This window comes from Streptococcus sp. 210928-DFI.4.42, from assembly GCF_020554365.1.
Taxonomy (GTDB): Bacteria; Bacillota; Bacilli; order Lactobacillales; family Streptococcaceae; genus Streptococcus; species Streptococcus parasanguinis_S.
Genome location: NZ_JAJCHF010000012.1, coordinates 1 through 57,671, shown reverse-complemented (window position 1 = coordinate 57,671; position 57,671 = coordinate 1). Strand labels below are relative to the sequence as shown.

At 42.1% G+C, this 57,671-nt stretch carries 56 protein-coding genes and 3 tRNA genes (1 of these 59 running past the window's edge); 3 read left to right on the top strand and 56 right to left on the bottom strand.

Translation table 11 applies throughout. From position 1 onward, the window contains the following. The 10 genes from LIZ08_RS06105 to LIZ08_RS06060 all read right to left on the bottom strand — a co-directional run. Nucleotides 1–1,235, bottom strand: partial view of a V-type ATP synthase subunit I gene (locus tag LIZ08_RS06105; RefSeq protein ID WP_227038481.1) — the 5' portion only. 727 nt of this gene lie to the left of the window's left edge; only the first 1,235 of its 1,962 coding nucleotides appear in the window; its start codon is at nucleotides 1,233–1,235; its stop codon lies off the left edge, out of view. Continuing rightward, a complete protein-coding gene (locus LIZ08_RS06100; protein WP_024055125.1) occupies nucleotides 1,225–1,548 on the bottom strand; it encodes a hypothetical protein in 324 nt (107 codons plus the stop codon). The genes LIZ08_RS06105 and LIZ08_RS06100 overlap by 11 nt, the downstream gene beginning before the upstream one ends. Before the next feature lie 123 nt (nucleotides 1,549–1,671). After that, nucleotides 1,672–2,568 (bottom strand): ROK family protein, encoded by an 897-nt coding sequence (locus LIZ08_RS06095; RefSeq protein WP_061591040.1) that lies wholly within the window; start codon nucleotides 2,566–2,568, stop codon nucleotides 1,672–1,674. After that, complete coding sequence (locus LIZ08_RS06090) at nucleotides 2,565–3,401, bottom strand: MurR/RpiR family transcriptional regulator (protein WP_070845581.1); 837 nt, start codon at nucleotides 3,399–3,401, stop codon at nucleotides 2,565–2,567. Before LIZ08_RS06090 ends, LIZ08_RS06095 begins: the two co-directional genes overlap by 4 nt. 210 nt (nucleotides 3,402–3,611) lie before the next feature. Next, nucleotides 3,612–4,061 carry a YhcH/YjgK/YiaL family protein gene (locus LIZ08_RS06085; RefSeq protein ID WP_227038480.1) on the bottom strand — a complete coding sequence of 150 codons (450 nt, stop codon included), beginning with the start codon at nucleotides 4,059–4,061 and terminating at the stop codon, nucleotides 3,612–3,614. Between the two features lie 150 nt (nucleotides 4,062–4,211). Continuing rightward, nucleotides 4,212–5,321, bottom strand: coding sequence for a Gfo/Idh/MocA family protein (locus LIZ08_RS06080; RefSeq protein WP_000248712.1), 1,110 nt, complete (start codon nucleotides 5,319–5,321; stop codon nucleotides 4,212–4,214). A 188-nt stretch (nucleotides 5,322–5,509) separates the two neighbouring features. After that, nucleotides 5,510–5,968 (bottom strand): YhcH/YjgK/YiaL family protein, encoded by a 459-nt coding sequence (locus tag LIZ08_RS06075; protein ID WP_061591043.1) that lies wholly within the window; start codon nucleotides 5,966–5,968, stop codon nucleotides 5,510–5,512. 25 nt (nucleotides 5,969–5,993) lie between these two features. Beyond that, entirely contained in the window at nucleotides 5,994–7,535 is a 1,542-nt protein-coding gene (locus LIZ08_RS06070) for a sodium:solute symporter (RefSeq protein WP_061591044.1), read from the bottom strand. 27 nt (nucleotides 7,536–7,562) lie between these two features. Further along, nucleotides 7,563–8,486 carry a dihydrodipicolinate synthase family protein gene (locus LIZ08_RS06065; protein ID WP_061591045.1) on the bottom strand — a complete coding sequence of 308 codons (924 nt, stop codon included), beginning with the start codon at nucleotides 8,484–8,486 and terminating at the stop codon, nucleotides 7,563–7,565. A gap of 16 nt (nucleotides 8,487–8,502) precedes the next feature. Next, on the bottom strand, nucleotides 8,503–9,177 hold the full coding sequence (locus tag LIZ08_RS06060; RefSeq protein ID WP_049485589.1) for an N-acetylmannosamine-6-phosphate 2-epimerase: 675 nt from the start codon (nucleotides 9,175–9,177) through the stop codon (nucleotides 8,503–8,505). A gap of 477 nt (nucleotides 9,178–9,654) precedes the next feature. On the opposite strand from LIZ08_RS06060, the gene LIZ08_RS06055 reads away from it, so the two are divergent. Further along, nucleotides 9,655–10,494, top strand: a complete 840-nt coding sequence (locus tag LIZ08_RS06055; RefSeq protein ID WP_061591046.1) for a MurR/RpiR family transcriptional regulator — start codon at nucleotides 9,655–9,657, stop codon at nucleotides 10,492–10,494. Between the two features lie 116 nt (nucleotides 10,495–10,610). On the opposite strand, the gene LIZ08_RS06050 is transcribed toward LIZ08_RS06055, so the two are convergent. The 18 genes from LIZ08_RS06050 to LIZ08_RS05965 all read right to left on the bottom strand — a co-directional run bounded on the left by LIZ08_RS06050 (nucleotide 10,611) and on the right by LIZ08_RS05965 (nucleotide 28,607). Beyond that, nucleotides 10,611–10,997 (bottom strand): ABC transporter permease, encoded by a 387-nt coding sequence (locus LIZ08_RS06050; protein ID WP_227038479.1) that lies wholly within the window; start codon nucleotides 10,995–10,997, stop codon nucleotides 10,611–10,613. 159 nt (nucleotides 10,998–11,156) lie between these two features. Next, complete coding sequence (locus LIZ08_RS06045) at nucleotides 11,157–12,209, bottom strand: zinc-dependent alcohol dehydrogenase family protein (RefSeq protein WP_227038478.1); 1,053 nt, start codon at nucleotides 12,207–12,209, stop codon at nucleotides 11,157–11,159. A 163-nt stretch (nucleotides 12,210–12,372) separates the two neighbouring features. Beyond that, on the bottom strand, nucleotides 12,373–12,696 hold the full coding sequence (locus tag LIZ08_RS06040; protein WP_049475236.1) for a hypothetical protein: 324 nt from the start codon (nucleotides 12,694–12,696) through the stop codon (nucleotides 12,373–12,375). Further along, nucleotides 12,696–13,001, bottom strand: a complete 306-nt coding sequence (locus tag LIZ08_RS06035) for a hypothetical protein (RefSeq protein WP_023920072.1) — start codon at nucleotides 12,999–13,001, stop codon at nucleotides 12,696–12,698. Before LIZ08_RS06035 ends, LIZ08_RS06040 begins: the two co-directional genes overlap by 1 nt. A 9-nt stretch (nucleotides 13,002–13,010) precedes the next feature. Continuing rightward, entirely contained in the window at nucleotides 13,011–13,562 is a 552-nt protein-coding gene (locus LIZ08_RS06030) for a hypothetical protein (RefSeq protein WP_049475235.1), read from the bottom strand. Between the two features lie 310 nt (nucleotides 13,563–13,872). After that, nucleotides 13,873–16,524, bottom strand: coding sequence for a bifunctional acetaldehyde-CoA/alcohol dehydrogenase (gene adhE / locus LIZ08_RS06025; RefSeq protein ID WP_227038477.1), 2,652 nt, complete (start codon nucleotides 16,522–16,524; stop codon nucleotides 13,873–13,875). A 397-nt stretch (nucleotides 16,525–16,921) separates the two neighbouring features. Further along, nucleotides 16,922–18,724: an acyltransferase family protein gene (locus tag LIZ08_RS06020; protein WP_227038476.1), complete on the bottom strand. Its 1,803-nt coding sequence runs from the start codon at nucleotides 18,722–18,724 to the stop codon at nucleotides 16,922–16,924. Further along, complete coding sequence (locus LIZ08_RS06015) at nucleotides 18,714–19,118, bottom strand: hypothetical protein (RefSeq protein ID WP_227038475.1); 405 nt, start codon at nucleotides 19,116–19,118, stop codon at nucleotides 18,714–18,716. Before LIZ08_RS06015 ends, LIZ08_RS06020 begins: the two co-directional genes overlap by 11 nt. Nucleotides 19,119–19,146: 28 nt before the next feature. Next, nucleotides 19,147–19,572, bottom strand: a complete 426-nt coding sequence (locus tag LIZ08_RS06010; protein ID WP_003015407.1) for a low molecular weight protein-tyrosine-phosphatase — start codon at nucleotides 19,570–19,572, stop codon at nucleotides 19,147–19,149. Between the two features lie 173 nt (nucleotides 19,573–19,745). Further along, nucleotides 19,746–20,312, bottom strand: coding sequence for a nucleotidyltransferase family protein (locus LIZ08_RS06005; RefSeq protein WP_227038474.1), 567 nt, complete (start codon nucleotides 20,310–20,312; stop codon nucleotides 19,746–19,748). 6 nt (nucleotides 20,313–20,318) lie between these two features. After that, on the bottom strand, nucleotides 20,319–21,317 hold the full coding sequence (gene ruvB / locus LIZ08_RS06000) for a Holliday junction branch migration DNA helicase RuvB (protein WP_227038473.1): 999 nt from the start codon (nucleotides 21,315–21,317) through the stop codon (nucleotides 20,319–20,321). Between the two features lie 492 nt (nucleotides 21,318–21,809). After that, nucleotides 21,810–22,850 (bottom strand): aldose epimerase family protein, encoded by a 1,041-nt coding sequence (locus tag LIZ08_RS05995; RefSeq protein ID WP_227038472.1) that lies wholly within the window; start codon nucleotides 22,848–22,850, stop codon nucleotides 21,810–21,812. Nucleotides 22,851–22,931: 81 nt separating this feature from the next. Then, entirely contained in the window at nucleotides 22,932–24,101 is a 1,170-nt protein-coding gene (locus LIZ08_RS05990) for an SIS domain-containing protein (RefSeq protein WP_049483970.1), read from the bottom strand. Between the two features lie 83 nt (nucleotides 24,102–24,184). After that, on the bottom strand, nucleotides 24,185–24,589 hold the full coding sequence (locus LIZ08_RS05985) for a PTS sugar transporter subunit IIA (RefSeq protein ID WP_003002366.1): 405 nt from the start codon (nucleotides 24,587–24,589) through the stop codon (nucleotides 24,185–24,187). Between the two features lie 11 nt (nucleotides 24,590–24,600). Next, nucleotides 24,601–25,419: a PTS system mannose/fructose/sorbose family transporter subunit IID gene (locus LIZ08_RS05980; RefSeq protein ID WP_154854663.1), complete on the bottom strand. Its 819-nt coding sequence runs from the start codon at nucleotides 25,417–25,419 to the stop codon at nucleotides 24,601–24,603. Continuing rightward, nucleotides 25,406–26,320, bottom strand: coding sequence for a PTS mannose/fructose/sorbose/N-acetylgalactosamine transporter subunit IIC (locus tag LIZ08_RS05975; protein ID WP_154854661.1), 915 nt, complete (start codon nucleotides 26,318–26,320; stop codon nucleotides 25,406–25,408). Before LIZ08_RS05975 ends, LIZ08_RS05980 begins: the two co-directional genes overlap by 14 nt. A 26-nt stretch (nucleotides 26,321–26,346) precedes the next feature. Further along, nucleotides 26,347–26,823: a PTS system mannose/fructose/N-acetylgalactosamine-transporter subunit IIB gene (locus LIZ08_RS05970; RefSeq protein WP_227038471.1), complete on the bottom strand. Its 477-nt coding sequence runs from the start codon at nucleotides 26,821–26,823 to the stop codon at nucleotides 26,347–26,349. Continuing rightward, a complete protein-coding gene (locus LIZ08_RS05965) occupies nucleotides 26,820–28,607 on the bottom strand; it encodes a glycoside hydrolase family 35 protein (RefSeq protein ID WP_227038470.1) in 1,788 nt (595 codons plus the stop codon). Before LIZ08_RS05965 ends, LIZ08_RS05970 begins: the two co-directional genes overlap by 4 nt. Before the next feature lie 131 nt (nucleotides 28,608–28,738). Between LIZ08_RS05965 and LIZ08_RS05960 the strand changes: the two genes are divergently transcribed. After that, nucleotides 28,739–29,455 carry a GntR family transcriptional regulator gene (locus LIZ08_RS05960; protein ID WP_042760251.1) on the top strand — a complete coding sequence of 239 codons (717 nt, stop codon included), beginning with the start codon at nucleotides 28,739–28,741 and terminating at the stop codon, nucleotides 29,453–29,455. A 334-nt stretch (nucleotides 29,456–29,789) separates the two neighbouring features. On the opposite strand, the gene purB is transcribed toward LIZ08_RS05960, so the two are convergent. The 8 genes from purB to purD form a co-directional block, all read right to left on the bottom strand. Continuing rightward, nucleotides 29,790–31,088 carry an adenylosuccinate lyase gene (gene purB, locus LIZ08_RS05955; protein WP_003013885.1) on the bottom strand — a complete coding sequence of 433 codons (1,299 nt, stop codon included), beginning with the start codon at nucleotides 31,086–31,088 and terminating at the stop codon, nucleotides 29,790–29,792. A gap of 164 nt (nucleotides 31,089–31,252) precedes the next feature. After that, nucleotides 31,253–32,509 (bottom strand): DUF4041 domain-containing protein, encoded by a 1,257-nt coding sequence (locus tag LIZ08_RS05950; RefSeq protein ID WP_031572840.1) that lies wholly within the window; start codon nucleotides 32,507–32,509, stop codon nucleotides 31,253–31,255. Between the two features lie 13 nt (nucleotides 32,510–32,522). Continuing rightward, complete coding sequence (locus tag LIZ08_RS05945) at nucleotides 32,523–32,750, bottom strand: hypothetical protein (protein ID WP_024054861.1); 228 nt, start codon at nucleotides 32,748–32,750, stop codon at nucleotides 32,523–32,525. Between the two features lie 15 nt (nucleotides 32,751–32,765). Beyond that, nucleotides 32,766–33,428, bottom strand: coding sequence for a hypothetical protein (locus LIZ08_RS05940; protein ID WP_024054860.1), 663 nt, complete (start codon nucleotides 33,426–33,428; stop codon nucleotides 32,766–32,768). A gap of 93 nt (nucleotides 33,429–33,521) precedes the next feature. Then, on the bottom strand, nucleotides 33,522–33,785 hold the full coding sequence (locus LIZ08_RS05935) for a hypothetical protein (RefSeq protein ID WP_031572847.1): 264 nt from the start codon (nucleotides 33,783–33,785) through the stop codon (nucleotides 33,522–33,524). A 1-nt stretch (nucleotide 33,786) separates the two neighbouring features. Further along, the gene (purK, locus tag LIZ08_RS05930) at nucleotides 33,787–34,878 is read right to left on the bottom strand and encodes a 5-(carboxyamino)imidazole ribonucleotide synthase (protein ID WP_024054858.1); all 1,092 of its coding nucleotides are present in this window, start codon (nucleotides 34,876–34,878) and stop codon (nucleotides 33,787–33,789) included. After that, nucleotides 34,865–35,353 carry a 5-(carboxyamino)imidazole ribonucleotide mutase gene (purE, locus tag LIZ08_RS05925; RefSeq protein WP_031572850.1) on the bottom strand — a complete coding sequence of 163 codons (489 nt, stop codon included), beginning with the start codon at nucleotides 35,351–35,353 and terminating at the stop codon, nucleotides 34,865–34,867. The genes purK and purE overlap by 14 nt, the downstream gene beginning before the upstream one ends. Nucleotides 35,354–35,644: 291 nt before the next feature. Further along, complete coding sequence (purD, locus tag LIZ08_RS05920; RefSeq protein WP_227038469.1) at nucleotides 35,645–36,907, bottom strand: phosphoribosylamine--glycine ligase; 1,263 nt, start codon at nucleotides 36,905–36,907, stop codon at nucleotides 35,645–35,647. Between the two features lie 182 nt (nucleotides 36,908–37,089). Between purD and LIZ08_RS05915 the strand changes: the two genes are divergently transcribed. Next, nucleotides 37,090–38,109, top strand: coding sequence for a GBS Bsp-like repeat-containing protein (locus LIZ08_RS05915; RefSeq protein ID WP_227038468.1), 1,020 nt, complete (start codon nucleotides 37,090–37,092; stop codon nucleotides 38,107–38,109). Between the two features lie 273 nt (nucleotides 38,110–38,382). On the opposite strand, the gene purH is transcribed toward LIZ08_RS05915, so the two are convergent. From purH to LIZ08_RS05815, 20 genes are all read right to left on the bottom strand, one after another. Further along, nucleotides 38,383–39,930, bottom strand: a complete 1,548-nt coding sequence (gene purH, locus LIZ08_RS05910) for a bifunctional phosphoribosylaminoimidazolecarboxamide formyltransferase/IMP cyclohydrolase (protein WP_155169916.1) — start codon at nucleotides 39,928–39,930, stop codon at nucleotides 38,383–38,385. Between the two features lie 76 nt (nucleotides 39,931–40,006). After that, entirely contained in the window at nucleotides 40,007–40,555 is a 549-nt protein-coding gene (purN, locus tag LIZ08_RS05905; protein WP_155169918.1) for a phosphoribosylglycinamide formyltransferase, read from the bottom strand. Between the two features lie 184 nt (nucleotides 40,556–40,739). Beyond that, complete coding sequence (purM, locus tag LIZ08_RS05900; RefSeq protein WP_023920029.1) at nucleotides 40,740–41,762, bottom strand: phosphoribosylformylglycinamidine cyclo-ligase; 1,023 nt, start codon at nucleotides 41,760–41,762, stop codon at nucleotides 40,740–40,742. A 30-nt stretch (nucleotides 41,763–41,792) separates the two neighbouring features. Beyond that, on the bottom strand, nucleotides 41,793–43,232 hold the full coding sequence (purF, locus tag LIZ08_RS05895) for an amidophosphoribosyltransferase (RefSeq protein WP_003009289.1): 1,440 nt from the start codon (nucleotides 43,230–43,232) through the stop codon (nucleotides 41,793–41,795). Nucleotides 43,233–43,244: 12 nt separating this feature from the next. After that, nucleotides 43,245–46,970 (bottom strand): phosphoribosylformylglycinamidine synthase, encoded by a 3,726-nt coding sequence (locus LIZ08_RS05890; protein WP_227038467.1) that lies wholly within the window; start codon nucleotides 46,968–46,970, stop codon nucleotides 43,245–43,247. A 211-nt stretch (nucleotides 46,971–47,181) separates the two neighbouring features. Beyond that, nucleotides 47,182–47,889, bottom strand: a complete 708-nt coding sequence (gene purC, locus LIZ08_RS05885; protein WP_049475212.1) for a phosphoribosylaminoimidazolesuccinocarboxamide synthase — start codon at nucleotides 47,887–47,889, stop codon at nucleotides 47,182–47,184. A 150-nt stretch (nucleotides 47,890–48,039) separates the two neighbouring features. Next, a complete protein-coding gene (locus LIZ08_RS05880) occupies nucleotides 48,040–48,288 on the bottom strand; it encodes an acyl carrier protein (protein ID WP_024054589.1) in 249 nt (82 codons plus the stop codon). Between the two features lie 3 nt (nucleotides 48,289–48,291). Next, nucleotides 48,292–49,287: a phosphate acyltransferase PlsX gene (gene plsX / locus LIZ08_RS05875; RefSeq protein WP_049473290.1), complete on the bottom strand. Its 996-nt coding sequence runs from the start codon at nucleotides 49,285–49,287 to the stop codon at nucleotides 48,292–48,294. Next, on the bottom strand, nucleotides 49,284–50,063 hold the full coding sequence (gene recO / locus LIZ08_RS05870) for a DNA repair protein RecO (RefSeq protein WP_227038466.1): 780 nt from the start codon (nucleotides 50,061–50,063) through the stop codon (nucleotides 49,284–49,286). Before recO ends, plsX begins: the two co-directional genes overlap by 4 nt. Further along, a complete protein-coding gene (locus LIZ08_RS05865) occupies nucleotides 50,047–51,228 on the bottom strand; it encodes a pyridoxal phosphate-dependent aminotransferase (RefSeq protein ID WP_227038465.1) in 1,182 nt (393 codons plus the stop codon). Before LIZ08_RS05865 ends, recO begins: the two co-directional genes overlap by 17 nt. Nucleotides 51,229–51,382: 154 nt before the next feature. After that, complete coding sequence (gene srtB, locus LIZ08_RS05860) at nucleotides 51,383–52,234, bottom strand: class B sortase, LPKTxAVK-specific (protein WP_070590596.1); 852 nt, start codon at nucleotides 52,232–52,234, stop codon at nucleotides 51,383–51,385. 89 nt (nucleotides 52,235–52,323) lie between these two features. After that, nucleotides 52,324–52,986 carry an LPKTxAVK-anchored surface protein gene (locus tag LIZ08_RS05855; RefSeq protein ID WP_227038464.1) on the bottom strand — a complete coding sequence of 221 codons (663 nt, stop codon included), beginning with the start codon at nucleotides 52,984–52,986 and terminating at the stop codon, nucleotides 52,324–52,326. 279 nt (nucleotides 52,987–53,265) lie between these two features. Continuing rightward, on the bottom strand, nucleotides 53,266–53,406 hold the full coding sequence (locus LIZ08_RS05850) for a hypothetical protein (protein ID WP_176745968.1): 141 nt from the start codon (nucleotides 53,404–53,406) through the stop codon (nucleotides 53,266–53,268). Between the two features lie 48 nt (nucleotides 53,407–53,454). Then, the gene (locus tag LIZ08_RS05845) at nucleotides 53,455–54,429 is read right to left on the bottom strand and encodes a ribose-phosphate diphosphokinase (RefSeq protein WP_227038463.1); all 975 of its coding nucleotides are present in this window, start codon (nucleotides 54,427–54,429) and stop codon (nucleotides 53,455–53,457) included. 180 nt (nucleotides 54,430–54,609) lie between these two features. Continuing rightward, the gene (gene pcsB / locus LIZ08_RS05840) at nucleotides 54,610–55,851 is read right to left on the bottom strand and encodes a peptidoglycan hydrolase PcsB (protein ID WP_227038462.1); all 1,242 of its coding nucleotides are present in this window, start codon (nucleotides 55,849–55,851) and stop codon (nucleotides 54,610–54,612) included. Nucleotides 55,852–55,944: 93 nt separating this feature from the next. After that, nucleotides 55,945–56,445 (bottom strand): rod shape-determining protein MreD, encoded by a 501-nt coding sequence (gene mreD / locus LIZ08_RS05835; RefSeq protein WP_227038461.1) that lies wholly within the window; start codon nucleotides 56,443–56,445, stop codon nucleotides 55,945–55,947. Nucleotide 56,446: 1 nt separating this feature from the next. Further along, the gene (gene mreC, locus LIZ08_RS05830) at nucleotides 56,447–57,265 is read right to left on the bottom strand and encodes a rod shape-determining protein MreC (RefSeq protein WP_227038460.1); all 819 of its coding nucleotides are present in this window, start codon (nucleotides 57,263–57,265) and stop codon (nucleotides 56,447–56,449) included. Between the two features lie 62 nt (nucleotides 57,266–57,327). Next, nucleotides 57,328–57,415 (bottom strand) — tRNA-Ser (locus tag LIZ08_RS05825). 4 nt (nucleotides 57,416–57,419) lie between these two features. Next, nucleotides 57,420–57,493 (bottom strand) — tRNA-Ile (locus LIZ08_RS05820). Between the two features lie 37 nt (nucleotides 57,494–57,530). Next, nucleotides 57,531–57,601: transfer RNA gene (locus LIZ08_RS05815), tRNA-Gly, on the bottom strand. Between the last annotated feature and the right edge of the window lie 70 nt (nucleotides 57,602–57,671).

Here is a 57,671-nt window from a genome sequence, read left to right as displayed (position 1 = left end):
TTGGCTGTACCAGGCTTGAGCTTGAAGGCTTTAAGGGCAAAGCCTGTCGCCAAGGTTAGCAACAGTCCATAACCGATATCTGCGACCATCATGCCAAAGAAAACAAAGTAGAAGAGAGAAACGATCGGTGTTGGATCTTTCTCGTAATACTTAGGCAGGGCGTACATCTCTGTGACTAATTCAAAGGGCTCTACCAAGGCATTATTTCGCAACTGGATCGGAACGTCATCCCAATCTTTTTCCGTCACATCGCGTGTCTCTAGTAAGACCCGAGAACCAAAACCTTCTTGCAAGAAGTCTCGTAATGAGGCCACTTGGGAGGTTTCAATCCAACCCTCTAGGGCTACCAAGCTTTGCGTACTAGCAAGAAGCGACTTAGCTTCCTCACGAGCTCCCAAACTCAGCAAGTAATCCATCTGGTACTTGAGCTGGTCCAGCTCCTTCTGGGAGTTTTGTAACTCGGCTAGGGTTGCTGCAACTACAGCTTCTTGCTCTTTGATTTCCCCTTCTAGGCGATCCAAGTAGACGGCTGGGACCTGCTCTTCTTCATAGTCCAATTCTTTGAACCCATGGTCTTCTAGAAGCTCCTGAACAGCTACACGATCTCCCGAACGATACAAGATGACATAGCCGTGTTCAGTCTCAGACGTAAAGACTTCTTCTAACTCCAGCTCTGGATGAGCTTTTAAGGAAGAACGAACAGCGTCTGTATCGCTATTTGGGATGGTCCCAATCAAGCCATGCACATAGTGAAAATTAGCGAGAGCAGCTGGCGTCACCTCTAACGGTCGCCATTTTTCTAAGCGCTCTATCTCTCCCTTTGCATCCGCAATCTTCTGACGAGCCTTGTCTAACACGCGCAATTGGCGTTTCAACTTGGTCAATAGAAGATCCTCGTCTCGAATCATCCCGTGGGCCTGCAAGTCATCAAAAGACAAGCTTAAGGGTTCTTCCTTTAGAGCTTGCAGGGCCTTCTTCTCAGGCATGTAGGGCTCCAGAGTCTGAATCATTTTTTCAACTTGTTCTTGACGTTTTTGCAACTCTACCAAGGCTTGACGATTGTCCTCTGTCAAGGGTTGAGACAAGGTATTTGCCTCAAAGGCAGCCTGCCATTCTTCATGCTCACTGAGGTCATAAATCTGGATTTTTGCCTCAGACTGTAGCGCTAGTAGGAGACTATCCAAGTCATCTTTGGGTAAGATGAGGGACAGTTTTTGCATCTGACTAACGGCCATAGCTTGCTACCACCTTTTCTACAATGGCTTCAACTAGCCCAGCTCGTTTATCGGTCATCGCCTCTTGTACCCTGGCATCATTGCGCGCAACCGTTTCTTCCAGATCTTTCGTTAAACGGACGAGTCTTTCCTGGGCGTTTTTTTCTGCCTCTGTGACCAATTGCTTGGTTTCCTCATCGTAATGCTGTGCCACTGTTGCAAGGCGATCGCGCGAATCCGTTCGGATTTGTTCAACTTGAGCTTCATAGCCTACGATCACGCCCTGAGCAGCTTGCTCGATCTCTTGCATCATCTCGAGTGTTGCATTCGACATCGTCACACCTCCTTATTCAACTATTGTTCTTCCAACAACAGTACAATTATCTTAAATTATACCATATTTTACATAGTTTTGTTCGGGGATTTAGGGATCGATCACTCCTAAAACGACCGTTTTTTAAGACAAGTTCTTCCCCTGATCCATTAAAAATTTGGCTACTGCTCCCAATCTTCCCGCTTCATTTCCTAATGTAGCCGTTACAATTTCTCTTGGTAAAAATCGTTGATCCTGAATAGCATGTTGCAATACATTTTTCAATAGTGGCAACAAAACATCAGATCGCGCAAAAATGCCACCTCCTAAAATTATCTTTTCTGGATTTAAGACATAAGAAATGGTTACTAACCCTTGCGCTAGATGATTAACATATGTTTTCAAGACCTTCAAAGCAACTGGTTCACTCTTATCCACCGCCTCAAAAAAAGTTTTACCGGTTTGATGGTGTAAGCCAGATGCTTCCTCATACATCTGAACGAGTGCTGACGCAGACGCTAAGGATTGCCAATCTGTATTCCCAATCGGTAAATATCCGATTTCACCTGCTGTAAAATTATGCCCGGATAAGATTTGTTCATTGGTGAAAATACCACCACCAATACCGGTACCAACCGTAATCATAACAGTAGAATGGCTATTTCTGGCTGCACCTTTCCATATTTCTCCTAACAAGGCACAATTGACATCATTTTCTACTGTAACGGGGATGGAAAATCGTTTCTGAATCTCGCTGGAAAAATCAGTCCCACTGTAAGAAGGAATGGTGTAACCTGCATATACGATTTTCCCTAATTGGCTGTCGACAACACCTGCTGTCGAAATAGCAACTCCATCTAAATCAATAATAGATTGATAGCCAGCAATGAGGTCACAAATTTGATCCAGTATACCATTTGTTTGGTTCTCATGGCATATATTGGTTCTCTGTTCTGAAAAATGTCCCAAAGCATTGCCATCTTCATTATATACATCCGACTTAATAGATGTACCTCCAATGTCGATCCCTAAAATATTCATTGTTCATCCTCCGTTTTATGTAAATTGAGGGCCGAAAGTGTATCAGTGAATATATGATTCCTTCTCTCTCTATCCAAGTCAACATAATAGGCATAAAAAATATCGACTACAACTAAGACTGGGAATTGTGGTGATATGAGCGTACCTTGGGGCAAACTTTCCTTTACTGCCACAGACACCAGTTCATCACACCGCCCTTTTAAAAACGCACTTATTTTCGATGTTATTAGAACAGTCCTAGAACCTTTTTGCTTTGCTTGATACACAGCATCTAGAATTTCTTTTGTCTCACCGGATAACGAAATTCCAATAACCAGACACTCATCATCCAGCATGACCTCATTGACTCGTATCATGTGGTCATCGGTAATAGCCTTACAAATCATTCCCAGCCTCATAAAGCGAAATTCCATCTCACGCGCTACAAGACCTGAACTTCCAATTCCGTATATATAGACCCGCTTAGCCTTGTCTAACATCCGACTAACACGTAATAACTGTTCTTCATCAATCAAAGAAAAAGTCTTATTTAACAACTCTCCATAATCAGATAAGACACTTTTTGTAATATGTCGACTAACATTTTGAATGTCCTGATTTGACTCCTCAAACTCATAAACAAATTGACGATATCCTGTGAACCCACACTTCTTAGCAAATCTTGTCAAAGAAGAGAGGGAAACATACAATCGTTTAGCCACTGATTTTGCAGATAAATCATCTTGCATGACATGATCAGATAAAAAATAGTCAGCTATTTTCTTTTCTAAATCTGTTAAGCTTTCATAGACTGACTCAATAACAGGTTGTATACTTTTTTCTAATGTAACCATTTCTCCTCCACTCTGACAACATCTTCTAAAAACGGGGAAAGAGGCTGGGAATAGTCTCCAACCTCTATTAACAATTCCTGAGAACATCCATCATCTTATAGGACCTTTCGACCCACTCAATGAGAGAAATCAGTGACTAGATAACAAGATCCTTCTCTCAAAAATTGTTCTATTTCTCCCGCTCGGAATGAAAAGAATGAATAATACACGCTATAACCGCACTTTAAAAACGACCTTGCGAATACCTTGAGCCTGATCCACTTTCAAACCTGTCTTATGCGCATCATTTGGATCTAATAATAAAATAGCACCAGGTGTGAAATGAATATCAAACATCGAATGGCCAGACATTTGTTGCCAATCCTCTTCTTTCACATAATCTTCCAAGTTCATATTGGATAGAAAATTATATGAGATTCGTTCTTTTCCTTCGAATAGAACATGAACGTCATAGTAGTCTCGGTGACTTTCCCATACACGATGTTCTTCATCCGTTGTTTCCATTTCAATCACATTGTAAAAGAAATCATCAGAGACTGAATGTGTCCCCTTTTCATCTTGACTGACATCATGTGTTTTTAAATAATCTACAACTTTCTTGAGTGCAGGGTGTTGAATGTCCCGTGCAATCACTGCATCTTTATATTGTACTAATTCCATACTGGAACTCCTTTCGAATTCAACCTGGGCTTCTTAAAAATAGCAAGCAACATCTTCTGATTGCTCTTATTCATTGAAATAGGGCCTTATTTTCTTATCGTATCAATAGCCTATAAAATGACAAGAATTTACTATTCTGTTTTACAATAGTTAAGCATTTGTGATTTCTGAAAGACTTACTTTTCGATCTTCTTTAACTGATAAAGTACATGCATCAGCGGTAGCGATTGATTCTAAAGCAGCTACACCATTGAGAAGTTTTTCATATTCTTCTGTAATTTCTCCACCTTTAATGATGTCATGTAGATATTCCATTTCTTTATCAATACATGTTTGTAACCATAATGGGCAACGTACTCCTGGTTTACCGTACGCAATTGCTCCATCCATACCACGACCGGTATAGATAGCTGTACGGTCATCATCTTCCTCTTGAGTTTCATGTACTAAGAAGTGTGATTCTCCTTCACCTTTAACACGAAGAGTACCTCCAGTATTGAACAAGTCAAGTTTGATAGCTCCTTCAGTTCCTTGAATCAAGACGTAGTGTTCACCCCAACGGAAAGCATTACCATATTCCAAAACAGCATAACGATCATCAGAGTATTCTAGGTTTACAATGAGCATATCATCTTCATCACCAAAGTTTTCACCTTTATGATATACATTGCCTCCTACCATTGTCGCTTTTTCAGGAAGCCCTCCCATGATGAACTGAATGCAATCTAATTCATGAATATGGTGGTACAAATGTCCTCCAGATTGAGAACGAAGTTTCTTCCATGATACAGTTGGTTGTTGTTCTTCCCAACCTGTACGAGCGGCATGGCAATAAAGAACTTTACCGATTTTACCTTGAGTAATCAATTCTTTAGCATGGTGTACACCATTAAAGAAGTTCATGATGTGACCAGCCATAAAGATAACATTATTTTCTTTACATGCGTCAACCATGGCTTTACAATCTTCATAAGACAATGCAATTGGCTTTTCACAAAATACGTGTTTGCCATGTTGAGCAGCTTTCACAACAGGTTCACGGTGAAGGTAGCTAGGTGAAGCTACGATCACACAATCAATATCTTCACGTGCTACAAGTTCATCTAAACTTGCACAAACATCTGATCCCAATTCTTGAGCAACTTCTTCTCCATGATTTGGGTCAAATACCGCAACCACTTTTGCATCTTCAATTTTGTTCATTGAGCGAGCCAAATCAGCTCCAAAATATCCAGCTCCAACAATACCGTAATTTACCATAATTTTTATCCTCTATCTATATATTTTTAAATTTCAGCTTTAATTCTTTTTCAAATCTTCAATCTTAAATGTTATATATGGTACAACATTTTTCATATGAAGTTCATTACGATACCATGAATCAAATTTTTCAAACATCAATCCAATACAGTACCTAAGGTTACATATTGTTTAATATTTTTTTCATTTTATTTTTCCTCGTTTAAAACTTTGATAACAAGTTTTTTAACAGTTTCATCATTGCAATGAATCTTTGGTTGGTGAAGATCTTCTTCAAAAGTCACCAACATATTCCCTGGAAGCAATTCAACAATTTGATAGTCTTTACTATCGTAAAAAGCAATATCCTTCTCTTCGCTAAAAGGTACACGTGACTGAGCACGAACTGGGGAAGTTACTGCCATTTTTTCTGTATTTTCAACAACAATATGAATATCTAAATATTTCTTATGATTTTCAAAAATATCTCCTGGAACTCCATCAGCTAGATAAGTCATACAATTTGCAAAAACATTTTCCCCGTCAATATCAATTTTTCCATCAACTAAATCTGTCAAATTTGTATTTTCTAAAAAATCACAGACTTTTGAAAAATGTTTATTGACAGAAGCATATCGTCTAAAATCAGATTGTTCAGAAATAATCATATTATTTTCTCTTTTCTATTAGTGACTAGTGACGAACTTCCCAACTTGAATCCGCTTTAATTTCTGAAATATCATAAATCGTTGTATATTTAGGTGCAGATACTTTATTTTCAGTAAGAACAGATACAATATAACCTGAAACTACTGATACAGAAATTGAAATCAATGAATATGCCCAGTAGCTAACAGCTGTTGGAGGAAGGAAGTATTTAATAAATACCATAACGATGGTTGATACAATCAGCGCTGCATAAGCACCTTGTTTATTTGCTTTTTTAGAAACAAAACCAAGAATGAATACACCACCAAGTAGACCAAGTACAAGTCCCATGAAACTATTGAACCATTCGTATGCAGATTTAATATCTGAATGAGCCATGATAACGGAAACAACAATTGAGAATAAACCTACTGCTAGAGATACGAATTGTGCAATTTTCGTACGACGATCGTCTGACATATTTTTAGAAATGACATCTTGAATATCCAATGTCCATGAAGTTGCAACAGAGTTCAAACCTGTTGAAATAGTTGATTGAGCTGCTGCATAAATCGCTGCCAAGATCAAACCTGTGACACCTACTGGTAACTGGTATGCAATAAAGTACATAAAGATTTGGTCTTGAGGGATATTGCTAGCTGCACTACCTGCATTTTGTACTTGATAGAATACGTACAAGCCTGTACCGATCAAGTAAAAGACTGTTGCAGTTGCAAGTGACAAGACACCATTTGTGAACAACATTTTATTAAGTTTCTTAATATTTTGTGTTGTAGTAAAACGTTGAACCAAATCTTGAGATGAAGCATAGGAAGACAAGATTGTAAAGCCTGAACCCATCACAATTAAGAAGATGGAGTTTGAAAGCAAGTTAGGATCGAAAAGTTTTTCATTTGCAGCAAGGAATTTCCCGTTTGCTAATGTTTCTGCTACTGCACCAAAGCCACCTTTAATATTAGCCATCAGTACAAATAAAGCTACAACGACACCACTAATCAGAACCACACCTTGAATAAAGTCTGTCCATAATACGGATTTTAGACCACCAGTATAAGAATAAACAATTGCAATTGCACCCATCAAAATGATCAAAATATTGATGTCAATTCCTGTCAATACTGATAAACCAGCTGATGGGAGGTACATAATGATAGACATACGTCCCAATTGATAAATAATAAACAAGAGTGCTGAAATAATACGAAGTGCTTTAGAATTAAAACGTTTATCCAAGTAATCATATGCCGTATCGATGTCTATCCGTGCAAAGATAGGTAAGATAAAACGAATTGTCAGTGGAATAGCTACAACCATCCCTAATTGAGCAAACCATAAAATCCAGCTACCTGCATAAGAGTTACCAGCGAGTCCCAAGAAGGAAATCGGACTGAGCATTGTGGCAAAAATGGATACCGAAGTAACATACCAAGGAACCGAACCATCTCCTTTAAAGAACTCTTTTCCTTTCATCTCTTTTTTAGAGAAATAGATACCTGCAACCAATACCACAAGTAAATAAACAATCAAGATAATTAAGTCAATTATTGTAAATCCTGTTGTGCCCATAACATATCTCCATATTGATTTTATTTATTATAAAAATTCTTTTCGTGCTTGTTGAATAAGTTCTGCTGCTTCTTTTGCAATTGTAAGATCTTCTTCATGCAATGGTTCGAGTGGGGCTCTTACAGAACCAAGATCTAATTTTTCATTTAGACGGAGAATTTCTTTGATCACTGCATAAAGATTTGCTCGACCACTGACCATTTTATAAATGACATCATTGATCGCATATTGCAATTCTTTAGCTGTTTCAAAATCGGATTCTTTGATTAATTCATTCAATTTCAAGAACAAATCAGGCATCACCCCGTAAGTACCACCAATTCCAGCTTTTGCACCAATAACGCGGCCACTAATGAACTGTTCATCTGGTCCATTAAAGACAATGTGGTCATCTCCTCCATCAGCTACAAACATTTGAATATCTTGTGTTGGCATGGATGAATTTTTAACCCCAATCACCCGTGGGTTCTTGCGCATTTCAGCATAAAGGTCACGCGTGAGGGTAGTACCAGATAGTTGTGGAATGTTATAAATGATAAAATCTGTATTTGGTGCAGCTTTACTCATGTCATTCCAATACCGAGCAATGGAATAAGCAGGAAGGCGGAAATAAATAGGTGGGATAGCTGCAATAGCATCTACTCCAAGACTTTCAGCATGCTTTGCAAGTTCAACGCTATCTTTGGTATTGTTACATGCGACGTGGGCAATAACGGTTAGTTTTCCTTTAGCGACCGCCATTACATTCTCTAAAATCAGCTTACGATCTTCAACACTAAGATAAATACATTCTCCAGAAGATCCGTTGACATAAACCCCTTGTACTCCTTTATCAATATGGTATTGAGTCAAAGCACGTACTCTTTCTGGGCTCACTTCACCATTTTCATCATAGCACGCATAAAACGCTGGAATAACACCTTCATATTTCTTCAAATTTGTATTTGTCATTTGGAAACCTCTTTCTTTATTTTGTTGCTTCTACAAATTTTTTTGTAATTAATTGTGGACGTGTAATAGCTGAACCTACGACAACACTATAGGCACCTAACTCCAATACCCTATGGACTTTATCAGGGGTATCGATGTTCCCTTCTGCAATTAATGGATGAGATAGTTTACTAAGGGCTTTGCGAATAATTTCAAAGTCATTTGATTCGATTTTATCGCCTTTACTTTGCTTGGTATACCCTACCAACGTTGTTCCAATATAATCAAAACCTATTTGATCAGCCGTCAGCATTTCATCAATAGTAGAACAATCTGCCATCCACAATTGATCCGGATATTTTTTCTTTACTTTTTGGAAAAAATCTTCTAAGCTTTCGCCATTTGGTCGTGTAGAAGTTGTGGCATCTATCGCAATAATATCCGGACGAACCGTCATGAGTTCATCTACCTCTTTCATAGTTGCCGTGATATAAACATCTGCACCTTCGTAATCTCGTTTGATGATCCCAATGATCGGTAAATTCACCGCTTTTCGAATCGCTGCAATATCAACAACAGAATTGGCGCGAATTCCAGATGCTCCGCCCTCCTCGGCAGCCACTGCCATACGAGCCATAATAAAATCACTATGCAATGGTTCGTCTGGTAGAGCTTGACACGAAACAATCAGCTTATGCCGTAACTCTTCCATGATTTAATCACCTGCTTCTTTTTTAGTTTGTAAGCTCTTACACCATTAATCATAATACTTTAAAAATGTATTTTCAATACTTTTACTATAATTAGAAAGTACTTTCTAAAAAATCCTAGCAATTCCTATATTTTTATTGTATATCTATTTTATTTATTATACAAATACTTTATGTTATTTATAAAGGTTCTTTCTTATCAAGCCATAAGAAAGAGTTCTTCCAAAGTGTTACCTTACTTCCATATTTATTTCTTATAGCTACAATTTTATGATTTCTATTTCTAGTCTTCTATTCCTGAAAGTAAATTTAATCTTTTGAGCACTTTTAAAATTATTATTTCACCATTTAAATACTGATACTAGTTTCAATGTTTTTTTACTTGCTTTTACTTGAATAAAAGGGTGTCTCCATGTTATAATGTGTAATATATTATAGGAGAATCCTGTTATTTGATCCTGTGAGAAAGGAGGATTGCTGTGAAACAAGATCAAGATTTACGCACCATTATCGCCAACCATGAAGCTGAGTTAACAGATATGGAACGAGACATTGCCCAATATTTTTTATCATCCGAAGCACGACAGCACTCCCTGTCCTCTTCTCGTGTAACTGAGTTACTCCATGTCTCAAAGGCTGCCTTAACGCGTTTCTCTCAAAAATGTGGTTTCACCGGCTATCGAGAGTTTGTCTATCACTTTAACGAAGAAACAAAAAATCAAAAACAGGTACAAGAACATGACGAACTCACTCTCAGCGTCTTGCAACGCTACCACCATATCGGTAACGTCACTGAAAATTTCGTCAAAGATCCCCAATTAGAGCATGTAGCAGATTTAATTGATCAAGTAGATCGGATCTATTACTTCGGGATTGGAAGTTCCAGCTTGGTGGCTCGGGAGATGAAATTGCGCCTTATGCGACTTGGTGTGGCAGGGGAAGTCGTGACTAATCAAGACGGATTTAATCAGACCACCAGCATTCTAGATTCCTCCTGCTTAGTCATTGGATTTTCTTTATCAGGCAAGACGAGCGCTATTACAGATAGTTTGTTGAAAGCCAAGAAAAACGGCGCAAAAACAGTCCTTATAACTGGCAATCCTGCTGGTGTCCACCAAGATTTCACTGAAGTGGTGCCCGCTGCACCTCTTCCAAGCAATACCTATATCGATCGCATCTCGGCGGTTCTCCCCTTACTAATTGTGGTCGACCTCATCTATGCCCATTTTCTTAATATCAACCGAGAACAAAAAGAAATCGTCTTTAATAGCTACTGGGAACACAAAAAACTCTCTAGTCAACGTTCTCGAAAATCTTAATATGGTCTCCCTATTTAAAAAACCAAGAAGGATGAGATAAAACTCATCCTTCTTGGTTTTTTTGATTGTTCTAAAGAAGTATTTATACTCTATAATATTGAAACCATCTCATCTACCTAAGCCATCTTTTGAGTCGCTTTTTCCTTTACGACGAATACAAAGCCAATAGAGCCGACGACGGCTCCAAGCAAGATCCAATAGACCATATCCGATGAAGTAATTGGGCCTGCCAAGAGACCTGCTAATAAAAAGAGATCGATATACAGTCTAGTATCGCGATAGAAGTTCCAATTGAAATGGTAGCTACCTTCTGGGTACTGCCGTGTCGATACAGACGGTTGAAAGACCTGCAGAAGAATCAGAATCCCAACAAAAGCAAGATAAGCTAGGCTAACTACCGAAAGCGGAGCCTGCATCGTCATAGCCACAGCTACTATAAGCAAGACCAAGATCCAGAAATGGAAGTCCATCCAGAATTCACGATGATAACAAAACCGTTTCATAAGATTACACCTTTCTCTTAATGTATTCGTTTTCTACACTTATATTATAAGACAAGGAATTTTTTTTTGCAAGGAATTATCGGCTATTTGGGACTGAAAATAGGACCAGAATATCTCTGGCCCTTCTAAAAAAACTATGAACAAATATTAGTTCCCACTTCATTCACTGATATCATTTTCGATAATGACCTTGAGTGCATGGTTTTCACCCGCGTGTTTAAAGACATCATAGGCTTTTTCAACTTCTGAGAGTTTGAAGTGGTGGGTGATAAGCTTGGTTGCATCGATCTTGCCTGATTTCAAGACATTGAGCAACATTTCAGTGGTATTAGCATTGACAAGACCGGTGTTGAGGGTAATGTTCTTGATCCACAATTCGTCCAAATTGAAGCTAACCGGTTTTCCGTGAACACCGACATTGGCAATATGACCACCGACAGAGATGATGTTTTGGCAGACATCAAAGGTAGCAGGATAACCCACACATTCCATTGAAATATCGACCCCACGACCATCCGTCACTTCATTGATAAAGGCCTTGATTTCCGCAATATCGCTGGAGCAGATGGTGTGAGTTGCCCCAAATTTCTTGGCAGCTGCGAGGCGCGATTCGGACAAGTCCACCATGATAATGGTAGCTGGTGAGAAGAATTGAACGGTCAAAAGAGCCGCAAGGCCAATCGGACCAGCTCCAACGATACAGACATTGTCCCCTGGTTTCACATGAGATGGAAGCACCCCAATTTCATAAGACGTTGGGAGAATGTCTGAGAGCATGACCAAGGCTTCGTCGTCCACAGTCTCAGGCGCATGATAAAGACTACCATCAGCATGTGGAATGTGGACATACTCTGCTTGGGTTCCGTTGATCAAGTGACCCAAAATCCAACCACCATCTTCACAGTGAGAAGGCAAACTACGTTTACAGTAGTAGCAGGTATTACAAGCTGTGACACAAGAGATGATAACCTTGTCGCCCACCTTGAAGTTATTCACTGCATCGCCGACTTCTTCGACGATCCCGATTCCTTCGTGGCCTAAAATTGTGCCTTCCTTACAAGCTGGCACATCTCCTCCTAGGATGTGAAGGTCTGTCCCACAGATGGTTGTCTTCAAGACACGCACAATGGCATCCGTTGGATTTTTGATCATTGGTTTTGGTTGATCCAGCAGTTGCAGATTGCCTGCAGATACATAAGTTGCAGCTTTCATAAGCGACTCCTTTTCTTTGTTGGTTTGATAAAACCATTTTATTTTCGTTTCTTTGTGAATATTATAACATACTAAGCAAACGCTTACAATATTTTATGAGCACATTTTTAAAAGTTTTTTGAGCAAACAAAAACATTCCTCTTATCTCTACCAGAGGAATGTTTCAATCACCTTGTTCTAATTGTTGGCGCCGCTTATAGTACTCTTGCTGCTCGCGCTCACGCTCTTCTTCTAAACGCTCTTCATAGCGCTTGAGTTCTGCCTCAAACTCTTCTTGCAAGGCAAATAAACGCTCCAAACCACTTTGAGCCTCCGCACTTGGGGCTTGAAAATGCAGGGCACTCAGCCAGTCTACTAAATTTTCTGTATGTTGGCGGACATCCATACGCATATCCGCATAATCCCACTCCAACTCGCTAAGTTTCTGGTTGAAGCGGTAATGTCGATCTTCTAGTTGTTCTAATTCACTATTTCCTGAATGGTACATCACATACCTCCTTTAATCGGACTCAATAAAATCGGCTTTTTCACTGATTTCAGTGCTGCTTCTGCCGCGTCCGCTGCTCCTCCTGTAAATCCATCTTTCAAATCATTAACTAGAGTTGTTGTGGCAAAAGAGCGCATTTTTTCGGATTGACCGCTCAAAGTCACCTGCAAACTCATCCCTTCCAACATCATCAAGGCTTTTTGCGTTGCAATCAAACTCCGAATTGCAATCCGCTCTTGCTCCTTTTTAATCTCTCGATGGAGCTCCTCAATGCGTTCTCTATCCTCTCCCAGGATCTCTAACATCTTTTTCTCCTACTTATGAAAATCAAAGGCCACTGCTTGTCCCTTGTCCAAGTCCACCAATTGGGCTGATGCAGCCTCCAGTTGCCCTGCCAAATCTGACAGACGTGTCGAGTAGGCCTTTGCTTGAGCCAGGTTTTCCGCCTCGACCGCTTGGTCCCAGCAAGTATCCATGGAGAACTCTCCTAATAGTTGCTCCACTTCTGCATCTGTTAAAAACTGAGCCATGCTGTGGGCCATTTGTGACACCTCCGCAACCTTATGGGAAACCGTCTCCTTGGCCACTTCTAGCTGATCTTTGAGCTCGGCCTCAAAAACCGTCGCTTGCGCTGAAGCATTTTGTGCTACTGCCAGTACCAATTCCTCTCGTAATTGAATGGTCTGGGTACCAGATGCCCCTGCCAATTGCTGATGGAGGCTCGGAATACTTGGCCTTTCCTGTCCATACATGGAGACCACCGAGGCAGATGATGGCTGATTTTCTGAAGCGGACGTTGCCCGATCTCGTTGGGGCATTTCAATAATTTTCTGCGCCTGATCTTGCACTTCACCTTCTAACTCCATTTGAGATGGCCTCCTTTCTTGGATTTGTTTTTTCGTTTCCTATAACTGAAAAAGGATCATAACCCTTCAGCTACAGGCAGATTCACACACTATAGGGTAACATAAATTAGCCCGGAATGCTATAAAAATAACACAATTTCTGAAAAAAAGTCTAATTTTTATGAAAAAATGGTTCGGAGGTCTGAAAAGCAAAAAAAGACAGGCAATTCCTCAGCTCCCTTTTTTCGATTGAAACCTGAAAAGGCCATCAAAAATCCCCCGCTCTTTTGAGCGAGGGATAGCTGATAAACATCAGTTCTTCCTTGGCGTCTTATTTACGACGTCCTGGGCGTTCCTTGTAACCATAGTAAGCATCTTCGATGATTTCTTGCATATGGTCTACCATTGGAAGACGTGGGTTAGCTGGTGAACATTGATCTTCGTAAGCAAGGAAGGCCAATTCACGAGAATGTTTCTTCCATTCTTTTTCATCGATGCCTTGTGCTTTGAAGTTCATTTCGATACCACAGCGTTCACCAAGTTCGTACACAGCTTTTGCGTAAGCTTCAACGGCTTCTTCTGGTGTAGAGCATGGAAGTCCTAGCATACGAGCGATATCTTGGTATTTTTCATCCGCACGGTAGTAGTTGTACTTAGGCCATGTAGCTGTCTTAGCCGGACGTGTACCGTTGTAACGGATAACGTATGGAAGCAAGATCGCATTGGTCCGTCCGTGGATGGTGTGGAATTGCGCACCAATCTTGTGGGCCATTGAGTGAGAAATACCGAGGAAGGCATTGGCGAAGGCCATACCTGCGATAGTTGACGCATTGTGCATCTTTTCGCGTGAATGGAAGTCCGCGTTCTTCACTGAGCTTTCCAAGTTTTCAAAGACAAGTTTAATAGCTTGAAGGGCAAGACCATCTGTGAAGTCGCTAGCCATTTGTGATACGTAAGCTTCTGTCGCGTGCGTCAAGACGTCCATACCAGTGTCCGCTGCAACAGATCCTGGAACAGTCAATACCAAGGCAGGGTCTACGATGGCAACGGTTGGAGTCAATGAGTAGTCTGCGATTGGGTATTTACGGTTGTTTGCTTTATCAGAGATAACGGCAAATGGAGTTACTTCAGATCCTGTACCAGATGTTGTTGGGATGGCGATGAATTTGGTCTTCTTACCAAGCAATGGGAACTTGAAGGCACGTTTACGGATATCCATGAATTTTTGAACTAAGTCACGGAAGTCCACTTCTGGTTGTTCGTAGAAGAGCCACATAACTTTGGCCGCATCCATTGGTGATCCACCACCAAGAGCAATGATCGTATCTGGTTTGAAGGCACGCATGATCTCTGTACCACGTTCAACAGTTGTGATATCTGGATCTGGTTCTACGTCTGCAAAGATTTGGTAAACCACCTTGTTGCGACGAAGGTCAAGCTGTTCGATGATGCGATCAAGGAAACCAAGCTCTACCATAGCGTGGTCTGTAACGATCATGACACGTTCAACGTCACGACATTTTTGTAGGTATTCAATTGAATCACGTTCAAAGTATGTTTTTGAAGGTAGTTTCATCCATTGCATGTTATTTCTCCGGCGTCCGACTTTTTTGATATTCAAGAGGTTGATGGCACTAACGTTGTCCCCAACAGAGTTGCGTCCGTAAGAACCACATCCAAGTGTCAATGATGGCAAGAAGGCATTGTAAACATCCCCGATACCACCGAAAGTCGAAGGAGAGTTGCAGATGACACGAATGGCTTTAACTGCTTTACCAAATTCTTTGGTCAATTCTTCATCTGCTGTATGGATGGCTGCTGAGTGACCAAGACCGTTGAATTCAACCATTTGGCGTGCTTTGTTAATTCCGTCTTCACGGCTTTCAGATTTCAAGACAGCGATGACTGGTGACAATTTTTCACGAGTCAACGGCTCTTTTTCACCAACTTCTTTACATTCTGCAGCAAGGATATTGGTTCCTTCTGGGACTGAGAAGCCAGCTTGTTCAGCGATCCATGCTGCTGGTTTCCCAACGATGTCCGCATTCAATTTCGCACCCGCACAGTTTTTGCTGTTAGCTTTTACGCCGAAGCAGAACTCTTCAAGAAGGGCTTTTTCTTTTTTGTTAACAAAGTAAGTGTGGTAAGATTTGAATTCTTCAACAAACTCATCGTAGATTTCTTTATCGATGATGACCGCTTGTTCAGACGCACAGACCATTCCGTTGTCAAATGATTTTGACATGACGATATCGTGTGCAGCTTGGCGGATGTTAGCTGATTTTTCAACATAAGCAGGAACGTTACCTGCACCTACCCCAAGAGCTGGCTTCCCACATGAGTATGCCGCTTTCACCATGGCATTCCCACCGGTCGCAAGGATCGTAGCAACTCCCTCGTGGTTCATCAGGGCACTGGTTGCTTCCATAGATGGTTGCGTGATCCATTGCACACAGTTTTCAGGAGCTCCTGCTTTAATCGCTGCATCGCGGACGATTTGTGCCGCATGAGCTGATGATTCTTGAGCGGATGGGTGGAAGGCAAAGACGATAGGGTTCCGTGTCTTCAAGGAGATCAATGCTTTAAAGATGGCTGTTGAAGTTGGGTTTGTTGTAGGAGTGATCCCGCAAACGACTCCGACTGGCTCAGCAATAAGGGTCAAACCAGTGACATCATCTTCTTGAATGACACCAACTGTCTTGGTGTGACGCATGTTGTTTACAACGTGCTCACAAGCGAACAAGTTCTTAGTCGCCTTGTCTTCAAAGACTCCACGACCAGTTTCTTCATATGCATGAAGAGCAAGCTCACCGTGTGCGTCAAGAGCAGCTACAGATGCTTTTGCAACGATGTAGTCTACTTGTTCCTGATCCAATTTGCGCATTTCTTCAAGCGCCACCAGCGCTTTTTGCACCAACTCGTCTACGTGTTTTTCAGCAGCGAGTTTCTTTTCTTCAGGTGAGAGAGTTTTTTTATCAGCCATTTGATGCTTTCCTCCAATGTTTGAAACCCTTATCCTTTTCCGGAACTTTTTCTTGTTTTCAGAAATTTTCAAGAATAGTGTAAGAAATTTCGATTTGTTAATTATTTCACAATATAATTGTACTCTATTTTGAGTTTTTTGTAAACACTTCCAAGCAACTTTCACAAAGATTTTTTTGAAGTTTGTGAAAGTTTTATCAATTCAATTGCTGCAAAAACAATTCTTTAGCAAAATTGTGAAAAAATAATTTTAAAAATTTTTTCTTCACAAAGTGATGTTTTCAATCGATTTTTGTAAGCGTTTTCTTAATCTTACTAAAAAAAGCAGCTTTTTACAAGTAAAAAGTTGCTTTTTGTTTTGTTAGGATTTGTTTTGTTTCAGTTTCAGAGATGCTTTTTTACTTCTTGACTGGACCTTTTTCAGCCTTGTCAAGAGCTTCTTTGACGGTTTGGGCATAGAGTTCCCCACCATTGGTCTCCATATTGAAGTGAACAGAGTCTGTTCCCACCCAAATATTTGGATTTTCCACGGCTACTTGATACCAGTCCGCAATGGTGATGAAATCGTATTTCTTGGCTAGTTCCAACTCATAAAGACGCGTTTGAACCGATTCACTGGACGGATCGTTGGCATAGCGCCCATCATATGGTGTCACAAGGATCAAGCGACGGCCTTTTGGAAGTTTCTCAACATACTGATCCAGCAATTCTTTGTAGTTGCTTACAGTATTGGTTCCTAGGGCAATGACCACATTTTTTAGGAGAACTTTATTGGAGATATCGGTCTCAAAGACCTTCATTCCATTTTCCAACTGACGGCTCACCACTGCATCGATCTGGATGCCAGGGATGGCTTTAGTCAGGTAGTCCTGCGCTCGCAAGTTAACCGAATCCCCGATCATGGTCACACCATTTGAAACGTTATAGTCTGTTGCCGTCGCATTGTCCACCTGCGTCCGTGTGACCTGCATTTTGCTGTCTGCTTGATTGAGCCCACTCACTACCAAACTCTCATCAAAAGCTCCAACGGTAGGTGCAAAGGCGGAGATTCCAACCATCAAGAGAGCTAATGGAATCATGAGGTAAAAGATCGGTTTGGTCAAAAAGCTGAGATCCATCTTCATACCAAAGACCCGAGGTTCCTTACCTGCAATGGTTGGCTCCAAAATATAGAAGGACAGAGCCGTTAGAATCAAGGAAACGATCGTCGTCACAAGGGCTGCCATCATATTTCCCAAATGTTGAGAGAAGATGATAAAGAAAGGCCAGTGGAAAAGGTAAACGCCATAACTGGTATCTGCCAAGAAATTGAGGATGGCTGGTTCTTTTTTATCTGGCGTCTTTTCATGGAGAATGCGGGCCGACAGAATCATGGCACAAGCTGCGATTGTCGCTACTAAAAAGCCAAATAGATAGGTCCACAAGCTATCAAATGGTAAGAAAAGACTGAGCACAAACAAGAAGGCAAAGCTTCCACCCAAGACCGATAAGGTCTTTTTCATGCTCCAAGACTGCACCAGCTTTGTAAAGTTCGGGCTGACATTGGCAATCCCTGTCACCGTTGCTAGACACGATCCCGCAAAGAAGGGGAAGATGTGAGTGAAGCTAGAAAAATAGATGGTGGAGAAATTAGCTGTCAGAAAGGCGCGGATGAACATGGACAAGAAGGTGAAGAGAAAGAGCCCGCTGGATGCTAGGAAGAGCATGCCTCGGTATTTTCCAACCGTCTTAGCCCGCTTAGCCAAGAACCATGCCAAAAGTGCCCAGAGCACATAGTAATGCACTTCTAGGGCCAGACTCCAGGTATGAAGGAAGAGATGTGGAATGAAGTTACTTTCGTAACTACCACCCGTTGCCATCTCAAAGAAATTGGTCACAAAACCAAAGACCGCCGCAATCTGAGTCCCAATACCAGCCACGTAGTCCCGTTGGACCATAAAGGTAAAGGGCATCACGACCAAGACCATAAAGACAAGGGGTGGTACGATCCGGTAAAAGCGCCGTTTCAAGAATGCCAGGTAGTCGATTCCTTGCTTGCGCGCAAATTCATCGATCAAGAGCGCTGTAATCAAAAATCCTGAGAAGGTGAAGAAAATATCTACCCCAATGAAGCCTCCAGGAAAGGCTTTTTGGAAGAAATGGTAAAGCAATACCAATAAGAGTCCTGTAACACGGACTAGTGAAAACCATTTAATGCGCATTTTGATAAATCCCCTGCTTGAATGTTCCTTTGTATACGACGTTGGCTTCTGTGGTTAAGGTGCCTTTGCCCTCCGGCTGGCCGTTAATAAACTGCCCTTCATAGGTCCAACCATCCTTGGACTTAAACTTACCATAGCCGCTAAAAGAGCCGTTGACGAGGTTACCTGTATAGGTATCCCCATTTTTAAAGGTGACGGTTCCCTTGCCATTCATCTTGCCACGGACCAAACTTCCGTCGTAACGGATCGCCCCCTTATCCAAGGTCAAGACGCCCTGACCTGGAATGGCTGAAAGGAAAACCAGCAAAGCAGATAGAACAATCACGACTAATGCTGCTATTTCCAAATTTTTTCGTGTCAGATAGACCTTGTAGGTCTCATAAAATTCTTTCATATCCCGTATTCTCTCACATATCAAACTCTTAGGAAGTTGCCAGCTGATCCAACCAGACTTCACAGCCAGCCAGAACCCTGCGATAGGTCTCCTCAAAATCACCAGTATACCATGGATCTGGCACACTTTCAGCAGCAAAAAGATGAATCTTGTGCTCTGTACCTACAGGAGCCATTTGCTTCAAATCTGCCACATTATTTGCGTCCATCCCTAGGATCAAATCAAAGTTGTAAAAATCCTCTTCTTTGATCTGTAAAGAAGTCTTGGCTGGATCATAAGGGACCTGGTATTTTTGAAAGATTCTCTGGGTTCCCCGATGGATGGGATTGCCATGTTCCCAGCTAGAGGTGGCACGGCTTTCAATCTCATACTGATCCGTCAAGTCCTTCATGACAAACTCCGCCATGGGGCTCCGACAAATATTTCCTAAGCAGACAAAGACGATTTTTTTCATGATTCCACCTAACTCCTTGTTCGGACTGCCCAACCTAGCTGAGCTCTTCGCTTTCCACTAAGGAAAACCAGCATACTATTACTATTATAACAAAAATGTGACAGAAAGATGACAAAGGGGCTCCATCATTTTAAAGAAAAATCAGATTCCTTTTTCAAATCTGATCTGTTTCTCTATTTTGGAAAACGAACCTCTAATGGAGGCCATTTACTCTGCCAATTTTTCTTTTTCATCCGCTCTGTATAAACCGCTAAACGCTCTGGACTGGCTAAAAAATGCGGAGTCGGCTGAACAATGAAGTCTTCGATATCGCTTGTCCCATAAGGGAGAAAGAATTCTAGCTGATCGTCTTTCTTTAAGCGAACCGCAAGAGCCGTACACTGCTCGGGATATTTGGAAACCGCATCACAGGCACTGCGATAAGGAGCTGTCCCCGGACTATGCTGGTGCATATAGACTTGATTTTTCACTTCCCAAGCGTACTGAGGATAGGTCTTCTTTAATTCCTGCTCGATCTGCAGAGTCTCCTCATAGCTGATCTCAGGGTCATAAAAGACCAGATCCATATCGGTTGTCGCGTCAAACCCTGGTCTTCCAGAGAGCTGGTTCCAGATGAAATTGCGGACCGCACCCGCCGCTAACCAGGCATCTGCCAAGTCTAGATCTCGAATAATAGTCAAGACTTTCATCATCTCTTGATCCGCTTGGATCTGTTCTACTATCGCTTCTTCCGTCAGCATCTTCTTCTAATCTCCATTGTAGGGATAACCCAGGTGTTCATAAGCCTTACGGGTCGCCACGCGCCCTGTCCGGGTCCGCATGATAAAGCCTTTCTGAATCAAGTAAGGCTCATACATATCTTCTACGGTCTCTCGCTCTTCGGCAATATTGACCGATAGAGTCCCAAGCCCGACCGGGCCACCGCCGTACACTTCAATCATGGTACGCAGGATCTTTTGATCGATATAGTCCAGTCCTTCATGGTCCACATCTAGCATAGAGAGGGCCTTGTCTGTAATGGTATCGTCAATCAAGCCATCGCCCATGATCTGAGCAAAATCGCGCACCCGTTTGAGCAAACGGTTGGCAATCCGAGGAGTTCCACGACTACGAAGAGAAAGCTCTTCGGCAGCCTCGTGGGTAATTTCCATCTCAAAGATCTCGGCGGTCCGCTCGACAATCTCTGTCAAATCATCTTGCTCATAGTATTCCATGTGCCCGGTAATCCCAAAGCGAGCGCGCAAGGGATTGGACAGCATACCAGCTCGAGTCGTTGCCCCAATCAGAGTGAAGGGAGGAAGGTCCAGATGGACACTCCGGCTGCTCTCACCAGCGCCAATCATGATGTCGATGTAAAAATCTTCCATGGCGCTGTAAAGCACTTCTTCGACTGACATAGGCAGACGATGGATCTCATCGATAAAGAGGACATCGCCAGGCTCTAGATCATTGAGGATAGCTACCAGGTCACCGGCCTTTTCAATGACAGGACCAGAAGTCTGCTTAAGATTGACACCCAGTTCATTGGCAATGACAAAAGCCATGGTGGTTTTCCCAAGCCCCGGAGGGCCAAAAAGAAGGACATGATCCAGTGCTTCATCCCGAAGCTTAGCCGCCTCAATAAAGATTTTCAGCTGGTCCTTGACCTTATCTTGACCAATATATTCATGTAAATATTGCGGGCGCAACGTCCGTTCAACAGCCTCTTCATCGCCCATGATTTCATTGTCTAAAATTCTACTCATACAGTCTATTATAGCAAAAAATGATGCCTTCGGTACCACAAATAGAATGTGTTTTTTAAAGATAGTTCTCACTTGCGTTCGAACTGCGTCAATGTACCTAAGCTCGTCTACGTCCCTATCAGGCTTGGTTAGATGAAATAGGTTTAGTAATAATTACATAACGCAGTGGTTGATTGGTATCTTTGTTCGCTCTTATAGCTCCAAAGATTACCTAATCAACTGTGCGGGGGTGAGACAACGAACAATTTTAAAAAATTGTTCTGTCTCACTCCCAGAAAAAAGCCACCGGTTTTGGTGGCTCTTATAGGGAGATTATTATGAAAAAGTTTTAGGAGTTTTATCATTCAAAGTTAGGAGGTCTTTGATGATGGTATTAGTATACGATAGGAAGCTTAAACTTTCCTTATAGTTTTTCTAAAAAATCTTTTTCGAGAAAAAGAGGTGGTCCCAAGCAAGAATTTCACATCCTTTTTTGGGTCACCCCTTTCCTCCTTATTTCTTAGCAATGGCATGGTAGCTAGTCTTGCTGGTGAAGACTTGACCTGCTATCAAGATGACCTTTTCAGCTTGGTCACTGTGAATGGCATCTGGCACTGTTTGGAATTCTAGAGCCAAGCCATTGTGCTGAACCATTGGTTGGCCTTGCAGATGAACAGTTTCGTCTACGAAATTGGCTGAATATACCACCAAGGCTGGGGCTTCTGACTTAAAGGTCAAAAAACGTCCAGATGGCTGATGGTAAAGAAAGCCGGCATTTTCATGCCCTTCTGGAAGAGCAAATGGATGGTCTAATCCTTCTACCAGACGGATTTGCGGATCAGAGTCCTTAAAAAGATCCTCCAAGAGCATTGCTTGGTAGAGATGCTGGACAACCGGACTTTCTCTATCCACGGTCTGAAGAGGAACACCGTCTGGATGGATAGGGTAAAGCCCTTGATGGTTGATCTGAAAGACATGGTCATTGATCGGCTGGGTGAAGTTGCCTGATAGGTTGAAATAGCTGTGGTTGGTCGGGTTGACCAAGGTATCTTGATCCGTTTCTACCCGATAGGCAATCTCAAGTTCACCATCTTCCGTCAAACCATAGGTTACCCAGACCTTGAGATTTCCAGGGAAACCACCGGTTCCATCTGCACGTTCTGTGTATAGGGTAATTTCCTGATCCGTTACCGACTCCACGCTAAACAAAGCGCTGTCCCAGCCTGTTGATCCACTGTGGTTGCAGTTGGTACCATTATTGGCTTCCAAGTGATAGGTCTCTCCATTGAGTTCAAAACTTGCCCCTGCAATCCGGCCTGCTACCGGGCCAATACTAGCCCCATATTTAGGGCTATTGCCCACATAGTCCTCAAAGCGATCAAAGCCTAGAATAATATTCGTAAAATGGTCTTCTTTATCCGGTGTCACATATTCTAAGATCGTCGCCCCATAGGTCATGACAGATAATTGGTAACCCTTGTCATTTTCGAGGCGATAAGCCCGAACCTCTTGATTCTGCCATTTCCCAAACACGCTTTCTTGATACTGTTTCACAAACCTTCTCCTCTCACTGTTTTTCTCCATTGTATCAGTTTCACAAGAAGAAACACTCCACTTTTTATAGAAAATTAGTGGCTATTCTTTATGAAATGGATGAATGATCACCCCTTGAACAACCCGATTGACGGTACCAGTTGGTGATGGCGTGTCTGGGCGATTTTGCACCTTGAGCGAAGTCAAGAGAGAAATCAACTGACCGTAGATAATGTATGGGAAGGCACGGTAGATATCTAGGGAGTCTGCTGATGCTTTCACCAACACTTCCCGTACATGCTCGATCCCTGCAGCTTGATCGGTCAAGAGGACAACTTGACGGGCAATCCGATCTCCTGCAACTTCTCCAACCAAGTCCAGATCATACTGACGGGTATAAGGATCAATGGATCCAAAGACCAAGACGAGAGTCTGGTCATTGATGAGGGATTTTGGACCGTGACGGAAACCGACAGGACTCTCATACATGGTTGCGATTTTGCCTGCTGTTAATTCCAAAATCTTGAGCTGGGCTTCATGGGCTAGGCCAAAGAAAGGTCCTGCCCCCAGGTAGATCACGCGCTCGAAGTCTAGATCGACCACTTCTTTGACCGCACGGTCCTTCTCCAAGATTTGCTCTGACAGATGAATCAGTTCTTCTACTCGTTTTTCTTTCATCTCTTCCTCGCTTGGATCAAAGACCAAGAGAGCTGTCAAGAGCATGGAGGTAAAGCTAGAGGTCATGGCAAAACCAGCATCGTTGGTTTCTTTCGGCTGTAAGAGCAAGAGATTGCGCTCATCTCCGTGGGCTTGCTGGGCCAGTTTTCCTTCTTCGGCACAGGTAATGGTGATCTGATAAAGTTCATCGACCAAGCCTTGGGCCAACTGCACGGTTGCGACACTTTCTGGCGAATTGCCACTCCGGGCAAAAGATACTAAAATCGTCGGAACCTCTTTTTTCAAATAGGTTTGAGGATGAGCTACGATATCCGTCGTCGCAATGGATTGAAAATTCCAGTGGCGTTCATCGTGCACTTCCTGCAAGTAAGGAACCAAGGTATCCCCCACATATGCTGAGGTTCCTGCCCCTGTCAAGATGACCTTGATATAGTCATGCTCTTGCCCAATCTTTTCTAAGAAAGCTTTGATTTCCGCTTTTCTTTCTTGGTACAAGCGAGCCGTTTCTTTCCAAACACTTGGTTGTTGGTAAATCTCACGTGTTGTGATCTCTGCTCCTAGCTCCTGCAAGTCTTCTTTTGTATAGTCTAACATAGAACCTGTTGTTCCTTTCTACAATCTAACGTTGATAAATGGGAAAGGAGCCTGAGATGATGCTCCCAGACTCCCATACCAACCTACTCATCTTCATCATCATCAAGGTTTGACAAGAGGTCATTGACCTTGACAATACTTTCTTTTGCACGTTCAGGGTAGTCCCCTTCATTACCAGTCAGGCTACTATTGATGAATTCGATAACCATCGGAAGATTCATCCCTGCGTATAAGTCAATCGCACGTCCTTCAAGGATCAAGCGGCTCACGGTGTTGCAAGGAGTTCCTCCCAAGAGATCGGCAAATACAATATAGTCTTCTAGACCTTGGACTGTTGCTTCGAATTTAGCAGTAAAGTCTTCTGGTCCTTCTTCTGGTAAGAGTGCAACCGTATGGATGGATTCTTGTGGTCCCATAATCATCTCTGTGCTCGCTTTGAGCTCTTCACAAAAGCGACCATGGCTGACCAATACTAACTCTTTTGCCATACCTTACTCCATTATTCCATTCCAAAGAAGAAATGTCCAAAGGCAGAGAAGGAAATAGCTGCGACGATAATCAACAAGATAGCCTTGGTTGAGTTCATACCTTTACGTCCAAGCAACCAGTAGATCACACCTGTGATAATAGCTGGAACCAAGCGTGGGAAGATCAAATTGAGCATGTCTTGGATATCGATGGCTTTGTCCCCGATGTGTGGCATCCAGGTTACATCCACATTGATCATCGTTGCAATCAAGGCACCGACCATGAAGATACCAAGTACAGAAGCTGCTTCGATCAAAGCTGTCAAGGTACTTTGCATGTTGTTGATTAAGTTGGTACCTTCTTTATAAGCGAATTCCAACTGTTTCCAACGGAAGATATCATAAGCAACTGCCACAGCAATCCAAAGGAAGATACCCCATGGTTGACCTTGTGACGCGATGGTTGCTGCAATAGATCCCATAATAGCTGGAACCAAAGATCCAAAGATAGAGTCTCCAAGAGGGGCAAATGGTCCCATGAGACCTGTCTTGATCCCGTTAACCGCATCTTTAGAGTTGACACCATCTTTTTCTTCCAAAGCCAAATCAAAACCAGTGATAATGGTGTGGAAGAATGGAGAAGTATTGAAGAATTGCGTATGCAATTTCATCATTTCTTTCAATTCAGGTGTGCCATCTCCATACATTTTCCGCAATTGTGGAAGAAGCATGTAAAGGTAACCAGAAGCCTGCATCCGTTCGTAGTTCCAACCTAATTGGAAGGTGAAGAGGCTACGTTTGTTGATTTGTTTAAAATCTTCTTTTGTTAGTTTGTAATTAGAATTCGTCATCTTCAATTTCCCCGCTTTCTACATTGCTTGCTGGAGCAGCTACGACTGTACGTTGACTGTTTTTGAAGTGTTGTACTGCAAGGAAGATACCGATAATGGCAATACCAATCATAGATACACTCTTGAAGTTGTTAACAAAAGTAATAGCTTGTTCTTTTGGAAGTTTAGCGAACACATCAGAACCAACAATGCTAGACACTGCAGCACCAAGGCTTTGAACATTGCTGTAAAGCACTGTCAACATCGCTGTCAAGCCAAAACCAAGGGCAAGATAGTGAAGGTGACGTTTCACAGGCAAGTAGTGAAGCAAGATCGCAAATCCAAGACCAGGAAGCATACGTCCTGCAAGAGTCAAGCCGTTTGCGAACCATTGATATTTTGCAACAAAGTCAACAACAGATTGGACAAAAGCACCACCAAAGGCAAGAGCCAAGAAGACTGGAAGGGCACGAGAGAGAGCCCAAGGAACAGCACCAAGAAGGTAGTTGCGTTCAATTCCTTTATAATCAAAGCGTTCGATCGCCGCATCAATACGGTGTGCAAAGGCAGTAGTACTCATACGGCCAAGGATATCTGCATAGGTCAAGAGAGCAGCTACGGGAACGGCAATAGTTGAAATCGCAATTTCTGGTTTAATACCTTGCGCTACTGAAAAGGCAGTTGCAAGAACGGCACCAGAAGTGGCGTCAATACGAGAAGCTCCACCGAAAGTACCTACACCGAGCACTGTCAATTGGAGAGACGCTCCGATAAAGAGACCTGTTCCTAAATCCCCCATAACAAGTCCTGTAATGAAACCAGCAAAGACTGGTGAGCCTGCTGATGAAACAATCGTCAACTCATCACAGATTTGATAAGCTGAGTACAAAGTAAGTAGTAAAATTTGCCACCATTGTATCATGACAATTTCCTCCTAAAAATTTTCTTTTACTTTAATAACTTCATAAAGTCTTCTGCAGTGTCGTTTGGCACCATCTGAGACGTAATCTTTACACCTTTTTCGTGGATCTTGTTGAAGTCTTCCACGTCCGCGTCCACCACATTGATCGAGCGGGTAATCGCACGTGTCTCATCAGATTGAGACATATTGCCGACATTCAGCGTTTCAAGCTGAACACCTGCTTCGATCAAACGAAGGAAACGATCAGGTTTGCGAGCTACGATAAAGAGTCGTTGGCTATCATATTTTCTAGCCAAGATATTTTCCGCAGCCTTTGCGACTGGCAAGATACTGAGCTTAACACCAGGTGGTGTCGCTAGTTTCAAGCCACTTTTTTCAATATCATTTTGAGCGACTTCATCATCGATCACCATGATACGTGAAACATTTAGTTTGGTAGTCCAAAGATTGGCTACCTGCCCGTGGATCAAACGTCCATCAATACGGCATCCTACAATAGTCATAAGTTTTCCCCCTTTACTTCTTTGAATGTAGGTTGTTGAACAAGTTCAAGTGTCTCTTGGTAACGCCCTTCTGTCTCAAAGACGATCAGGCTATTAGCTCCTTCTTTGAGGAAACCATGAGGCACGTAAAGTGAAGTGGTCGGTCCGACCTCCCAGAAACGACCAAGGTTATGGCCATTGACAAAGACGACCCCTTTCCCAAATCCTGTCATATCCAGATAGGTGTCAAGGGTGTGGTCCAGCTGAAAATCATATCGGTAAAATGCTGGAGCACCTGCCTGCCATTCCTTTGAAAAATCGAGCTGACTGAGATCTTGTAAATCCAGTGGGTACTGCTTCCAATGCAGGTGGAAATGCAAATCCACACAGACACCTGTGCGAATGCCCTTGTGCTGGCTATCAGCCAAGAGCTTGTGCCCATAGTTGACACGTCCCATATTCTCAAGCAAGATTTTTAAATTCGTAACCGCTTTCTTTTTTCCTTTGATAAAAAGATCTTCACCGATCTCTGTTTGGTATTGCGTTGCTACATGTTGATCATCCAGGTAAATCTGTACCCGATCTCGACCATCAATGATGCGCAGTCTTTCTTCTTCCGCATCCAACTCAAGGTCTGTCTCATATAGGAGATAACCTGTGGTTTGCCCCAACTCTTCCATCTTTTCGGGATAAAGGCTGGTCTCGACTTGAGCCAAATTATCCAGATTCCCAAAAAGACTAGTCTTGGCCGCCAATTGCAAGGTCTGTTCTGGTAAACACTCTTTGATGAGCGGTTCTTGCTGTGGGTATTCCGGATAATAGGTCGCCATCATTTTTTGAATAGCATAATACTTCTCCGTCGGATTGCCCTGCTCATTGAGCAAAGCCCCATAGTCATAGGACGTCACCTGTGGCAAATCAAGCGTCCCCCGAGCTGAACAACCATTCATGAAGCCAAAATTGGTTCCGCCATGAAACATGTAGAGATTAATGGAGCCAAGCTCCAAGACCTCATGGACAGCTTCAGCCAACTCCTCTGGGTCCCTTTGAATCACAGGTTCTTTCCAGCGGGTAAACCAGCCATCCCAGAATTCCATACACATCAAGGGCCATCTCTTGCCGTATTCGTCAAAGAATTCTTTCATTTGACCAAAGTTATAGGCTGCTTTGGAACCGAAGTTTCCTGTCACGAAGAGGTCTTCTTCGATCAAGGTTCCTGCTCTTAGAGTTGCTCGCCATGGACCATCTGATGTAAAGAGAGGACAGGTCACGCCTTTTTCCTTCATCAAATCCCGAATGGCACGAAGATAATCCTTGTCTTCTCCATAAGAGCCGTACTCATTTTCCACCTGCATCATGAGGATTGGACCACCCTGATCCACTTGGTAGGGTGTTAACAACCCAAGCAAGCGATCATAATAACGATCCACTGCTTCGATAAAGGCTGGGTCTGATGAGCGAATTCGCAGGTCTTCTTCCAAGAGCCAGGCTGGTAATCCACCAAATTCCCACTCTGCACAGATAAAGGGCGACGGCCTTACAATCATGTAAAGTCCAAGGGATTGGCCGGTTTGAATGAAACGCTCTAGATCCAATCGACCACTAAAGTCAAACTGCCCTTTGCGGGGTTCGTGCGCATTCCAAGGGACATAGGTCTCAACCGTGTTAAACCCCAAAGCCTTTAGATTATACAAGGAATGATACCAGTCTGCTGGGTCAATTCGGAAATAATGGATCGCTCCGGACAAAATCTTGAAGTGTTGACCTTTTAAATAGAAAGCATCGCGAATCTCAAAAACTCCCATAAACGCCCCCTTTCTTATATGTAACCCTTTTCATTTATTAATATAATAAATTATTTAAAAAATGTCAACACTTTTATAAAAAATATGTTAAAATAGGGTTAAATAAGAGAAATCTAAAGAGAGGTAGCACTATGGCAATTCCAAAGTACCAACACATCAAAGATGAATTGAAGCAGCAAATTATCTCCGGAAAATTTGAAAATGGAGATAAATTTTATACTGAAGCTGAACTCATTAAAATTTATGATGTCAGCTCTATCACCGTTGTCCGTGCTTTGAACGACCTCGCTGCTGATGGCTACATTGTCCGTCAGCAAGGAAAAGGAACCTTTGTTTCTCGTGCTCGAAAACACAAACTGGTTGAATTTTCAGATGTTGAGACCTTCCCAATCCAAAAGGCCAAAGTCAAAGTTCTCTCTATTAAACGTGGAAATACCTTAAGCATCCTAGACAAACTAGGCCTCAACCCAACGCAATTCTACTATAAGATCGAACGGACTCGCCAGACAGGGGATGATACCTATATCTTCCACCAAACCTATGTTCCTGAACAATACATCAATCCAAACTATCCAAATTTGGAATACTACAGCTCTATCTATGATCGCTTCAAAGAAGACTATCACATTCATATGAATGATGAGCACTTCGAAGAAGTCAACGAAATCGTCTTTCCTACACCAAGCAAGATTGCTAAAGTATTGAAGATCGACGAAAATTTCCCAACGGTCAAACAAGTGAAGACGACCAAGCTAGAAGCGACTGGCCAAATCCTTGAGTACTCTGAAACCTATAAACGCGGTGACTACTACAAGATCAAGTTCATCTCCTGTGACCGCGATCACTAAGAACCAAAAAGACTGAGACATCTCGGTCTTTTTTATAGCTCCAGTATAGCATGTTGAAAACGATTTCTAAAGACCTCTTTAAAAATATATATAATTAGTGATAGTTTAGCTATAAAAAGTTTAAAAAGGGAGTGGGAAAGAACTCCGACTAGTTAAAAAGAGTTCGTCTTCCCCACCCCCGCACAGTTGAGTAGGTCATCTTTGGAGCTTCATAAGCGAACAAAGATACCAATCAACCACTGCGTCTTGCAGTTAGTCTTATCAAACATCAAAGGCTGGACAGTTTTTGCCCAGCCTCTTTCGTCTATTTTTCAAATTCCCTTTTTCGTTGCGATTAGTCACCCAAACCGATGCGTTCGAAGATTTCATCCACCCGTTTGGTGTAGTAAGTTGGGTTGAAGATTTCGTCGATTTCTTCTTGAGTGAGACGTGAAGTTACTTCTGGATCTGCTTCAAGAAGTGGTTTGAAGTCTACTTGGTTATCCCATGATTGGGCAGTCTTCGGTTGAACAAGGTCGTAAGCTTGCTCACGTGTCATCCCTTTTTCAATCAAAGTCAACATGGCACGTTGGCTGAAGATCAAACCAAATGTAGAGTTCATGTTGCGAATCATGTTTTCTGGGAAGACTGTCAAGTTCTTAACGATGTTTCCGAAACGGTTGAGCATGTAGTCAATCAAGATAGTTGTATCTGGTGCGATGATGCGCTCAGCTGATGAGTGAGAGATATCACGCTCGTGCCAAAGGGCTACGTTTTCATAAGCTGTGACCATGTGACCACGGATCACACGCGCAAGACCTGTCATGTTTTCAGAACCGATTGGGTTACGTTTGTGAGGCATTGCTGAAGATCCTTTTTGACCTTTGGCAAAGAACTCTTCCACTTCACGTTGTTCAGATTTTTGAAGACCACGGATTTCAGTTGCCATACGCTCGATAGAAGTTGCGATGCTCGCAAGAACTGCAAAGTACTCAGCGTGAAGGTCACGAGGAAGGACCTGTGTAGAGATTTCTTGAGCACGGATACCCAATTTATCGCAGACGTATTTTTCAACGAATGGTGGGATGTTAGCAAAGTTACCAACCGCACCAGAAATCTTCCCAGCTTCCACACCAGCAGCCGCATGCTCGAAACGCTCGATGTTGCGCTTCATTTCGCTGTACCAAGTCGCCAATTTCAAACCAAATGTTGTCGGCTCAGCGTGCACACCGTGGGTACGACCCATCATGATAGTGAACTTGTGTTCTTTCGCTTTGTCAGCGATGATGTTGAGGAAGTTTTCAAGGTCCTTGCGGATGATGTCGTTGGCTTGTTTGTATAGGTAACCATAGGCCGTATCTACCACGTCAGTAGAAGTCAAACCATAGTGAACCCACTTACGCTCTTCACCAAGCGTTTCAGAAACCGCACGTGTGAAGGCCACCACATCGTGGCGAGTTTGCTGCTCGATTTCCAAAATACGGTCGATGTCAAAGTCCGCTTTTTCGCGGATCAAAGCCACATCTTCCTTAGGAATTTCTCCCAATTCAGCCCAGGCTTCATCCGCCAAGATTTCCACCTCAAGCCAAGCACGGTATTTATTTTCTTCAGTCCAAATGTTCGCCATTTCTGGGCGAGAGTAACGTTCGATCATATTATTATTTTCCTTTCTTTTGATGTTTCACTTATTTGGGGCGGACGTCAGCAGCTTCCTGCGGAATCTCATGACTAAATCTTGAGCCTCTAGTCTCAAGATTTCCGTCGCTTACGCTTTCCCCACGGCGTGAAACATCCGTTTAACGAACAAAAATAGTTTTGTTATAACTGTTTATCTTCAATAGCTTTGGTTTGCCTGTATTCAAATGCTTCAGCATTTTCATTCAGCTCCACCGTTAATTCTTTATGAGATGCTAAAATACTTTTAATTTTATCAAAGGGAACCTTGAAATACTCTTTTCTTCCATTCACCTTATTTACTTTATAATTAGCAAGTTGATTGTGTAATTCTGTTTCCAGTGCAAATGCTTCCTCACTAAATATCAAAGCATGGACATCAAATTGAAATGGTACAGATGCACTGCTCAACTCCCTGATTCGTTCTAACGGCTCTAAACGGCGAGTTACTCCAATTTTATATACATCTTCACCAAAAGACCCTATGTTAGATATCACATACACATATCCTGCTGTTGCATGGCCTTCTCGGTAATCAATGTCTTCTTCAATTTCATCTAATTCAGATAGTTTATCTTGATATTCAGTCAATTGGCGTCTGAGTTCATCTACTTCATCATTTTTTGCTTCTTTTAGCAACTCTGTTACCTTGGCAACCATATTTTTAAAGTGATCTCTATCCTTTTCCAATTGCTTTCGTTTCGCTTTAATCTCAGCTTGAAGTTTTTTATCTTCTCGTTCCTTTTCCCGTTGTTCACGAAGCAACTCTTTTTCTTCTTGCTTCTGAAGCTCGTACTCAACAGCCAATTGAAATTCAAGCAATTTCAGTTGTAAATATTCTGGACTAATCTCTATACCATTACTAGCATAAATTTTGTTCAACTGATCAAACGAGCGTATAAGAGCGGTCTTCTTATTCTCAACATTAGCAGGCGTTGCTTTTACTAGTAAGGCATCTGCTTCCCCATTAAAACCTCGAATTGCCACCTTTTTTAATTTATTTTGAATCGCACGCCCCTTTTTTTCACTGTTGTTAAAAGTGTAGGTCCAAATAATCTTTGCAGCACTATCATTTTTAACAAGTTCTTTTTCCCTAAGTCTAAGATTTTCTAAAGCTTCTTTGTATTGAAGTGAATCAGTGAATTTATATTGCCGATTAAAAAAGCCAAATTCTTGTAAACCTAAGTCATCATTTGCTAAAGAAATTTCATAATTTAAACGATCAAGCTCACTCTGTTTATTTGCTAATTCTTCGTTTAAAGAATATATTTCCTTAGCAGTTTGTATTTGTAATTTTAATTCATCTAAACTCTTTTTCTTTAATTCTATTTCTTGGTTTAATTTTTGAATTTTATTTTCTAGAACTTCATCTTTAGGCTTCCCAAAACTAAATATCCCCATATACTAAGTTCTCCTATTCAAATTCTTCTTTCCCAATCCACACTGATGGATAGTGATCTAATGTATTCAAATCCGTATCTAACGGTAGATCATAGATGGCTAAATAGTTTTCAGGATATTGTGCAACTAGCTCTTCATACTTAGCTTTCACTTTTTCGTGATCACTGCTAGCATACAAGACTTCGACGACTGCCCCTGTCTTCTCTTTTTCAACAAAGGCGTTGACGATAAGTTGAATCATATCAATGTCTCCACTTTAAATAATACCTAGATCAGTCCTTATGACTTGTTCAAGTTCCCAACAAATATCATCCAATTTATTGTTTCTACCATCGTTATATTCTAAAGGTCTACCTGTAATAAAAGCGTTTTGCCAAGTAACCTCAAACTTGACTAAGCAATTTTTTACGTCTTGACTGGCATACAATTCAATAATCTTATCGGTACTTCTAAATCGTTCATATTCTTTCTTAGCTAAAAAATACTGATTTTTGATTTTTTCTATTTCCTTGATATAGTATTCTCTATTCCGAATTTCTGTTTTGATATCTTCTTCGTCTTGATAAGTAAGACCTTTTCGCTCTAATCGCTTTTGATAATCTTCTTTAATCTGAATTTCTAAAATTCTATTCACCGCATCAAAGTTTTCTGAATGAAAGTTAGGTCCATTTGATAATAGAGTCATGACATCATATGGAGTTCTATTTGGAAATAAAGATATTATCCTGATTAACTCGTTATAAGGTTCCGTTAATTTTTCTTGTTTTTTTACTTGGCTCTGTATTTTTCGTTCTTGTATCTTCGATTTTCGTTTATCAACATAGATATAAATCCCCCATAAGAAGCTAAGAATTCCTATAATCGCTAATACAGATTGCCAATTAAAATAACCGTGTTCATTTGTAAATAACTTATCCACTAAAAATCAATCCTTTTCCAGCAGTAGTCTGGCTCCTCTTGTTTAACAATGCGTTGACAATAATTTGAATCATAAACTAGTCTCCATTTAGCATTAAAGATTATCATTTTCTGAGTCTTCATGTATAGAAAATTCAAATGAAATTCTCTCAGGATGTCTAGGCAGACCGTAACTACTCAGATAATCCTTAACTTCCTTCACGGAACAAGAATATTCTAAGACTAGCTGATTGCCAGTTCTGTCTAAAATATGAATCCCCTCTCTATCCGCAATCTCTGGAACAATCAAATCGTCCGTATAAGTCAGTGTTACGGTCGTTATTTCATCATCCAGCAATTCATCAAATTCTTCTGTCATTTCAAAAATCAATCCCCTCACCAAACTCCTCAACCTCGTCTGGCACATCACTAAACAAAGTCACATGTCCCATCTTGCGATTGTGCTTTGCTTCTAGTTTACCATACATGTGGAGGTGGGCGCTTGGATTTTCTGTGACATAACACTCAGCTGCTTCGACGTGTTGGCCGAGGACATTGAGCATGACAGCTGGCGCATGGAGATGGATTGCTGGAAGTGGCGCTCCGAGAACGCCCAAGATATGCGTGTCAAACTGTGAAAAGTCGCAAGCTTCGATTGAGTAGTGACCAGAATTGTGTGGGCGTGGTGCGATTTCGTTGACGATGATGTCATCAGCTGTCGCAAACATTTCCACACAAAGGGTACCAGAGAGGTTAAGTTGCTCGGCAATCTTCACAGCCATGGCTTTAGCTTTCTCAGCTAGACTATCAGAAATGCGAGCGGGCACGATGGTTTTAGAAAGGATGTTGTTGCGGTGGATATTTTCCTGAACTGGGAAAACTGTCACATCCTTACCGTTACCAGACACGATGACTGAAATTTCAAGGTCGAAGTTAACGAACTCTTCCAAGACACACTCGGCTGAGTTAGCAAGGGCATTTGCCTCTTCCAAATCGTCGGCTGATGTGATGACTTTTTGACCATGTCCATCGTAACCGCCTGTCGCAGTCTTAAGGACATACTTTTTAGAAAAGTCAATATCTTCTAAATCAAGGCTAGATGTCACTACCTTGTAAGGGGCAACGGTTACTTTAGCCTTGTTTGAGAGAAAGTCCTTCTCAAAAATACGGTTTTGTGAAATGCGAAGCAGGTCTGTTCCTTGTGGGAGCTGACCGTCTTTGATAACAGCGTCAAGGCCGTCAGCGTCGACATTTTCAAACTCATAAGTGAGAACATCACAGCGGTCCGCCAACTGACGAAGGGCATCCACATCGTCGTAAGGGGCCACGATAACCTCAGACACACGAGAAGATGGACAATCTGCTGCAGGATCAAGGGTGATAACCTTGTGGCCCATGTAGATAGCTGAGATAGCCATCATCTGACCGAGCTGGCCACCACCGATGATACCAATGGTTTTAGTTGAGCTCATTTGTAGACTCCTCTGCGATTTTTCCTTGTTCTTCAGCAAAGTTAGCAAGCGCATCCGCAATGCCCTTGTCTTCTACTGAGAGGAGACGAAGGGCAAAGAGGGCTGCATTAGTCGCACCAGCTTCACCGATAGCCATGGTTGCGACAGGTACACCACCTGGCATCTGAACGATAGAATAAAGAGAATCCACACCGCTAAGGGCACGAGACTTGACAGGTACCCCGATGACTGGAAGAGTTGTTTTAGCAGCAACCATACCTGGCAAGTGAGCAGCGCCACCCGCACCTGCGATGATGACCTTGATGCCACGGCTACGTGCTTCTTCGGCATGTTTGAACATGAGGTCCGGCGTCCGATGTGCGGAAACAACTTTCTTTTCGTAAGCGACACCGAAGTTGTCGAGGACTTCAGCGGCTTTTTGCATGGTTGCCCAGTCGGATTTTGAGCCCATGATAATGGAAATTACTGGTTTCATTTTTTCTCCTTTTTTGATAATGGTCTTAGGTGGTGGGGACGGAAGCAAACCTTCGGTTTCATTCCTAAACTTTGAGCCTAAGGTCTCAAAGTTTCCCCCGACCAGAACATTCACTGTTCTGGTCTTTTCACCACGGCGACCATTATCGGGTTTGGCGACTTCGTCGCCTAAAATAGCAATGATATTTGAAAACTCGAAGAAAACCACAGAGTGACAAGGCAAAGCGACGAAGATAGAACTAACGTTCAGCAAGGAGCTTTAACACAGGCAATCGAAGGTTTTCAAAGAGTTTTATTTGTTAGCCTTGCTACCGATATCCGTACGATAGAATAGGCCTTCTGTGTTTTGTTTGTTGAGTTCGTTGTAGATGATGTTTTGACCGTCTTTTACGGTGTCTGCTGTGGTAACCAGCATGTAGACACGTCCACCGTTTGAGAGGAGGTCTTGGCCATTTTCAGCGAATTTGGCACCAGCATAGTAAGTGATGATGTCACCATCTGTCTTGGCTGGAAGTTTGACACCCTTCTCATAAGCGAGTGGATAGCCGTTTGAAGCTACAACCACGCCCAATGTCACACCCTTGTCCGTCCAAGTGATGGCTGGCTCTTTGCCATCCAAAATGTCAGTGATGTTTTGCGCAAAGTCAGATGTCAAACGAGGCAAGATAATTTGCGTTTCAGGATCTCCAAAACGAGAGTTGAACTCGATGACTTTCGGTCCATCAGCAGTCAAGATTAGCCCCGCGTAAAGGACACCAAGGTAGGGACGGCCTTCTTTAATCATACCTTCAAGAACCGGCTTGACAATGGTGTCAACCGCTGTGTCAACCATGCTCTGTGGCAAGTGAGGAACCGGCGCATAGGCACCCATCCCACCAGTGTTGGGACCCTTGTCGCCATCATAGGCACGTTTGTGGTCCTGAGCCGTTGGCATAATGTAGAATTTATCTCCATTGACAAAGGCAAAGAGAGAAAACTCTTCCCCGTCAAGAAATTCCTCGATGATCACACGCGCACCAGAGTCCCCAAATTTATTGTCTAAAAGCATCTCGTGAGCGGCTTCAACTGCTTGCTCAACTGTCTCCGCAACGACGACACCTTTCCCAAGGGCCAAGCCGTCTGCCTTGACGACGATTGGAGCACCTTTTTCTTCGATGTAGGCCTTGGCTTCTTCGAAATCTGAAAATGTGCCATAGGCTGCTGTCGGAACGTCGTACTTGACCATGATTTCCTTAGCAAAATCCTTGGACCACTCCAGCTCAGCCGCAACCTTGGTCGGACCAAAAGCCTTGAGACCAGCTGCATTGAAATCATCCACGATTCCAGCCGCAAGGGCATCATCTGGACCGATAAAGGTCCAAGCAATATCGTTGACTTTTGCGAAGTCAATCAGCTTAGAATGTTCGGATATTCCGATATTGATCAAATCTAGACCATCTAATCGCATCCCGTCATTACCAGGAGCCACAAAAACCTGCTCAACGTCTGTAGACTCCAACAATTTCTTAGCAATCGCATGCTCACGACCGCCAGATCCAACAACCAAAAGTTTCATCTCGAACCTCTTTTGCGAATTATTTTATTAAATTATATCATAATCGTTCGTTTTATTCTAATGATTTCAGCAAAAGCCTCCTATTTTCAGTAGAATCCAAACATTTTTTGCTATTTCCTCCTATTTCTCATTTTTTTCCGAATAGTATAGGTGAGACCTACTAATTGACGAAAAGGAGTATTATGCAAACAATCAAAAAATTTGTTGTACTGACTTGTGCGACATGGGGGATGCAAGCCTCTATTGCCCATGCAAATCAAGCGACCAATGCTATCTATGCCGAAAAAGGGCAGCTGGTGATTCATCTTGGAAACGTCCCGGATAAGTATCAAAAAATCCAAGTTCCCGTCTGGTCTGACCAAAATGGCCAAGATGACCTGATTTGGTATCCAGTGGAACGCAGTGACAAAGGATTTGATCTACAAGTGCCATTGACCAATCATTCTGATCAAGCTGGACTTTATCATGTCCATGTCTATGGAGTGGAGGCAAATGAACAGCTAACCGGTCTTTACCCTCTCACGACCAGCGTCCAGCAAAAAGACCTGGCTTCCTCCCAGCCAAAGATTACGATCACACCCATCTCCCAACAAGAATTTGAGGTAGACCTAAAGTTGTTCGAAGACGTTGACGAGATTGTCTTCCCCATCTGGTCTGAAGAAAATGGGCGGGATGATCTGGTCTGGTATCCCGCAAAGAAGGTCGCACCTGGACATTTCCAACTGCGCTTTCAAGCTCAAAAACACAAGGGAAATGGGCTATTTCACCTACATGTCTATCAGAAAAGCCAAGGACAACTAAAAGGACTATTCCCCACTACCTTTCAAGTGGAAAAGGCAAAGCCAAAGCTCACGCCACTCGCGACACATCCAGGGAACACCTATCCCATTGGTGAATGTACCTGGGGAGCCAAAGAATTAGCCCCTTGGGCCCATAACTGGTGGGGAAACGGTGGCATGTGGGCAACTAGTGCACGCGCTGCGGGATTCCGGACAGGAGACATCCCAGAGGTCGGTGCCATCGCCTGTTGGGACAATGGGGGATATGGGCACGTCGCCTTGGTTACGGATGTCGAACATGACCAAAAAATTCAGATCCAAGAGGCTAACTACAACGGCCATCGCTATATCGACAACTTCCGCGGTTGGTTCGATCCAACCAACCCCATCTGGGGAACCGTCACCTATATCTACCCAGATTAAGGCCTTCATAACCAGCAGAAAGGGAGTGGGAAAGAACTCAGACTATTTAAAAAAGGTTGAAAAGGTTCCCCAAACCTTTTCAATCTTCCCACCCCGCACAGCTTCAACAGTCTGGGAGACTGTTGAAGGTTGTGGATAAAGGAAACTTTGTTTCCTTCATTAGGTTATCTTTGGAGCTTAAAAAGCGAAAAAAGATACCAATCAACCACTGCATCTTGTAGTTATTCCTATCAAACATCAAAGGCTGGACATTTTTTGCCCAGCCTTTTTTGATTAATGTCTAAAATGTCTCACGCCTGTAAAGATCATGGTCAAACCATATTTATCAGCCGCTTCGATTGACTCTTGGTCACGAACGGATCCTCCTGGTTGGATGATCGCTTTAATCCCTGCTTTAGCGATTTCTTCCACATTATCCGCAAATGGGAAGAAGGCATCTGAAGCAAGAACAGCGCCGTCAAGACGGTCTTTAGCTTGGTCAATAGCGATACGGACTGAAGCCACACGATTGGTTTGACCTGGGCCGACACCAAGTGTCATGTGGTCATTGGTCACGATGATACCATTTGATTTGACATACTTGATCGCTTTCCAAGCAAACTCAAGAGCTGTCGCTTCTGTCTCAGTTGGTTGGCGTTTCGTCACCACTTGCCAGTCAGCTGGACTTTCTTTCACCACGTCTTGGTTTTGAACGAGGAGACCGCCAACAACACCAGTGTATTCTGCTTCCACTTCACTATCATCTTGAGCGTCAAATGGTAGCTCAAGAATCCGCAAGTTTTTCTTCTTGGTAGTCAAGATTTCAAGCGCTTCGTCTGTATAGCTTGGCGCAATGATGATTTCAAGGAAGACACCGTGCATTTTTTGAGCTGTCGCAGCATCTACCTCACGGTTGAGAACCACGATTCCACCGAAAATCGATACTGGGTCAGACTCATAAGCGTAGTCCCACGCAGTTTCGATATCGTCAGCTTGACCAATGCCACATGGGTTCATGTGTTTAAGAGCCACAACGGTTGGACGGTCTTTGAAATCACGGATGATCCGGATAGCCGCATCAGCGTCACGGATATTGTTGAAGGACAATTCTTTCCCGTTCAACTGTTTCGCTGAAGCGATGGAGTAATCCGTTGGCAAAGCTTTTTGGTAGAAGTCTGCGTCTTGTTGAGGGTTTTCACCATAACGCATTAGTTGCTTAAGGTCATAAGTCAATGTGAGTTTTTCAGGTTTTTCTTCACCCACTTGAGCAGTGAAGTATTCTGCAATCAAAGCATCATAGGCTGCTGTATGACGGAAGACTTTCGCTGCCAACCGTTGACGAGTTTCGTAACTTGTTTCGCCGTTTGCTGCCAATTCGTCAAGCACAACAGCATAGTCAGCCGGATCTACCACAACTGTTACGCTAGCGTGGTTTTTAGCTGCTGAACGAAGCATAGATGGCCCACCAATATCGATATTTTCAACCGCATCCGCGTAAGTCACGTCTGGTTTAAGGATGGTTTCCTTGAATGGGTAAAGGTTGACCACAACAAGGTCAATCAATTCGATATTATTGTCTTTGGCCGCTTGAAGGTGGCTATCGAGGTCACGACGAGCAAGGAGACCACCGTGGATATTTGGGTGGAGAGTCTTCACACGACCGTCCATCATTTCTGGGAAACCAGTCACATCGTCGATAGCAATGGTATCAACACCAGCATTGTCAAGGGCAACTTTAGTCCCACCTGTCGAGATGATGTCCCAACCGAGTTTTTTGAGTTCTTGGGCAAATTCAACAATGCCCGCTTTGTCTGAAACACTAATTAGTGCGCGTTTAGTCATTTTTTCTTTCTTTTCCTTTTTTAAAAAGTTCTTTATCTGCTACAGTCGAAAATGTTCTTTCCGATCAATGGCTTCCTTATTTTCGTGCTACTCCCAAACGTTCCAAGACTTCTGGATAGAGCTTGTACTCTGTTTCGTGGATGCGAGTTTCGAAAGTATCAAGGGTATCACCTTCAAGACGTGGCACACGGACTTGTTTGATAACCTTACCAGTATCAACGCCAGAATCCACCCAGTGAATGGTCACACCGCTCTCAGCAACGCCTGCATTCCAAGCATCCTCAATACCATGAGCACCAGGGAATTCAGGGAGATAAGCCGGGTGAATATTGATGATACGGCCTTCATAAGCTGCTAGCAAGGTTGGACTGACGATTTTCATATAGCCGGCCAAACAAACTAGGTCAATCTGGTGCTCATCCAAAAGTTTGACAATAGCTTCTTCATAAGCTGCTTTATTGTCAAATTCCTTGAGTTCAAAGGCATGACTCACCACGCCAAGGTTTTTGGCACGTTCTAAGACATAGGCATCCCGGTGATCGGAAAAGACAAATTCTACTGGAAATTGTTCCGCAATCACCTGAAAGTTTGAGCCGTTGCCAGAGGCAAAAACAGCAATTTTCATATTCGATACAAAGGGACGTTTCGGCTAGCCGAACAGTTTCGTAGAAAAATAGGAAATCATTGCTGGGTGCTTGCACACAAAATGATTTCTCTTTTTTCCTAGAAAATGAGTCCCGTGTTCAGTTAGGCTAGCTAACTAAACACTCCTTTCTACAATTTCTCCGTATAAAATGGTGATATCACCATTATTTAATCACCACACTTGCGCCATCTTTCTTCACAATCCGACCAATTTCATAAACAGGTTCGTCAAGAAGTTCTTTGACACGTTCCACATTTTCTGGTTTCACTGCAAGCATGAGACCAATTCCCATGTTGAAGATTTCAAACATTTCTTCATGTTTGATTTGGCCATATTTTTCAAGGGCTTTGAAAATTGGAAGAACTGGCACTTTGCTTTCATCAATTTCAGCAGCCAAGTCATCTGAGAACATACGTGGTACATTTTCGATGAAACCACCACCTGTGATGTGAGCAATCCCATTCACCAATTCTTCTTTGATGAGTGGCAAAGCTGCTTTGACGTAGATACGAGTTGGTTCCAAAAGAACGTCTTTAAGTTTCTTCCCTTCCAATTCTGGGAGAACTTCTTCACCTGTGTAATCTGCAAAGACACGACGAACAAGTGAGTAACCATTTGAGTGGATTCCGCTTGAAGCAAGTCCAAGAATCACATCCCCTTTAGCTACTTTTGAACCGTCGATGATTTGAGATTTTTCTGCAACACCGACAGCAAACCCAGCCAAATCATAGTCATCTTCACCATACATGCCAGGCATTTCAGCTGTTTCCCCACCGATAAGGGCTGCACCAGCCTGCACACAACCTTCTGCAACACCAGCAACGACTTGCTCTAATTTAGCAGGTTCATTTTTACCAGTTGCGATATAGTCAAGGAAGTAAAGGGGCTCCGCACCTGCAGCGATGATATCGTTAACACACATAGCGACACAATCTTGACCGATGGTATCGTGTTTGTCGTACTTGATGGCAAGCATCAGCTTAGTACCGACACCATCTGTACCTGAGATCAAAACGGGCTCTTTGACACCTGTTTTTGAAAGGTCAAACATGCCACCAAAACCACCAAGAGCTCCCATGACACCCGCACGTTCCGTACGAGCAACGTGTTTTTTGATCCGTTCAACAACTTCATAACCTGCTTCAACATCCACACCAGACTGTGCATAAGCATTTTTATTTGTCATTTGTTTCATTCCTTTTCTTTTGCACTGCTCTTAATAGAAAGAAGTATGTTCTTTCAAACTTTCCACATAGCGTTCTTCGTAGTCATACAAAGGCGTTGGATATTTTCCATCAAAGTAAGCTACACAAAGACCGCCATTTGGAGCATCTGTATCAATTCCAATAGAATCAATCAAGCCATCGATTGACAAATACGTCAAGCTATCTGCACCAATGATATCGCGTGTTTCCTCTACTGTGTGATTGGCAGCAATCAATTCCTTACGTGTTTGAATATCGATCCCGTAGAAACATGGGTAGGCAAGGGCTGGGCTACCGATTGCTACGTGGACCTCTGTAGCTCCTGCTTCTTTCAATAACTTCACAATTCGACGTGATGTTGTCCCACGTACGATAGAATCATCAATCATGACAACCCGTTTGCCTTTCACGACACCGGATACGGCAGAGAGCTTCATCCGAACCCCTTGCTCCCGTAGTTCTTGTGTTGGTTGAATAAAGGTCCGTTGGGTATATTGGTTTTTAATCAAGCCCATTTCATTTGGTAGGCCAGATTCTTCCGCAAATCCCATGGCTGCGCTAAGTGATGAATTAGGTACACCGACCACAATATCTGCTTCATGTTTGAATTCACGTGCCAATTGAGCCCCCATACGTTTACGGGCTGTATGGACATTGACCCCTTGGATATTGGAGTCTGGGCGAGCAAAGTAGATATACTCCATTGAGCAAACAGCCAATTGGGTGTCCGTTGTATAGTTATCGTAAGTGATGCCGTTATCATCGATGATCACGACTTCACCCGGATTTACATCCCGAATCCACTCTGCTCCAACCACTTCAAAGGCACAGGTTTCAGATGAAACCACGATAGCTCCGTTGGCCATTTTCCCAATCGAAAGAGGACGGAAACCATTTGGATCCAAGGCCGCAATCAGCTTATCTTCCAGCATGAGAAGGTAAGCAAATCCACCTTTCACCGTATTCAGGGCTTCTTTCACCTTACCCATGAAAGAAGGGTTGTGGCTCCGACGAATCAAGTGGGCCAAAATTTCTGAGTCAGAAGTTGAGCTAAAGATCGCCCCGTTATTTTCCAACTCCCGTTTGAGGGACTTGGCATTGGTCAAATTCCCGTTGTGAGCCAGTCCAAACTGGGTATCATGAAAGCGAAAGAGGAAGGGCTGGATGTTATCCACCGAAGCTTCCCCAGCTGTCGCATAGCGAACATGGCCAATCGCTCCCGTCCCCGTCAACTTATCCAAGTTAGCAGGATTTCGAAATACTTCTGAGAGAAGCCCCGTGTCACGATACCGTTTTAGTTGACCCGCATCATTTGAAAGGATCCCTGCCCCTTCTTGACCACGGTGTTGAAGACTGTGTAATCCGAAATAAGTCAGTTTTGCAGCATCTGGGTGTCCCCAGATCCCAAAAATACCACATTCTTCATTAAGAGATTTAACTTCGTATGTCATTTTGTATACCTTTTATTTTCCAGTAAAGTATTGAACTGCTGATGCAAAGAGATGTTGGTCTTTATTTCCTGGAATATTTTGGAAGAGTCCGTCTTCGAAACGTTCTGAGTGTCCCATCTTACCAATAATTTGACCGTTCTTGCTGGTGATACCTTCAATCGCATTGACAGATCCATTAGGATTGTATTTTGAATCCATGCTTGGTTTACCTTCGAAGTCAACATATTGGGTAAAGATTTGACCATTGTCACGAAGCTCTGCAAATTCCTCAGCTGTCACGACAAATTTACCTTCACCGTGTGATACTGGGATGGCATGGATGTCACCAACTTTTACTCCGGCAAGCCATGGTGAGTTGGTGTTGGCAATCCGTGTTTCCACCATCTTAGCCACGTGTTGGTTGGCATCATTGTAGAAGAGGGTTGGACTCGTGCTGCTTGCATCTTCAAAGTTACCGTATGGAAGAAGACCTGATTTAACAAGAGCTTGGAATCCATTACAGATACCGATGATCAAACCACCACGTTCGATGAAGTGATCGATAGCTGCACGTACTTTTTCATTGAGCAAGATGTTCACGATAAATTTAGCTGATCCATCTGGTTCATCGGCTGCTGAGAAGCCACCTGCAAAGAAGATAATGTTGGCTTTTTCAATGTTGTCAACCATGGTGTCAACAGACTTGACAATCGCTTCTTCATTCAGTGTGACAAATGGTACCAAGTTGACTTTTGCACCTTCTTTTTCAAAGGCCTTAGCTGAATCGTACTCAGAGTTAGTACCTGGGAATACTGGGATGTAAACCACTGGTGTATCAACTGTTTCTTTAGCTTTGATCACAGCATCTGATGCTACAGCAGGTACTTCTTCCAACTCAGTTGCCTGTGCAAATTCCGTTGGGTAAACCTCTTCCAATTTACCTTGGAAGGCACTGTCAAGTTTGTGTCCATCAAGCGTTACACCATTGACAGTAAGTGTAAAGTCAGCTACTGTTTCTCCAATTTTGGCAACACCTGCAATTTCTTCAGGCGATGTGAAGATGAATCCACCCAATTGAGCTGTCAAGCTAGTGTCAAGGTCAGCTAATTCGACGTTAGCACCAATATGGTTCCCAAATGTTGCAAGTGCAAGAGCTTCAAGGACACCTCCATATTTGACAGCTGATGCAGATGTGACTTTATGATTAGCTTGGATGGCTTCAAATTGAGCAAAGTTAGACTTGATGAGATCGAAGTCGATTTCTTGTGCTAAAGCTTGACCTGGAATATAGTAAATATTTTCACCAGCAGTTTTAAATTCTGGAGAAAGAACTTTACGACTATCTGCTGTTGTCACCCCAAAAGCAACCAAGGTTGGTGGTACTGTTAATTCTTCAAAGGTACCAGACATAGAGTCCTTCCCACCGATAGATGGCAAACCAAGTTGAATCTGAGCTTCGATGGATCCAAGAAGAGCAGCTACTGGTTGACCAAAACGCTCTGCTTGTTTATCCATACGCTCGAAATATTCTTGGTAAGAGAAACGAGCCTTAGACCAGTTTGCACCAGCAGCTACTAAACGAGCTGTTGCTTCGATGACCGCATAAGCAGCACCATGATATGGAGACCATTCTGCTACATAAGGGTTGAATCCTTGTGCCATTACTGATGCAGTATGAGTTACACCATGTTGGACTGGCAATTTCTGTACAGAAGCTTCCGTTGGTGTGATTTGGTAGCGACCACCAAGTGGGTGATTGACTGTTGAACGACCAACTGAGCTATCAAAGATGGTTTGTAACCCTTTTTGACTGGCATGGTTCAGATCAGCCAAGACTTCAAGAGTATCCGCTTCAAGTGTTTCAGCAGATGTTTTACGTTCTTCTGGAAGCTTGACATCCTTGTCAACCACCTTAGCATCTACAACCACACGTACACCGTTTGTATCAAGGAAACGACGTTCCAAATCAACGATGGTTTCACCATTCCAGTGCATGACAAGATTTGGTTTTTCAGTTACTGTTGCAACGACAACAGCATCAATATTTTCTTTGTTACATGCTGCGACGAAGGCATCTACATCTTCTGGACGAACCACTACAGCCATCCGTTCTTGAGATTCTGAGATAGCAATTTCTGTACCGTTCAAACCTTGGTATTTCAATGGCACTTTGTCTAGATCAATTTCAAGACCATCTGCCAATTCACCGATCGCCACACAGACACCACCGGCACCAAAGTCATTTGATTTCTTGATCAGACGGGTCACTTCCCCATTACGGAAAAGACGTTGAATCTTACGTTCTTCGATGGCATTCCCTTTTTGAACTTCAGCACCAGCTGTTTCAACAGATTCAACCGTTTGAACTTTAGAAGAACCTGTCGCACCACCGACACCGTCACGTCCAGTCTTACCACCGAGCAAGATAATCACATCACCAGCTTCAGGTTTTTCACGGACCACATTTTCCTTAGGAGCCGCACCGACAACAGCACCTAGCTCCATACGCTTAGCAACGAAACCTGGGTGGAAGTATTCACGGACATAAGTTGTCGCAAGACCAATTTGGTTACCATATGAAGAATAACCATGAGCCGCTGTTTTAGAAATCACTTGTTGTGGCAATTTACCAGCGCGAGTCGCTGAAATTGGAGCTGTAATATCACCAGCACCTGAGATACGCATAGCTTGGTAAACGTAGGAACGACCTGACAATGGGTCACGAATGGCACCACCGATACAAGTAGCCGCACCACCAAATGGTTCAATCTCCGTTGGGTGGTTGTGTGTTTCATTCTTGAACATAAGAAGCCATGGTTCTTTGACACCATTGACATCCACTTCAATTTCAACTGAGCAGGCATTGATTTCATCAGACACTTCCATGTCATCCAAACGACCATTAGCACGCTCATAACGGCCAAAAATAGTCGCCATATCCATCAAGGTTTGAGGTTTTTCTGTACGTCCCAACTCATCACGCATGGCAATATACTTGTCATAAGTCGCTTGCAATTGTTTTTCAAATTTAGAAGCTGAGAAATCGATGTTTTTCAACTCAGTCTCGAAAGTCGTGTGACGGCAGTGGTCAGACCAGTAAGTATCCAACACCTTCAACTCAGTCTCAGTTGGCACACGTCCAATAGACTTGAAGTAATCTTGAATGAAAAGAAGGTCATCCACTTCCATGGCCAATCCTTGCTCAGCCTTATACTGTGCAAAATCTTCTGCCGTATAAGTTTCAAAGAAATTCAAACTTGGAATGGTCTTGTCAGACTCAGAGAAATCCTGTTTCGCAATGCCAACAGTGATGTCTTTGAAACGAGAATCCACTGGGTTCAAGAGGTAGTTTTTGACAGCTTCCAACTCATTCGCATCAATATCCTTGTTAACTAAGTACAGTTGCGCTGTGTTCACCGTTACATCATTTGAACTACCAAGCAAAAGCAAAGCTTCTTGTGAAGATGCCGCACGTTGGTCAAATTGACCAGGCAAACTTTCGATCGCAAAGAAAGCATGCTTCTCAAGATCAGCCTTAACCGCAGCTTCATCCAAAACAGTATCGGTCACTTGCTCAGAGAAGATGTGTTTTTCCGCACGCGCAAACAAGTCCTCTGCCAAACCAAAAACATCGTAAACCTGAACAATCCGAAGATCCTTCAAGGTTTTCAACTGAAGATTATGCTGTAATTCTTTTACTAAAGAGTCCGATTTCACACGAAAATCAGCTTTTTTCTCAACGAAAATACGTTTATCCATTTTATTTCCTTTATCTATTTCTACTTAAAGATTGTAGTGAAGACCAAGTATTCTATTTGTAAAAGGCTACTTCAATCCTTGCAATTTTTCTAATACAACTTCATAAACATCTGTCAAGCTACCAAGGTCACGACGGAGTGAAAAGGTCTAGTAGACCTTTTCAGCCTGAGTCCTTTTACTTGAAAGACGAAGGTTTTCCGTTTCAAAAAGATTACTTCAAGCCCTGTAATTTCTCCAACACAACCTGATATACATCCGTTAAACTGCCCAAATCTCTACGAAAAACATCCTTGTCCATATGGTGCCCTTCAGCATCCCAAAGGCGGCAGTTATCTGGAGAGAATTCATCTGCCAAGATGATCTTGCCATCCTTATCAAAACCAAATTCCAATTTGAAGTCAATCAAGCGAAGACCAATTTGTGCAAACCAATCTTTCAGCAATTCATTGATACGACGTGTTTCTTCCTTGATATAGGCAATTTGCTCATCATTAGCAATATCCAAAAACTTCACATGCTCATCATTGATGAATGGGTCATCCAACTCATCGTTTTTATAGTAAAATTCAACAATTGGAGTTTTCAAGTCCAAACCTTCTTCCACGCCAAACCGTTTAGAGAAAGAACCCGCCGTCACGTTACGAAGAACAACCTCCAAAGGAATAATTTTCACTTTCTTGTTGAGTTGTTCAGTATCAGAAATACGTTCGATAAAGTGAGTAGCTACTCCCGCAGCATTCAATTTTTCAAAAATAAGAGACGAAATCTGATTATTTAGCACACCTTTTCCCTTAATAGTCTCCTTACGAGCCCCATTTAGCATGGTTGCCTGGTCCTTATAGACCGACTTAATCACATGTTCGTCCTCAGTAGTATAGATATCCTTAGCTTTTCCAGTATAAATCAGTTGATTGGTCATGACTTTGTTCGCCTTTCGTATTTTATCACCTTCATTCTATCACATACAAAGTGTATTTTCAATAAAATTCCGTACAATATAAGCAGAATCCGAATAAAAAGGACAGAAAAAAAGATCATCCAGAATAATCTCTGAACGATCCCTTTTTCATTAGTGACCAGCAGTTCGTTTTTCGATATAGTCGACAACATCCCCTACTGTGTTAAATTCATCAATAGCCTTGTCCGGAATCTCAATTTGGTATTCATCCTCAAGATTGATAATAAATTCCATCAATTCAACAGAATCCGCCTGTAAATCCTTACGTAAGTCAGATTCCAAAGATACTTGAAAGTCTGGTCCCTTGCGATCTTTGAGAAATTCCTCAATAGTAGCTAAAATTTCGTTTTGTTTACTCATACATTACCCTTCCTTCGATAATTCCTTCACTGATTTTCCAACAACATCTGTCTCTAACATGGTCCGAATCTGACGAATCGTGCTATAGACAGCTTTGGCATCACTCGAACCATGCGTTTTAACAACAGGTGCTTGAAGGCCAAACAAGACCGCTCCTCCAACATCTGAGAAATCCAAGGTTTGCTTCAATGATTTCAAACGGTCCTTGAGCAGAAAAGCTCCCAATTTCGCCTTCCAGTTTCCAGTGGCAATCGCTTGTTTCAATTGCTTCAAGATTCCAAAAGCCGTTCCTTCCATCGTTTTCAAGACAGCGTTTCCCGTGAAACCATCCGCCACAACGACATCAGCAACGCCATCCATCAAGTCACGCGCTTCCACGTTTCCAACAAAATGAATCGACTCATCCTCAGATAACAATTGGTAAGTTTCCTTGCGCAAAGGATCTCCCTTACTAGCTTCTGTCCCATTATTCAATAGACCCACGCGTGGTTTTTGAATCCCACGAACATTTTCCGCGTAGTAAGACCCCATCACAGCATACTGATGCAAGTGTTCCGGTGTATTTTCCGCATTAGCACCCAAATCTAACATGTCATACCCACGACCATCAACCGTTGGAAGTGTCGACATCAAGCCAGGTCGTTCCACCCCTTTGATGCGGCCAACGATAAAGAAACCAGCCGCCAATAGCGCACCTGTATTTCCCGCAGATAGCATGGCATCGACCTTACCATCCTTCACATCCTTGGCAGCTAAGACCATCGAAGCCTGTTTTTTCCGACGAATGGCCCGCGTTGGCTCATCATCTGAATCGATTTTTTCTTCCGTATGCACAATCGATACACGTTCTGTTGCGGTTAAATAGTCTTTGATTTTTGCCTCATCGCCATATAAGACAATCTCAATATCATCAAAATCACGAATGGCTTGATTCACGCCTTCAACCAAGGCTTGAGGTGCATTATCGCCCCCCATTGCATCTACTGCAATTTTTTTCATGTTTCACCTCCAGATGAATCTTTCATAATCGCTCCCCAATCACTCAAGGAATCGATAAACTTTTTAGCTTTTAAATGGATCCCTACATACTCCTCATACAACTGATCGATTGCCTGACGTAGAGCTGCTTTCATCTCCGCTTGTAGGGAAATCGACTCTAACCCACTGAATCGTACTGCTTGAAACTGATCCAATAAATAGAGAGCATTTGGATGCCAGTGAGCGCGTCTCTCATCCTGATCATAGTGATCCGGACAAAGAACCCCACTATACCGAAAAGAGTAATCAAAAGGAAGTCCAACCCGATGACAGAAACAGCATTCATGCAGATTCAAGATAACTCCAAATCGTGATAGAATCTGAATCTCAAAAATATTGGTCAAAACCTCATAATCCAGTCCCTCTTCCATCAAAGACAAGGTCTTTTCCAAAAAAGCAAACAGGGCTGGATCCACCTGATTATCCTGAATACTTGCATCCGCAAGCGCCAGAACATAGGTCGCATAAGAAAGGGCAAAAAGATCTGCATTAATTTTCTTATAAACCTGCACATCTTGAAAATCATCAATATAACTCAACCCATCATCATTGATTTTCAACAACATATCTGCCGTTACCAAAGGTTGCAACATGGGATTCAACCGTGATTTCCCCGCATGTTTCACAAAAAACATCCGCTTCCCTGACTTCTCCGTGAAGATTTTGACCAGCTTGTCATCCTCACGAAATTCCCGATTATACAGCACAATGCCCCGGGTCTCAATTGACTCCAGCATGTTCTTCCATATACTCCTTCAAGCGTTTCATAGCTTCCTTGATAACCTCCATGCTGGCTGCATACGACAAACGCACATAACCTTCGCCATATTGACCAAAAGCAGCACCAGGAATGAAAGCAACTGCTTTTTCACGCGCAAAATCTTGTAAGAAAGCAAAGGAATCCTGATTGTAACCAGCTGGGATTTTAGCAAAAATATAAAAGGCTCCATCTGGTTTAATCATCTCAAACCCAAGCGCGGACATCTTTTCAATAATATAATCCCGACGCTTCACATATTCCTTCTTCATTGGTTCCGCATCATCCCGACCAGCAGTCAAGGCCTCAATCGCAGCATACTGGTTCATCGTTCCAGCAGCCGTTACCAAATACTGATGACTCTTGATGAGTTGGGCCGTCAATGCAGCAGGAGCAAAGATAAAGCCAAGTCGCCAGCCTGTCATGGCATGAGACTTAGACAAACCATTAATAACAATAGTCTGCTCAGGAATGAAGGATGCCATAGAGACATGCGCTTCTCCAGTATAAGTCAGCTCTGAATAGACTTCATCACAAATCACAAAGACTTCATATTTTTTTAAGACAGCAGCCAATTCCGCCATCTGCTCACGCGAATAAGTGACACCCGTTGGATTAGCAGGATAATTGAGAATAACAGCCTTCAATTTTTCACCCTGCTCTAGAATCGCTTTTTCCAACTTTTCAGGAGTCAAGACAAAACGATCTGCTGTCGTATCAATTTCGACAACCTCCGCCCCAACCAAATTCACAATGGGTTCATAACCAGGATAGGCTGGCGCTGGGAGTAGCACTACATCTCCAGGTTCCAAGATTGCTGTCAAAGTGGCAGATAGGGCTTCAGTTGCACCGATCGTCACCAATATCTCATCTTCAGGACGATAGTGAATACCATATTTATCCGCCACAAACTGACTCGCAGCCTCACGCAAAGCCAGCAAACCACTCATCCCAGTGTAATGGCTAAAATTCGCATCAATGGCAGCCTTTCCTGCTTCTTTTACATGTTCAGGAGTTGTAAAATCCGGTTCCCCCAAAGTCAAACGCAAGACACCAGGAATGGAAGAAATTGATTGATCGAACTGACGAATCAAAGAAACTTCGATCCGATTCAGATTTTTATTAAAACGTTTCGTTAAATCCATAGAACACCTCCAAAACACTTATATTCATTATACTATAAATAGGACCCCATCGCAAAAGAACAAGCCAGATCCCCATCTTTTGCTCACTATCAAAGGACATTTCAACAATCCTTCCATACAAAAAAGACTTAGCAATGCTAAGTCTTTCAAGTCATTATTGTTGACCACGTGTTGCCACATATGTCAATTGATCTGCATGTTTTGCCACAAAATCCTTCATTTCTGAATCAGGAATTTGACGAAGGTAGAGGTTTGCACGAATCGTTTCATCCTCTTCGCGACAAGTTGACAATACCAAGTATTTATCAGATGCTTTGATTTTAATATTTGGATTCTTAGTTTGACCATCTTCATAGACCTTCTTCAACTGAGTCGTAAAGTCTTTGTCGTCCTTAAAGCTAGTACGATAGAAAGCAGTTGTTTCAGGAACAATGACCAAGCACATAGCTTCATAATAATACTTGCGCTCAGGTGTCTCAATGACAACATACGGGTGTTGATCAAAGTAATCTTGTTTGTCATAGTAGTTGACATCGTTAAACATACGATGATCACCAACCTTACTACCACGAGCATGACCAAACAACCAGGTCAAACGGTCACTGAAATCTTTCTTATTATCTGTATCCATGAAGACAGTACCCAAATATGGTTGATAACCACCATCAAACGTTTTATCTAAGTAGGTTGCATTATCACCAGTTTGTACAACAGGTTCATCCAATTCAGTACCCGGTGCGTAGACATAAGCGATTGCTTCAGGGTTCACAGAAGTTAATTGGGCAAAACGATTCTTTAAGTAATCTTTTTCTTCTTGACTAGGTTCATACTTCACAGCTTGGGTAGAAGAACTACTTCCAGAAGTTCCAGTTTTCTTAGCCGTATTAGAGGCCTTTCCACCAAATGGATTGAAGAATAGGAATCCAACTACAACCACAACGACTGCCGCAAAGGCAGCAATTACGAAACCTAATTTATTTGACTTTTTTTCTCCAGCTCTTTTCATTCAATCGATCTCCTCAAAATGATTTTATCTAAAAAATAACACTGAGCCCAAGGACTCAGTGATATTTTTATGAGCTAATTAATTAGAAATTATTTAACTGCGCTAGTTTTTGGAAGTGATTTTTCACCAGCTTTTGCAGATGAAGCCATACCGTCTTTACCAGCTTTAGCTGCTTTAGCTGCTTCTGCTTTTTCTTCAGCTGCTTTAGCTGCTGCTTTAGCAGCTGAAGATGCTGGACGCAATGAACCACTAATTGCAGTAGCGTAGAATCCGCTAGGAGTGTTAGCTCCAGCTTTAACCTGAACATCTACCAACCATTTAGTTCCATCATGTGGGTTTGTAACTTCGATTGTTTGAACACCTTCTTCAGTACGGAAAGTACCATGTTGGCTACCATTCCATAGGTCAAGACCTTGAGTGAAATATTCAGGTGCTGGAACAGCAGTTAATTCTTTAGATGTATCAGCAAATTTGTTTCCATCGTAGTTTGCAGTAGAAACATCACCTTTTTTATCAACTGGAGTACCTTTGCCGATAGATGGGTCAACTTGAGTAGCACCTGGGTGTTTTTCTGTAGCTGAAGATGCTGGTGCGGCTGGAGTTGCTTCACCTTTAAGTTCACTTAAAGTAGGTGTGTCTCCACCTTTTTCAGTTTTATAAACTGGACGTCCTGTAGTATCTGCTGCGAATGCTGGAGCTGCTGCTGCAAATACTGCAAGAGCTGCTACTGATGATAATAAAACTTTTTTCATTGTTTTATCTCCTTTTATAGTTTAAAAATATTCGTTACTTCGTAACTATGACTAGTATACTAGGATATATTTCTGTTGTCAAGAGTTTTTATCAATTTTTTTAAAAAAAATTAAGATTTCTTTCTATTTGATCCCTAAAATTATGAATTAGAGATATATTATACTCATCTATTAGAATTTTTCGGTTTTTGGACACTTTTACTCAATCGTTTCTCTATGAAATAGACAGAACTTCCCTGATTTTACCAGTTCCCTCTTCTTTTCCACTCCAATTATTTCCTATTTTACCGCACGATTTTTGGGTAGAGTCTTCTTCGGTATACTTGGATCCACCTTGTTTTCTAGTTTTTGAGCCGCTCGAATTAGTTCTTTTCGCTTCTTTTCTTTTTTTAGCGCTTGCCACCATTGTCTGATTCCCATTTGTATTTCCTCCTAAACAAAAGAGGCTGTTTTTCAGCCTCCTTATTGTTAACATTTTTTGGCATTTCCGATTTCAAACAGAGGTGAAAGAGGACGATTTTCATGAATGCGAACAATAGCCTCAGCAAGGAGTTTCGCAATCGAAATTTGCTCAATCTTATCAATCAAGCAATCTTCCGGTAGATAAATCGTATCCAATACCACCAACTTCTTAATGGCTGATTTTTGAATGTTGTCCATCGCTGGACCTGATAAAACTGGGTGCGTACAGCTTGCATAAACCTCTACAGCTCCTGCTTCAGCAAGGGCATCCGCCGCATGACAGATTGTACCAGCTGTATCAATCATATCATCAATCAAAATACAAGTTTTACCTTCAACACTCCCAATGATATTCATCACTTCACTCGTATTCATCTTATCGACACTCCGGCGTTTATCAATAATCGCAATCGGAGTCTTCAAAAATTCAGCCAATTTCCGAGCACGAGTCACACCACCATGGTCTGGACTGACAACAACATAGTCTTTTCCAATCATCCCACGACGTTCAAAATAGTCGGCGATCAAAGGCGCACCCATCAAGTGGTCAACAGGAATATCAAAGAAGCCTTGAATTTGAGCAGCGTGCAAATCAATTGTCAAGAGACGATCAACTCCAGCAACCTCAAGCATATTAGCTACCAACTTAGAAGTGATTGGTTCACGAGCCCGAGCTTTCCGGTCTTGACGAGCATAGCCGTAATACGGCATCACCACATTAATAGATTGCGCACTAGCTCGTTTCAAGGCATCTACCATAATCAAAATTTCCATAAGATTATCATTAACCGGTGAGCTAGTGGATTGCAAAATATAAACATCTTTCCCACGGATTGATTCTTCAATATTAACCTGAATTTCTCCATCAGAAAATTGACGAACCGTTGACTTTCCAAGCGGTAGTCCCATTTCGCGAGACACACGTTGAGCCAATTCTTGATTTGACGACAAAGCAAAGAGCATTAAATCAGAAAATGACATGATTTCCTCCAGTAAAATCTAAAAACCATATTGTACAGTCAGCACAAATTTCTCCTGTAAACATTTTATCGCTTTTTAAGCAAATATTCAAATATTAATTTATGGAAAATACAAAATCCAGCTCTACCGACAATCTTTCACAAAAAGAAGCAGAACAAATGTTCTGCTTCTTTTTAATTCTTAGTTTGGATAGATATAAGTAACAGTACCTTGAGCTGTTGTTGGGTTAAACCAACCACGGTAGTTACCAATACTACGGATACCGTTATAGTTAGATTCAGAAACTTGGATACTTGTTGTAGATTGAACAGCTGTAACGACTGCTACGTGTCCATATCCACCATCATTCCAACATGCAATAGCACCAACTTGTGGTTGAGATCCTGTACGGAATCCAGCAGCCGCTGCACTTGCAGCCCATTGACCACCGTTGCCCCAGTAATCGCCAGCCCATGGAGCCAATGTCTTCGCACCCCATGTACATTCACCAACTGGATAAGATGATGCAGATGTACTATAAGTTGGACGAGAAACAGTTGCTGCTGGAGCTGCTGCTGCTTGAGTTTGAACAGCAGGTTGAGCTGCTGCTTGAGTTTGTGCAGCCGCTGGTGTTGCAGCAGGTGTTTGTGCTGCTGCCTGAACTTGTGCTTGAAGAGTTGTATTAGCAGAAGCTTTTACAGCTGCTTGTTGTTCTTTTTGTTTTGCACGGTAAGCTGCCTCAGCTGCTGCCGCTGCTGCCGCTGCTTTTTCAGCTTCAGCTTTTTGTTGCAACAAAGCGTTCTTTTCGTTTTCAGCAGATGATTTTTCAGCTGCCAAATTCAATTGTGCCACTTTCAACTCAGCTTCTTTAGTTGACAAAGCTTGCGCATCATCTTCTAATTGCTGTTTATTTGCAATAACAGTATTGATAGCGTCGTTGTTTTCTTTTTGTTTTTGTGCAATATCTTCTTTATCACGTTTTTGCTCTTGCAACATTTTGTTGTTAGCATCTGCAATTTCATTCATAGCAGAAATACGTGAGATAGCTTCTGTCAAAGATCCAGAGCTAACAATCGCATTAATATAGCTTGTTGCAGTCCCAGTTGTTTGAGCACTACGTGCTTGATTTGCAAGAGATTCTTGACGAGCTACAATATTTTTTGACAACTCATCGATCTCAGCTGACAATCGTTCAGATTCTTCATTCAAACGGTCATTTTCAGCTTGAAGATTTTCTTGTTGTTGTTTAATTTCAGATACTTGACCTTGGATTTGATCTACCTGAGCTTGTGCACTTTGTTGTTGTTGATTAATACTATTGATTTTGTTATCTTGAGCAGCAATCTTATCATCTGTTGAGTCAGCTGATACACCAGCTACGACAGCACCTTGTGATAAAGCAACTGTACTCAATAAGATTGTGGCAAATAATTTTTTCTTCATTAGATAAATTTTCCCTTTCTAATAAGACACTAACTAGTATAACAAATTTTTTTAAAATTTATATTACGCTATTGTTACATTTTTATTTCGAGTTTATAAATAAATCTTTTCAAGTAAAGGCTGTAATACTATTAATAGAAGCACATTCAAAATTAAACTTGGAAAAATTTGGTAAATAATTAGTGTAATCCAGTTAAATTTTATGCCGATAAAAAGAAATAAAAGAAGATTTGTTAAAATCTGAAATAATAGAATTGTTAATAAAAATGTAAAAAAACGAGTCAATCGATTGACCAAAATAATCTGATTACACCGATAAAAAATCACCTGTAGTAAAGGCAATACTAAGAAGGCAATTCCTAGAGTGTGTAAAAAATACACATCAAAACAAAAACCGAAGAAGACTCCCCACCAAATACTAGCTATCTCAGAGAAATAGAGACTCAATAACATAAAACCATATAAAAATAAAAATGAAGTAGGTTCAAAGGAGTTTGGAAAGAAACGAGAAATAAGAAAAGAGATCTGCCCGTCAACAAATAAAGATAAGAATAAGATTAAAGGGAAAAAATGGTACTTACGTATGACTTTCACACTACTCTCCAATCAATAGTACATAACGATTGACATCTAAATTAGCCTTTGGTTTCACACGAATTTCTTGCCCTAACTGATCAGATGCCTTTTGAGTAGAAGTCACTGTACCAAGAGGTAAGTCACTACTCTTATATTTTCCTAAACCACTTGTTGAAACCAGAGATCCTTTTTTAATTTCAACTGGATCTCCAATTTGCAACAACCGAAACTCACCTGTCTTCTCGTCATAACCATTTAATAAAGCAAAAATAGATTGACCTTGACTCTCAATTTTAAACGTCAGGTGTTGTGAAGAAATAGTATCTTCGACTAATAATTTCACTTTACTAGAATTTTTCTCTACACTTTCTACCACACCAATGACGCTACTAGATGAAAGAACAAACATAGAATCAGAAATTCCATCTGAACTACCTTTATCAATAACAAATTCCTGATCCCACGAACCATAATTACGGTCAATAATCTCACTAACGACTTGTTTAGAACCCGATACAGAATTCTTGATTGACATCAAATCCTTTAATTCTCTATTTTCTGATTCCAAACGGCTAAGCTTTGACTGATCAATATCCTTTTGATAAAGACGTGATTTTAACGAACGGTTTTCATCATTTAATTCAGATAAATTCTTTAAATCCTTTGCCTTAGATTCCACAACAACAAATGGTACCGATACTGCCTTATCAACAATGGATAATAGATCAGAAGATTTTAAAACAATCGAAGTTCTAACAGATGGAAAAAGAAATAAAATTCCTGAAACAGTTAAAACAAACACAAAACTAAAAATTTTAAAGAATCGATTCAAGAACATAGACAAAACCTTCAAAAATATAAAAAATAGTTTGAGATGACATCTCAAACTTGGAAATTATACGGAGAATGGGGGATTCGAACCCCCGCGCCGGTTACCCGACCTAACGATTTAGCAAACCGTCCTCTTCAGCCTCTTGAGTAATTCTCCAAAATGGGCACGAGTGGACTCGAACCACCGACCTCACGCTTATCAGGCGTGCGCTCTAACCACCTGAGCTACGCGCCCAAGTTAAAAAACTTGGTAAAAATGAACAAAAGTTCAAAGCGGGTGACGAGAATCGAACTCGCGACAACAGCTTGGAAGGCTGTAGTTTTACCACTAAACTACACCCGCTTATTATTAAAAGAAATGGCGCGAGACGGAATCGAACCGCCGACACATGGAGCTTCAATCCATTGCTCTA

Coding starts and splice junctions, on each gene's coding strand:
- LIZ08_RS05965 (WP_227038470.1), bottom strand. CDS start 28,607: ATGGGAGTTTTTGAGATTCGCGATGCTTTCTATTTAAAAGGTCAACAC.
- purF (WP_003009289.1), bottom strand. CDS start 43,232: ATGACATACGAAGTTAAATCTCTTAATGAAGAATGTGGTATTTTTGGG.
- recO (WP_227038466.1), bottom strand. CDS start 50,063: ATGCTGGAGTCAATTGAGACCCGGGGCATTGTGCTGTATAATCGGGAA.
- LIZ08_RS05990 (WP_049483970.1), bottom strand. CDS start 24,101: ATGTTAGACTATACAAAAGAAGACTTGCAGGAGCTAGGAGCAGAGATC.
- purD (WP_227038469.1), bottom strand. CDS start 36,907: ATGAAACTTTTGGTTGTTGGATCTGGCGGTCGTGAGCATGCGATTGCT.
- LIZ08_RS06065 (WP_061591045.1), bottom strand. CDS start 8,486: ATGACAAATACAAATTTGAAGAAATATGAAGGTGTTATTCCAGCGTTT.
- purC (WP_049475212.1), bottom strand. CDS start 47,889: ATGACCAATCAACTGATTTATACTGGAAAAGCTAAGGATATCTATACT.
- LIZ08_RS06020 (WP_227038476.1), bottom strand. CDS start 18,724: ATGCGCATTAAATGGTTTTCACTAGTCCGTGTTACAGGACTCTTATTG.
- LIZ08_RS05945 (WP_024054861.1), bottom strand. CDS start 32,750: ATGATTCAACTTATCGTCAACGCCTTTGTTGAAAAAGAGAAGACAGGG.
- LIZ08_RS06095 (WP_061591040.1), bottom strand. CDS start 2,568: ATGAATATTTTAGGGATCGACATTGGAGGTACATCTATTAAGTCGGAT.
- adhE (WP_227038477.1), bottom strand. CDS start 16,524: ATGGCTGATAAAAAAACTCTCTCACCTGAAGAAAAGAAACTCGCTGCT.
- LIZ08_RS05960 (WP_042760251.1), top strand. CDS start 28,739: ATGGCAATTCCAAAGTACCAACACATCAAAGATGAATTGAAGCAGCAA.
- LIZ08_RS06035 (WP_023920072.1), bottom strand. CDS start 13,001: ATGTTAGAGATCCTGGGAGAGGATAGAGAACGCATTGAGGAGCTCCAT.
- LIZ08_RS05850 (WP_176745968.1), bottom strand. CDS start 53,406: ATGGGAATCAGACAATGGTGGCAAGCGCTAAAAAAAGAAAAGAAGCGA.
- LIZ08_RS06045 (WP_227038478.1), bottom strand. CDS start 12,209: ATGAAAGCTGCAACTTATGTATCTGCAGGCAATCTGCAACTGCTGGAT.
- plsX (WP_049473290.1), bottom strand. CDS start 49,287: ATGAAAAAAATTGCAGTAGATGCAATGGGGGGCGATAATGCACCTCAA.
- LIZ08_RS06085 (WP_227038480.1), bottom strand. CDS start 4,061: ATGGAATTAGTACAATATAAAGATGCAGTGATTGCACGGGACATTCAA.
- LIZ08_RS05950 (WP_031572840.1), bottom strand. CDS start 32,509: ATGGGGATATTTAGTTTTGGGAAGCCTAAAGATGAAGTTCTAGAAAAT.
- LIZ08_RS05865 (WP_227038465.1), bottom strand. CDS start 51,228: ATGGATTTAACGAAACGTTTTAATAAAAATCTGAATCGGATCGAAGTT.
- LIZ08_RS05980 (WP_154854663.1), bottom strand. CDS start 25,419: ATGACGAATTCTAATTACAAACTAACAAAAGAAGATTTTAAACAAATC.
- LIZ08_RS05985 (WP_003002366.1), bottom strand. CDS start 24,589: ATGGCAAAAGAGTTAGTATTGGTCAGCCATGGTCGCTTTTGTGAAGAG.
- LIZ08_RS05975 (WP_154854661.1), bottom strand. CDS start 26,320: ATGATACAATGGTGGCAAATTTTACTACTTACTTTGTACTCAGCTTAT.
- LIZ08_RS06030 (WP_049475235.1), bottom strand. CDS start 13,562: ATGGAGTTAGAAGGTGAAGTGCAAGATCAGGCGCAGAAAATTATTGAA.
- LIZ08_RS06050 (WP_227038479.1), bottom strand. CDS start 10,997: ATGAAACGGTTTTGTTATCATCGTGAATTCTGGATGGACTTCCATTTC.
- LIZ08_RS05845 (WP_227038463.1), bottom strand. CDS start 54,429: ATGTCATTTTCTGATTTAATGCTCTTTGCTTTGTCGTCAAATCAAGAA.
- LIZ08_RS06070 (WP_061591044.1), bottom strand. CDS start 7,535: ATGGGCACAACAGGATTTACAATAATTGACTTAATTATCTTGATTGTT.
- LIZ08_RS05880 (WP_024054589.1), bottom strand. CDS start 48,288: ATGAGTAAACAAAACGAAATTTTAGCTACTATTGAGGAATTTCTCAAA.
- ruvB (WP_227038473.1), bottom strand. CDS start 21,317: ATGAGTAGAATTTTAGACAATGAAATCATGGGCGATGAAGAGGCTGTT.
- purN (WP_155169918.1), bottom strand. CDS start 40,555: ATGAAAATTGCTGTTTTTGCCTCTGGCAACGGCTCAAACTTTCAGGTG.
- purK (WP_024054858.1), bottom strand. CDS start 34,878: ATGAGCTCAACTAAAACCATTGGTATCATCGGTGGTGGCCAGCTCGGT.
- LIZ08_RS06060 (WP_049485589.1), bottom strand. CDS start 9,177: ATGGAAGAGTTACGGCATAAGCTGATTGTTTCGTGTCAAGCTCTACCA.
- LIZ08_RS05970 (WP_227038471.1), bottom strand. CDS start 26,823: ATGACTATTGTAGGATGCCGTATTGATGGACGTTTGATCCACGGGCAG.
- LIZ08_RS05915 (WP_227038468.1), top strand. CDS start 37,090: ATGCAAACAATCAAAAAATTTGTTGTACTGACTTGTGCGACATGGGGG.
- LIZ08_RS06010 (WP_003015407.1), bottom strand. CDS start 19,572: ATGAAAAAAATCGTCTTTGTCTGCTTAGGAAATATTTGTCGGAGCCCC.
- LIZ08_RS06080 (WP_000248712.1), bottom strand. CDS start 5,321: ATGGTAAATTACGGTATTGTTGGAGCTGGATATTTTGGAGCTGATTTG.
- purE (WP_031572850.1), bottom strand. CDS start 35,353: ATGAAACCAGTAATTTCCATTATCATGGGCTCAAAATCCGACTGGGCA.
- purM (WP_023920029.1), bottom strand. CDS start 41,762: ATGACAAATAAAAATGCTTATGCACAGTCTGGTGTGGATGTTGAAGCA.
- LIZ08_RS06015 (WP_227038475.1), bottom strand. CDS start 19,118: ATGAAAGAATTTTATGAGACCTACAAGGTCTATCTGACACGAAAAAAT.
- LIZ08_RS05935 (WP_031572847.1), bottom strand. CDS start 33,785: ATGACAGAAGAATTTGATGAATTGCTGGATGATGAAATAACGACCGTA.
- LIZ08_RS06040 (WP_049475236.1), bottom strand. CDS start 12,696: ATGTACCATTCAGGAAATAGTGAATTAGAACAACTAGAAGATCGACAT.
- LIZ08_RS05890 (WP_227038467.1), bottom strand. CDS start 46,970: ATGGATAAACGTATTTTCGTTGAGAAAAAAGCTGATTTTCGTGTGAAA.
- LIZ08_RS06100 (WP_024055125.1), bottom strand. CDS start 1,548: ATGTCGAATGCAACACTCGAGATGATGCAAGAGATCGAGCAAGCTGCT.
- mreC (WP_227038460.1), bottom strand. CDS start 57,265: ATGTTCTTGAATCGATTCTTTAAAATTTTTAGTTTTGTGTTTGTTTTA.
- purB (WP_003013885.1), bottom strand. CDS start 31,088: ATGATCGAACGTTACTCTCGCCCAGAAATGGCGAACATTTGGACTGAA.
- LIZ08_RS06090 (WP_070845581.1), bottom strand. CDS start 3,401: ATGGTTACATTAGAAAAAAGTATACAACCTGTTATTGAGTCAGTCTAT.
- srtB (WP_070590596.1), bottom strand. CDS start 52,234: ATGAAAAGAGCTGGAGAAAAAAAGTCAAATAAATTAGGTTTCGTAATT.
- LIZ08_RS06075 (WP_061591043.1), bottom strand. CDS start 5,968: ATGATTATTTCTGAACAATCTGATTTTAGACGATATGCTTCTGTCAAT.
- LIZ08_RS05855 (WP_227038464.1), bottom strand. CDS start 52,986: ATGAAAAAAGTTTTATTATCATCAGTAGCAGCTCTTGCAGTATTTGCA.
- LIZ08_RS06005 (WP_227038474.1), bottom strand. CDS start 20,312: ATGCTGACGGAAGAAGCGATAGTAGAACAGATCCAAGCGGATCAAGAG.
- purH (WP_155169916.1), bottom strand. CDS start 39,930: ATGACTAAACGCGCACTAATTAGTGTTTCAGACAAAGCGGGCATTGTT.
- pcsB (WP_227038462.1), bottom strand. CDS start 55,851: ATGAAGAAAAAATTATTTGCCACAATCTTATTGAGTACAGTTGCTTTA.